At 47.4% G+C, this 57,671-nt stretch carries 56 protein-coding genes and 1 pseudogene (1 of these 57 running past the window's edge); 30 read left to right on the top strand and 27 right to left on the bottom strand.

The window, feature by feature from the left end; translation table 11 throughout:
* Positions 1–2,597 carry the final stretch of a response regulator gene (locus PJF56_RS19555; protein WP_283764391.1) on the top strand. The gene continues 2,611 nt to the left of window position 1, outside the view, so 2,597 of the gene's 5,208 nt are visible here — the last part of the coding sequence; the start codon falls outside the window, past its left edge; it ends in the stop codon at positions 2,595–2,597.
* 148 nt (positions 2,598–2,745) lie between these two features.
* Here PJF56_RS19555 and PJF56_RS19550 read toward each other — a convergent pair whose 3' ends face one another.
* The 5 genes and pseudogenes from PJF56_RS19550 to PJF56_RS19530 form a co-directional block, all read right to left on the bottom strand.
* Entirely contained in the window at positions 2,746–3,921 is a 1,176-nt protein-coding gene (locus PJF56_RS19550; protein ID WP_283764390.1) for an FtsW/RodA/SpoVE family cell cycle protein, read from the bottom strand.
* A 150-nt stretch (positions 3,922–4,071) separates the two neighbouring features.
* Positions 4,072–4,275, bottom strand: a complete 204-nt coding sequence (locus PJF56_RS19545; RefSeq protein WP_283764389.1) for a phycobilisome linker polypeptide — start codon at positions 4,273–4,275, stop codon at positions 4,072–4,074.
* A 262-nt stretch (positions 4,276–4,537) separates the two neighbouring features.
* On the bottom strand, positions 4,538–5,023 hold the full coding sequence (apcB, locus tag PJF56_RS19540) for an allophycocyanin subunit beta (protein WP_283764388.1): 486 nt from the start codon (positions 5,021–5,023) through the stop codon (positions 4,538–4,540).
* Positions 5,024–5,108: 85 nt separating this feature from the next.
* Positions 5,109–5,594, bottom strand: coding sequence for an allophycocyanin subunit alpha (gene apcA / locus PJF56_RS19535; protein ID WP_283764387.1), 486 nt, complete (start codon positions 5,592–5,594; stop codon positions 5,109–5,111).
* 513 nt (positions 5,595–6,107) lie between these two features.
* Positions 6,108–8,780: pseudogene (locus PJF56_RS19530) on the bottom strand (phycobilisome rod-core linker polypeptide); the annotation flags it as partial.
* A 382-nt stretch (positions 8,781–9,162) separates the two neighbouring features.
* On the opposite strand from PJF56_RS19530, the gene PJF56_RS19525 reads away from it, so the two are divergent.
* From PJF56_RS19525 to PJF56_RS19475, 11 genes are all read left to right on the top strand, one after another.
* Entirely contained in the window at positions 9,163–10,362 is a 1,200-nt protein-coding gene (locus PJF56_RS19525) for a class I SAM-dependent methyltransferase (RefSeq protein WP_283764385.1), read from the top strand.
* Positions 10,363–10,631: 269 nt separating this feature from the next.
* Positions 10,632–11,066, top strand: coding sequence for an ATP synthase subunit I (locus PJF56_RS19520; RefSeq protein ID WP_283764384.1), 435 nt, complete (start codon positions 10,632–10,634; stop codon positions 11,064–11,066).
* A gap of 184 nt (positions 11,067–11,250) precedes the next feature.
* Positions 11,251–12,006 carry a F0F1 ATP synthase subunit A gene (gene atpB / locus PJF56_RS19515; RefSeq protein WP_283764383.1) on the top strand — a complete coding sequence of 252 codons (756 nt, stop codon included), beginning with the start codon at positions 11,251–11,253 and terminating at the stop codon, positions 12,004–12,006.
* A 129-nt stretch (positions 12,007–12,135) separates the two neighbouring features.
* Positions 12,136–12,381 carry an ATP synthase F0 subunit C gene (gene atpE / locus PJF56_RS19510; protein ID WP_283755739.1) on the top strand — a complete coding sequence of 82 codons (246 nt, stop codon included), beginning with the start codon at positions 12,136–12,138 and terminating at the stop codon, positions 12,379–12,381.
* Between the two features lie 196 nt (positions 12,382–12,577).
* Entirely contained in the window at positions 12,578–13,057 is a 480-nt protein-coding gene (locus PJF56_RS19505) for a F0F1 ATP synthase subunit B' (RefSeq protein WP_283764382.1), read from the top strand.
* Positions 13,058–13,191: 134 nt separating this feature from the next.
* On the top strand, positions 13,192–13,722 hold the full coding sequence (locus PJF56_RS19500) for a F0F1 ATP synthase subunit B (protein ID WP_283764381.1): 531 nt from the start codon (positions 13,192–13,194) through the stop codon (positions 13,720–13,722).
* Positions 13,719–14,267 (top strand): ATP synthase F1 subunit delta, encoded by a 549-nt coding sequence (gene atpH, locus PJF56_RS19495; protein ID WP_283764380.1) that lies wholly within the window; start codon positions 13,719–13,721, stop codon positions 14,265–14,267. Before PJF56_RS19500 ends, atpH begins: the two co-directional genes overlap by 4 nt.
* A 95-nt stretch (positions 14,268–14,362) precedes the next feature.
* A complete protein-coding gene (gene atpA / locus PJF56_RS19490) occupies positions 14,363–15,880 on the top strand; it encodes a F0F1 ATP synthase subunit alpha (RefSeq protein WP_283764379.1) in 1,518 nt (505 codons plus the stop codon).
* 107 nt (positions 15,881–15,987) lie between these two features.
* Positions 15,988–16,938 (top strand): F0F1 ATP synthase subunit gamma, encoded by a 951-nt coding sequence (locus tag PJF56_RS19485; RefSeq protein ID WP_283764378.1) that lies wholly within the window; start codon positions 15,988–15,990, stop codon positions 16,936–16,938.
* Positions 16,939–17,085: 147 nt separating this feature from the next.
* Complete coding sequence (locus tag PJF56_RS19480; protein ID WP_283764377.1) at positions 17,086–17,772, top strand: Uma2 family endonuclease; 687 nt, start codon at positions 17,086–17,088, stop codon at positions 17,770–17,772.
* Positions 17,773–17,991: 219 nt separating this feature from the next.
* Entirely contained in the window at positions 17,992–19,320 is a 1,329-nt protein-coding gene (locus PJF56_RS19475; RefSeq protein ID WP_283764376.1) for a M16 family metallopeptidase, read from the top strand.
* Positions 19,321–19,639: 319 nt separating this feature from the next.
* On the opposite strand, the gene PJF56_RS19470 is transcribed toward PJF56_RS19475, so the two are convergent.
* Together PJF56_RS19470 and PJF56_RS19465 are read right to left on the bottom strand one after the other, a co-directional pair.
* Positions 19,640–19,933, bottom strand: coding sequence for a DUF433 domain-containing protein (locus PJF56_RS19470; RefSeq protein ID WP_283764375.1), 294 nt, complete (start codon positions 19,931–19,933; stop codon positions 19,640–19,642).
* A 344-nt stretch (positions 19,934–20,277) separates the two neighbouring features.
* Positions 20,278–21,147 (bottom strand): hypothetical protein, encoded by an 870-nt coding sequence (locus PJF56_RS19465; RefSeq protein WP_283764374.1) that lies wholly within the window; start codon positions 21,145–21,147, stop codon positions 20,278–20,280.
* 283 nt (positions 21,148–21,430) lie between these two features.
* Between PJF56_RS19465 and PJF56_RS19460 the strand changes: the two genes are divergently transcribed.
* Together PJF56_RS19460 and PJF56_RS19455 are read left to right on the top strand one after the other, a co-directional pair.
* Positions 21,431–21,586, top strand: coding sequence for a hypothetical protein (locus PJF56_RS19460; protein ID WP_283764373.1), 156 nt, complete (start codon positions 21,431–21,433; stop codon positions 21,584–21,586).
* A 50-nt stretch (positions 21,587–21,636) separates the two neighbouring features.
* Positions 21,637–22,938 carry a M16 family metallopeptidase gene (locus tag PJF56_RS19455; protein ID WP_283764372.1) on the top strand — a complete coding sequence of 434 codons (1,302 nt, stop codon included), beginning with the start codon at positions 21,637–21,639 and terminating at the stop codon, positions 22,936–22,938.
* A 257-nt stretch (positions 22,939–23,195) separates the two neighbouring features.
* On the opposite strand, the gene PJF56_RS19450 is transcribed toward PJF56_RS19455, so the two are convergent.
* Positions 23,196–24,953 carry a sensor histidine kinase gene (locus tag PJF56_RS19450; protein WP_283764371.1) on the bottom strand — a complete coding sequence of 586 codons (1,758 nt, stop codon included), beginning with the start codon at positions 24,951–24,953 and terminating at the stop codon, positions 23,196–23,198.
* Positions 24,954–25,278: 325 nt separating this feature from the next.
* Between PJF56_RS19450 and mutY the strand changes: the two genes are divergently transcribed.
* Entirely contained in the window at positions 25,279–26,403 is a 1,125-nt protein-coding gene (gene mutY, locus PJF56_RS19445; RefSeq protein ID WP_347179591.1) for an A/G-specific adenine glycosylase, read from the top strand.
* 95 nt (positions 26,404–26,498) lie between these two features.
* On the opposite strand, the gene PJF56_RS19440 is transcribed toward mutY, so the two are convergent.
* The 3 genes from PJF56_RS19440 to PJF56_RS19430 form a co-directional block, all read right to left on the bottom strand.
* Positions 26,499–27,821: an anthranilate synthase component I family protein gene (locus PJF56_RS19440; protein ID WP_283764369.1), complete on the bottom strand. Its 1,323-nt coding sequence runs from the start codon at positions 27,819–27,821 to the stop codon at positions 26,499–26,501.
* 109 nt (positions 27,822–27,930) lie between these two features.
* Positions 27,931–28,923, bottom strand: a complete 993-nt coding sequence (locus PJF56_RS19435) for a pentapeptide repeat-containing protein (RefSeq protein ID WP_283764368.1) — start codon at positions 28,921–28,923, stop codon at positions 27,931–27,933.
* 73 nt (positions 28,924–28,996) lie between these two features.
* The gene (locus tag PJF56_RS19430; protein WP_283764367.1) at positions 28,997–29,851 is read right to left on the bottom strand and encodes a hypothetical protein; all 855 of its coding nucleotides are present in this window, start codon (positions 29,849–29,851) and stop codon (positions 28,997–28,999) included.
* Positions 29,852–30,037: 186 nt separating this feature from the next.
* On the opposite strand from PJF56_RS19430, the gene PJF56_RS19425 reads away from it, so the two are divergent.
* The 3 genes from PJF56_RS19425 to PJF56_RS19415 are packed head-to-tail and all read left to right on the top strand — an operon-like array spanning position 30,038 to position 31,493.
* Positions 30,038–30,958 (top strand): histone deacetylase family protein, encoded by a 921-nt coding sequence (locus tag PJF56_RS19425; protein WP_283764366.1) that lies wholly within the window; start codon positions 30,038–30,040, stop codon positions 30,956–30,958.
* Between the two features lie 11 nt (positions 30,959–30,969).
* A complete protein-coding gene (locus tag PJF56_RS19420) occupies positions 30,970–31,299 on the top strand; it encodes a Uma2 family endonuclease (RefSeq protein WP_283764365.1) in 330 nt (109 codons plus the stop codon).
* 14 nt (positions 31,300–31,313) lie between these two features.
* On the top strand, positions 31,314–31,493 hold the full coding sequence (locus PJF56_RS19415) for a hypothetical protein (RefSeq protein ID WP_283764364.1): 180 nt from the start codon (positions 31,314–31,316) through the stop codon (positions 31,491–31,493).
* 45 nt (positions 31,494–31,538) lie between these two features.
* On the opposite strand, the gene PJF56_RS19410 is transcribed toward PJF56_RS19415, so the two are convergent.
* The 6 genes from PJF56_RS19410 to PJF56_RS19385 all read right to left on the bottom strand — a co-directional run bounded on the left by PJF56_RS19410 (position 31,539) and on the right by PJF56_RS19385 (position 36,589).
* Positions 31,539–32,219 carry an HAS-barrel domain-containing protein gene (locus PJF56_RS19410; protein WP_283764363.1) on the bottom strand — a complete coding sequence of 227 codons (681 nt, stop codon included), beginning with the start codon at positions 32,217–32,219 and terminating at the stop codon, positions 31,539–31,541.
* Positions 32,220–32,227: 8 nt separating this feature from the next.
* Positions 32,228–33,025, bottom strand: coding sequence for a Uma2 family endonuclease (locus tag PJF56_RS19405; RefSeq protein WP_283764362.1), 798 nt, complete (start codon positions 33,023–33,025; stop codon positions 32,228–32,230).
* A 284-nt stretch (positions 33,026–33,309) separates the two neighbouring features.
* The gene (locus tag PJF56_RS19400; RefSeq protein WP_283764361.1) at positions 33,310–33,495 is read right to left on the bottom strand and encodes an NAD(P)H dehydrogenase subunit NdhS; all 186 of its coding nucleotides are present in this window, start codon (positions 33,493–33,495) and stop codon (positions 33,310–33,312) included.
* A gap of 30 nt (positions 33,496–33,525) precedes the next feature.
* Positions 33,526–34,797 carry a rod shape-determining protein RodA gene (gene rodA, locus PJF56_RS19395; protein WP_283764360.1) on the bottom strand — a complete coding sequence of 424 codons (1,272 nt, stop codon included), beginning with the start codon at positions 34,795–34,797 and terminating at the stop codon, positions 33,526–33,528.
* A gap of 95 nt (positions 34,798–34,892) precedes the next feature.
* Positions 34,893–35,972, bottom strand: coding sequence for an Mrp/NBP35 family ATP-binding protein (locus PJF56_RS19390; RefSeq protein ID WP_283764359.1), 1,080 nt, complete (start codon positions 35,970–35,972; stop codon positions 34,893–34,895).
* Positions 35,973–36,064: 92 nt separating this feature from the next.
* On the bottom strand, positions 36,065–36,589 hold the full coding sequence (locus PJF56_RS19385; protein WP_283764358.1) for an SRPBCC family protein: 525 nt from the start codon (positions 36,587–36,589) through the stop codon (positions 36,065–36,067).
* A 359-nt stretch (positions 36,590–36,948) separates the two neighbouring features.
* Between PJF56_RS19385 and PJF56_RS19380 the strand changes: the two genes are divergently transcribed.
* Both PJF56_RS19380 and psb29 read left to right on the top strand, forming a co-directional pair.
* Positions 36,949–37,305 carry an STAS domain-containing protein gene (locus PJF56_RS19380; RefSeq protein ID WP_283764357.1) on the top strand — a complete coding sequence of 119 codons (357 nt, stop codon included), beginning with the start codon at positions 36,949–36,951 and terminating at the stop codon, positions 37,303–37,305.
* A gap of 178 nt (positions 37,306–37,483) precedes the next feature.
* Entirely contained in the window at positions 37,484–38,230 is a 747-nt protein-coding gene (gene psb29, locus PJF56_RS19375) for a photosystem II biogenesis protein Psp29 (RefSeq protein WP_283764356.1), read from the top strand.
* Between the two features lie 444 nt (positions 38,231–38,674).
* On the opposite strand, the gene PJF56_RS19370 is transcribed toward psb29, so the two are convergent.
* The gene (locus PJF56_RS19370; RefSeq protein WP_283764355.1) at positions 38,675–39,079 is read right to left on the bottom strand and encodes a pre-16S rRNA-processing nuclease YqgF; all 405 of its coding nucleotides are present in this window, start codon (positions 39,077–39,079) and stop codon (positions 38,675–38,677) included.
* Between the two features lie 12 nt (positions 39,080–39,091).
* A complete protein-coding gene (locus PJF56_RS19365) occupies positions 39,092–39,940 on the bottom strand; it encodes an alpha/beta fold hydrolase (protein ID WP_283764354.1) in 849 nt (282 codons plus the stop codon).
* A 202-nt stretch (positions 39,941–40,142) separates the two neighbouring features.
* Between PJF56_RS19365 and gifA the strand changes: the two genes are divergently transcribed.
* A complete protein-coding gene (gifA, locus tag PJF56_RS19360) occupies positions 40,143–40,343 on the top strand; it encodes a glutamine synthetase inactivation factor IF7A (protein WP_283764353.1) in 201 nt (66 codons plus the stop codon).
* A gap of 133 nt (positions 40,344–40,476) precedes the next feature.
* On the opposite strand, the gene PJF56_RS19355 is transcribed toward gifA, so the two are convergent.
* Complete coding sequence (locus PJF56_RS19355) at positions 40,477–40,623, bottom strand: hypothetical protein (RefSeq protein ID WP_283764352.1); 147 nt, start codon at positions 40,621–40,623, stop codon at positions 40,477–40,479.
* A gap of 310 nt (positions 40,624–40,933) precedes the next feature.
* On the opposite strand from PJF56_RS19355, the gene PJF56_RS19350 reads away from it, so the two are divergent.
* Complete coding sequence (locus PJF56_RS19350) at positions 40,934–42,268, top strand: KamA family radical SAM protein (protein ID WP_283764351.1); 1,335 nt, start codon at positions 40,934–40,936, stop codon at positions 42,266–42,268.
* A gap of 116 nt (positions 42,269–42,384) precedes the next feature.
* Here PJF56_RS19350 and PJF56_RS19345 read toward each other — a convergent pair whose 3' ends face one another.
* The 3 genes from PJF56_RS19345 to PJF56_RS19335 all read right to left on the bottom strand — a co-directional run bounded on the left by PJF56_RS19345 (position 42,385) and on the right by PJF56_RS19335 (position 46,503).
* Positions 42,385–43,923: a radical SAM protein gene (locus PJF56_RS19345; RefSeq protein ID WP_283764350.1), complete on the bottom strand. Its 1,539-nt coding sequence runs from the start codon at positions 43,921–43,923 to the stop codon at positions 42,385–42,387.
* Positions 43,924–44,007: 84 nt separating this feature from the next.
* Positions 44,008–45,564 carry a radical SAM protein gene (locus tag PJF56_RS19340; protein ID WP_283764349.1) on the bottom strand — a complete coding sequence of 519 codons (1,557 nt, stop codon included), beginning with the start codon at positions 45,562–45,564 and terminating at the stop codon, positions 44,008–44,010.
* 300 nt (positions 45,565–45,864) lie between these two features.
* A complete protein-coding gene (locus PJF56_RS19335; protein ID WP_283764348.1) occupies positions 45,865–46,503 on the bottom strand; it encodes a hypothetical protein in 639 nt (212 codons plus the stop codon).
* Between the two features lie 65 nt (positions 46,504–46,568).
* On the opposite strand from PJF56_RS19335, the gene PJF56_RS19330 reads away from it, so the two are divergent.
* Positions 46,569–47,369, top strand: coding sequence for a class I SAM-dependent methyltransferase (locus PJF56_RS19330; RefSeq protein ID WP_283764347.1), 801 nt, complete (start codon positions 46,569–46,571; stop codon positions 47,367–47,369).
* A gap of 47 nt (positions 47,370–47,416) precedes the next feature.
* Entirely contained in the window at positions 47,417–48,157 is a 741-nt protein-coding gene (locus PJF56_RS19325) for a methyltransferase (protein ID WP_283764346.1), read from the top strand.
* Positions 48,158–48,358: 201 nt separating this feature from the next.
* Here the strand turns inward: PJF56_RS19325 and ftsH are convergent, their stop codons facing one another.
* Positions 48,359–50,236 (bottom strand): ATP-dependent zinc metalloprotease FtsH, encoded by a 1,878-nt coding sequence (gene ftsH / locus PJF56_RS19320; RefSeq protein WP_283764345.1) that lies wholly within the window; start codon positions 50,234–50,236, stop codon positions 48,359–48,361.
* 469 nt (positions 50,237–50,705) lie between these two features.
* Here ftsH and psbX point away from each other — a divergent pair, with 469 nt between their 5' ends.
* From psbX to PJF56_RS19300, 4 genes are all read left to right on the top strand, one after another.
* Positions 50,706–50,825: a photosystem II reaction center X protein gene (gene psbX / locus PJF56_RS19315; protein ID WP_283764344.1), complete on the top strand. Its 120-nt coding sequence runs from the start codon at positions 50,706–50,708 to the stop codon at positions 50,823–50,825.
* 171 nt (positions 50,826–50,996) lie between these two features.
* Positions 50,997–51,860, top strand: coding sequence for a Ycf66 family protein (locus PJF56_RS19310; RefSeq protein ID WP_283764343.1), 864 nt, complete (start codon positions 50,997–50,999; stop codon positions 51,858–51,860).
* Positions 51,861–51,874: 14 nt separating this feature from the next.
* Positions 51,875–52,408 carry a TolB family protein gene (locus PJF56_RS19305; protein ID WP_283764342.1) on the top strand — a complete coding sequence of 178 codons (534 nt, stop codon included), beginning with the start codon at positions 51,875–51,877 and terminating at the stop codon, positions 52,406–52,408.
* Between the two features lie 45 nt (positions 52,409–52,453).
* Positions 52,454–52,972 carry a TolB family protein gene (locus PJF56_RS19300; protein WP_283764341.1) on the top strand — a complete coding sequence of 173 codons (519 nt, stop codon included), beginning with the start codon at positions 52,454–52,456 and terminating at the stop codon, positions 52,970–52,972.
* A gap of 85 nt (positions 52,973–53,057) precedes the next feature.
* On the opposite strand, the gene PJF56_RS19295 is transcribed toward PJF56_RS19300, so the two are convergent.
* Positions 53,058–53,297, bottom strand: a complete 240-nt coding sequence (locus tag PJF56_RS19295) for a hypothetical protein (protein ID WP_283764340.1) — start codon at positions 53,295–53,297, stop codon at positions 53,058–53,060.
* Between the two features lie 149 nt (positions 53,298–53,446).
* On the bottom strand, positions 53,447–54,448 hold the full coding sequence (locus tag PJF56_RS19290; RefSeq protein ID WP_283764339.1) for a succinate dehydrogenase/fumarate reductase iron-sulfur subunit: 1,002 nt from the start codon (positions 54,446–54,448) through the stop codon (positions 53,447–53,449).
* A gap of 453 nt (positions 54,449–54,901) precedes the next feature.
* Here PJF56_RS19290 and PJF56_RS19285 point away from each other — a divergent pair, with 453 nt between their 5' ends.
* Both PJF56_RS19285 and PJF56_RS19280 read left to right on the top strand, forming a co-directional pair.
* Positions 54,902–55,309, top strand: a complete 408-nt coding sequence (locus PJF56_RS19285) for an AbrB family transcriptional regulator (RefSeq protein WP_283764338.1) — start codon at positions 54,902–54,904, stop codon at positions 55,307–55,309.
* A gap of 60 nt (positions 55,310–55,369) precedes the next feature.
* Entirely contained in the window at positions 55,370–56,236 is an 867-nt protein-coding gene (locus PJF56_RS19280) for a CPBP family intramembrane glutamic endopeptidase (protein ID WP_283764337.1), read from the top strand.
* Here PJF56_RS19280 and cbiE read toward each other — a convergent pair.
* A complete protein-coding gene (gene cbiE / locus PJF56_RS19275) occupies positions 56,213–57,472 on the bottom strand; it encodes a precorrin-6y C5,15-methyltransferase (decarboxylating) subunit CbiE (RefSeq protein ID WP_283764336.1) in 1,260 nt (419 codons plus the stop codon). The two genes, PJF56_RS19280 and cbiE, sit on opposite strands and share 24 nt — an antisense overlap.
* Positions 57,473–57,671: the final 199 nt, after the last annotated feature.

The raw sequence follows: 57,671 nt of genomic DNA, 5'->3' as shown, positions 1-57,671 counted from the left end.
CATTTGGTGTTGATATTACTGCCCAAAAACAACGAGAATTAGCTTTTAAGTTACTCTCTCAAGGGATCGGAACCTCGACAGGAGATGATTTTTTTGAAAGTTGCACTCAATATTTAGCCAATCTTCTTCAAGTTCCCTATGCTTTGATTGCCAAAGTGCGAGATCGCGAACTCCGACAAGTTGATGTTTTAGCCTTTTGGAATGGTACAGAAATCCAAAAACTTTCTCAACTAGATGTGCTGGACGCACCCTGCTATCCCATTTTATCAGGACAAGAAGTTTATTATTCCGATCGCTGCCAAGAGGAGTTTGGCAAGTATCCATTGATTCAAAGCTTGAATATCCAAAGCTACCTAGGACTCCCCTTGAAAAACAGTTCACACACAGTGATTGGCTATATTGCTATTTTGGATGTTAAGCCACTGGAGGTGAATGAAGAAAAAAGAGCAATATTAGATGTCTTTGTGGCACGATCTGAAGCCGAAATAGAACGAAAAACTTCCGAAGAAAAACTGAAAAAAATAGCTCAACAAGAACGGGCGATTGCCAAGATTCTCGCCCAGATGCAACAAGCCTTAAATGTAGAAACTATTTTGGCAGTCACAACCCATGAAATTCGAGAATTGTTTGAGAGCGATCGCGTGGCGATTTATCGCTTAAACTCAGATTGGAGCGGTGAATTTATCACGGATTCTGTGGCTCCGGGTTGGCGCTCTTTATTCGATATCGATTGTGTGTTTTCTCCAGAACTGATTACGGATGAAAGTTGTGCCCTAAAAAGTTGGATTGATACCCCGAATCAGCGTTCTTCTTCTGTCTTGTCTATGACGGCGGAATCCGTTTCCTTTCATGCCTATCAATATCTCTGCATGACCGATGTTTATCAAGCGGGCTTTGAAGTGGAGTATTTGAAGTTTATCGAAACAATTCAGGCGAGATCTTACTTAATGCTCCCTCTTTTTTGCTCCAATCAACTCTGGGGATTATTGGGTATTTATCAAAATGGAGCGGCTCGTAAATGGCAAGAAGATGAAATTAAAATGGCGATTGATGTCAGTAATAATCTCAGTGTTTCTATTCAGCAGTCTAAATTAATTGAAGCCATCCAAACCCAATCGGAAGAGTTGAAAGTTGCCAAAGAAAATGCCGATGCTTCTAATCGAGCTAAGAGTGAATTTTTAGCGAAAATGAGTCATGAATTTCGGACTCCTTTGAATGCAATTTTAGGCTTTGCCCAAGTGATGGGGCGAGATGGCTCCTTGTCTTCGACGCAGCAAGAACAACTGAAAATCATTAATCAAAGTGGCGAACATTTGCTCAATTTAATCAATGATGTTCTAGAAATGTCGAAAATCGAGTCGGGCAAAGTGAGCTTGAATGCCACAGATTTTGATTTACTCAAAATTTTAGAGAATCTCAAAAGCCTATTACAGCTCAAAGCTCGTTTGAAAGGGTTAGCCCTAAAAATCAAGGTTGACGATCGCGTTCCTCAATATGTCTATGGAGATGAAAAAAAGTTAAGGCAAGTTCTGCTTAACCTGGTGGATAATGGGATTAAATTCACGTCCCAGGGTTGTGTTACCCTCGAAGTCATCCCATCCCCTACCCCTGCAACCGATCGCGATCGCCATTATATTCGGTTTATCGTCTCTGATACCGGCATCGGTATTGCCCCGGAAAATAGAGACTTGTTGTTTCAACCCTTTGTTCAAAGTCAGGCATTAGGAGTCGCCCATGGCTGGCAAAATGACGAAGAAGGAACGGGACTAGGATTAGCCATTAGCCAACATTTCGTTGAGTTAATGGGAGGTCAATTAAGGGTAGACTCTACAGTGGGTTTGGGGAGTCGCTTCTTTTTCGATCTTCCCTTAGAGTTGGGACAAGCTCAATCCATTGCAACCGATCGCCCCCTACAACCGATCGCCGGATTAGCTCCCGATCAGCCCACCTATCGCATCCTAGTCGTTGATGATGAACGGGAGCAGCGCTTACTCCTGTTGCATCTGTTAAATCATGTGGGGTTTGAAGTTCACACTGCCGAAAATGGCCAAGAGGCGATCGCCCTCTGGCAAAGCTGGCAACCCCATCTGATCCTCATGGATATGCGGATGCCCGTGGTTAACGGGTTAGAAGCCACCCAACAGATTAAGGCCAGCATTCAAGGTCAAGCAACCGTCATTATCGCCGTCACCGCCCATGTCTTTGAGGAAGATCGACAACAGGTTTTAGGGGCTGGATGTGATGACTATATCAGCAAACCCTTTCAGCAAACCGTACTGCTCGACAAAATTGCCCAACATTTGGGCGTTCGTTATCTCTATGAAACCTGCTCCCTGGAGCCAACCGTTGACCTCACCTCTAGTCTGGAGACTGCCCAGAACGTTCAGTCTAAGGGCGATTTACCCTGGGAAACCTTATCTTTGGATTGTCTATCGGCCCTCCATCAAAGAGCCATTGAAGCCGATCATGAATCGATTCTCGACCTGAGTCAAGAGATTGACCCTCCAGAAATCGCCCAATGGCTGATAGAGCGGGTTAATCAGTTTGAGTTTGAAACCATTTGTGAGGCGATCGCCCCATTTCTGACCTCAAAGTAATATCAAGTCTGCTTATTCATGTCTGCAAAGCGGAAATACCCTAATTAAAAATCTAGGGAGCAAGATGCTCCCACTCCAGTCAGATCAAAGAATTCGAGGAGTGCGGGCATCTTGCCCACTTCTTGAATCCAATTAATTGATATAACCCCTACCCAGAGTTGGAAACCCGACTCCGGCGCTCCTCCAGAGAAACCACCGCCGCTTGACGACTCTCCCTAGCCACTCGCACCAACAAGCCCGCAGACAACAAACTAGCAATCATTGAATTGCCCCCATAGCTAAACATAGGGAAGGGTAAACCCGTCGTTGGCAGCGCTCCAGTGGCCACCCCAATATTAATCAACGATTGCCCCACCAACAAAAAAGTAGCCCCGATCGCAATTAAACGATGCAGCTTATCCGTCGATTTCAGCGCCACCATTAACCCCAAGGTGGCATATACCCCCAACATCAATAACAACAGCAGACTGCCAACAAAGCCAAACTCTTCCGCATAAACCGCAAAAATAAAATCCGTGTAGTGAATCGGTAAATGGAACCATTTTTGTTGCGAGAGTCCCAAACCTGTGCCCCAAAAGCCCCCTGAGCCGATCGCCAATAAACTTTGGATCAATTGATAGCCATCGTTAACGGGATCGGCCCAAGGGTCTAAAAACGTCATAATCCGCCGCCGTTGATACTCATTGATACTTAAGCTCAACATCCCTAAACCCAATCCCACTCCCCCCGTGGTTAACAACAAGCGATAGGGCAAACCCGAAGCCACGGCGATCGCAAACAGCGTCATCCCGCAAAACGTCGCCGTACTCAGATTCGGTTGCAGCAAAATCCCCACCAACACCGCCCCAAAAATTGCCAACCATCGCCAGCGAATTATCGGTCTTAAAGACGGCCACCATCCAAACACTTGGGCCCCTTGCAACACCAAAAACGGCTTAATTAACTCCGACGGTTGTAACGGCAACCCCCCTAAAGACAACCAACGAGTCGCACCATTAATCGTTGTCCCTAATCCCGGAATCACCGTCACACCAATCAACCCCAGCAATAACAGCAGAACCCATTGGGATACTCTCATCAGGGATTTTAACGGCGTATGCACCATCACATTAAATCCCACACAGCCCAAGAACGCCCAAGCCATTTGTCGCTTCACATAATAAAGCCCATCCCCATGGGAATTAGCCAAAGGATAGGAGGCCGAAAACAAAATCACCAGCCCAACTGATAACCACAGGAAGGTTAACCATCGCAATAGTCGCGCCTCCATGGCCCATTCCTTGACAGAGGGATCGATCCAAGGGATTAACTGTTGAAGCTTCAATGAGTATGATAATTTACTGAATTCTCTATGGACTCTAACAAAAAACAAAGCAAAAGTAAAGCTTAAACCCTTACTCTTGCTCTGTTAGAAAACTCTTTGAATCGCTCTATCAGTGGGGCCAACCCGCATCCAGAGCGCAATCGATATACATTAGAGTAAACCAGCGTTGGTTCCCACCTTACCAGTGGCCAACTCCACCTTAACGATTTTGCCACCCATTTTCATAATTCGCTGTTGCTCACGAAACCAATTATCATAGGGCACTAACTTCGTGAAGTAAGTATTTTGGAGTTCTCGTTGCGTCCGAATTCTGCTTAAACTCGGCACACAAGCTGTTACCTTAAACATCCGCATGGGCTAATTTCTCCTATTGCGATCCAAAAATTCAGAAAAAATGCTATCAAAACTTTTTTACTTTACCCTCCCCAGTCTGGGAGTCAAGAGCCAATTCTAGACCATTGCGATCGGTTATTGCTCTATCATCTGACAGTTCAACCCCCGAAACAAACCCTTTCTCGCGATTAGGCTTGTAACGGTCTAGGACTTACCCTAGACTTCCCAGACTCTACTTCTGAAGGGCGTTTATAAAGCACTACCTTCAGTTGAAGCACTTAGTCTAGCTTAAGCCAGAGGAGATGTAATCGAAGTACACACCCATTTCTTTACCAGCCGCTTCGCCCACCAAGCTAGCAGTTACTGCTTTCATCGCTTGGATTGCTTGAACGGTGGAACCGATGGGAACACCCAGAGAGTTATAGGTTTCTTTTAAGCCGTTGAGAACCCGCTCATCTAAGATGGAAGGATCTCCAGCCAACATCGCATAGGTCGCATAACGCAGGTAGTAATCCAAATCACGGATACAAGCAGCGTAGCGACGGGTGGTGTACATATTTCCACCAGGACGGGTGACATCGGAGTACAGCAGAGCTTTAGCCACTGCTTCTTTCACAATGGTAGAAGCATTGGCGCTAATGGCTGTAGCTGCACGAACCCGCAGAGCGCCGGTTCCGAAGTAGCCTTTGAGCTTGTCCAGAGCAGCAGAATCAAGGTACTTACCTTGAACGTCAGAAGAATTGATAACAGCAGTAATTGCGTCTTGCATGGTTGTGTTCTTGATGAAGTTACTTAAAAATGGTCAGTTGTAGTTAATGCTCAAACCTTGAGCCTTGGCTAAAACTTAGGTCAGTCTAGGAAAGACCACCTTTGACATAATCGAAGTAAGAACCGGCTTCAGCCGCATCTTCACCTGACATCAGGGAAGTGGCTACAGCTTTCATGCAACTAACACTTTCGGCCACTGCATCCAGGGAAGTGCCCAGAGATTTGTACATCTCTTTTGCACCAACCAAACCGATTTCTTCGATGGGGGTTACATCACCGGCCACGATTCCATAAGTAATCAGACGCAGGTAATAGTCCATGTCCCGTAGACAGGTTGCGGTCATTTCATCGCCATAGGCATTTCCACCAGGAGCAACCACATCAGGGCGTTTTTGGAAGAGTTGATCGCCTGCTTCCTTAACAATGCGCTCGCGAGAGTCGGTGAGGATTTGGGCAATCCGTAAACGTTGCTCACCAGATGTTACAAAAGCTTTGATCCGATCCAGTTCACCTGGGCTGAGATAACGAGCTTCAGCATCAGCATTCACGATGGATTTCGTGACGATACTCATGTTGTGGAGTCCTCCAGAATAGAAAATGTCACCAATTTGGTTTTATAGAGATGGCTTGCGCCAAAGGGTCTGAGTCTAGCGCCGTAGCAACTTCGTTGAGTTAATGAATTTGCCGTTTGCCGTTTTAAGGAACCTTGGCATAGCTCAAGGGGATTAGCTTAAAAACATAGGGTTTGACTCAGCGATCGCCGGATACTTAACCTCTGAATATTTTTCATTGGTTTTATATCCGTCCGAACTCATTGTCAGGCATGGAGTTCACATCCTAAATCACTTCTTAACATTTTTTTACATTTTTCCTCATTTTGAGCGCTTCTCTAAGCCTGTCAGCATAAGTATTTAAGACCATTTATTTGCACTTTTCCGGCTCGTTACAACTGTTCACATTTTTTCCAATGATTTTCCAATGCACAACAAAATCCATTAGGGATGGCAGTTTGCACCTCCCCTAATGGACTCTACTCTCGCCGACTAGCGGCGATCGCTCTCAAATTTTAACGGATATAACCTTTAGACTGGCTCAAAGCTAGGAACCACAATTTCCTTGCTCTGCTTCGTCAACTGGTTATACAGCTTCTCTGTATTCGGGAAGTTAGCTGCCGGTAGGGTGTTATAACGGCAATAGGGAACCACATCTTCACCAAAGGCCTGTAGATATTCCATACTATTAACCATCGCTCCAATAAAGGCACGAATGCCCTCAGTAGACAACACCTGGTTATACTTACGAATCTCCGCCTGATCTAACGGCGCACGACCCAAGAAATGTTTCGTTCCTAGCTCAATCACCTTCGTATTCGGGAAAGGCGTATAGAACTCCTTAATATACAGATCCGAACAGCCTAAACCTTCAATAAACTCCTTGACCGTAATCTCACCATTGGTCAAACGACTCTCTAAACCAGAGAATTCATTCCTGACGATAAATGGCGCGATATCCCGCTCAAAGATTTGGCGATAAGCTGCACCAATCAAAGCATTGACAGCCGGTTTATTGACCAAAGTCGTTAACTTAAAGACCTTGCGCTGCTCCCGTTGCTTGCGAACCCCTTGATTGATCCGCACTTGCACCTCAATGTCACCGCGTGATTCCGTAACTGCGCCGAGTTCAACAAAGCGTGGAGCTTTTTCAGGTTTAACCTGTTGACCCATATCTTCCCGCAGACTACCCACGCGCATGGTGCGTAAGGATAATCCACCCGGAGTCAAATACCGTTCATAGGGAACCGTATCTTCTCCGAAAGCCTCCCCATACTCAACGGAATCAATAATCGCATCCACCAGGGCATAAAAACCCTTCTTAGAACACAGATCGAAATACTGATTCATTTCCTGACGGCCATAAGTCGGACGACCCAACAACCGCCGGTGGATATACTCAATCGCCTTGACTACATATAGAGAACTCCAGTACAGATTGCGGAACACATCTGATTTAGCCAGGGCTTTGATAAATTCCCGAACTGTAATATCTCCATTTTCCAGGCGGATTTCCATCACCTTCAGCCGTTGACCGTCATACACATCCCGGCCAAAGACCTGTAAATAGCAGGCGCGAATCACTGCTTGAGTGGACGTTTCCGAGAACTTCACATTAGTTCCCGCTTTTTTACCCACTGTCCCCGGTATTTGATCTAACTTAAAGACCTTCGGCCCTAAAGTCCCCGGAGCTTTACCCCGTGATTTTGGAGCCGAAACCTGGCTATCAATCCCCGCTCCCCGATGAATTAACAAACGGCGCGTATCCTTACCAAAGGGCGCAGGACTCGCACTCGGATTGCGGGTTTCTTTGGGGAAAATCGCCCCAAACTGAATTTCCAGGGGATCGTTACCCGAACCATATACATGGCGATCGGGTAGAGGACGGTTATAGGCCGCAAACGTGGTAATAAATTGGGGCACTTTGCGGAACGGTGCGCTGTAGTTAAACAGCTCTTGTTGGGGCCCCCAGTTGCGGCACTCTTGGGCTTCTTGCCCTAAACCGCGCAAGTAAGGAACTGTTTCTTCTCCGAAGTAATCCGCGTATTCTTGGGAATCGACGAGAGCGCCCACTAATGCTGGTAGTCCGCCATCGGAAACAATGGAGAAATATTTCTGGAATTCTTCCCGACTCGAGAGACCTCGACCGAGAATATGGCGGAAAGCCAGTTCTACTACCCGACTATTGACAAACGGTTCGTAGAACTGTTGGCGATACAGAGGACTCAGACATAAACGGCGTACAAACTCCTTCATGGAGATATCGCCATTTTTCACCTGAGATTCTAGATAAGAAACCGATTGAGAATAGGCCCGAGTAATATCTCGTTCAAAGACTTGCCGATAGGCCGCTTTCACCACGTCCTGTTTTTCTGAAGTGGAGAGTCCGGGCTTCATGACAAATTTTTGCCGACGCTCAGAAGCGTTGAAGTAAATTTGGGGCAGTTCCAGTCCCTGTTGATCCAGGCTTGGCCGTTGACGGATTTTATTTGACGGTGTGGAGGCTTTGAATTCAGCGATCACTACGTCAAAATATTGTCCGACAATTTCGCTCGATTCTGGGTTGTTTTTGACATACCCTAAAGCACTGGCCTTCATTTCCTGTAGGGCTACGATGGTAGCCGCCGTAGAACAAGCGCCTTCAATAATTTCTCTGAGTCCCCGGACGTTGACGGAGAGAATATTGGGGTCTCCCGCCACGATCGCATAAGTAATATAACGCAGGAACCAACTTAAATCCCGTAGGGATTTGGTCATGTTAGACGGCCCATAACGGGAAACGTTAATGGGACGAAATCCAGCCGGTACTGGGCCGGTGCTGGGGGTATTGAATAAAGCCCCAAATCCTGAGAAGAGTCCGCCACTGCGATTATCTTCTACAAAGGTTTCTGTACCTACGTTCCTGCTTTTTCCGGCTCCTACGAGGGCGGGTTCTGGGTCTTTGGGCTTTTCTAGGAAAGCCATGGGAGAACCACCGGTGAAGATCCGATTGGCTGCCCGTGAAACAATCAGTTCAGAATTTTTAGTGAGGATTTCGGCGATCGCCAACCGTTTGAGACCTGACTCGAAATAGCTTGAAAGCTCACCGAGTTCAGTCCGCCCTAAAAAACGGTCTTGCTGTTCAGCAACAGAAATCGTTGAAACAGCAACCGTTTGATACAGTTGCGGACGAGCAACGGAGCTTCCACCACTTGCCTTGATAGTCATGCGCTCTTCTTAGCTCCCTTTGGATGTTTACAGCAATTGCGTTAAACGGCTTGTGGCTATCGACCAGTCCAGAGGACTGATCCCTGATAGCTATTGATGTTTGATCTTAAGGGTAGTCTGGCTTGACTCCCCTTGTTTATTAAAAAGCGTAACGATTCTACATCATAGGCGATCGCAGTCCCCTGACTGAGAAAAAAGATAAGTTTTGTTACGTTATTAGCCAGGGCTAACCCATCCAGGAACCCTTAAACTTCCCGAAACGGCGCTGTAGTACCCAACATTAAATCTCTCTGAGCCAATGGCTTGACCTCAGCCCTAAGTTATTCCTGCGGCCCAAATATTGGATAATCAGATCTGGCAGAAATCACCCTCTCCCCCACTTATGTCCGAAGCTCAAGCTATTAGTCACGCTGTAGCCAAACTTTACGATACCTACCCCTTTCCTCCAGAACCTTTGCTTGATGAACCCCCTCCGGGATACAACTGGCGCTGGAATTGGTTGGCGGCTTACCAGTTCTGCACGGGACGTAAGCCCCCTCGTCAAGATATCCGGATTCTCGATGCCGGATGTGGAACTGGGGTAGGCACTGAATACTTAGTTCATCTGAATCCCCAAGCTTCTGTGGTGGGCATGGATTTGAGTGCTGGAGCGATCTCAGTGGCTCAGGAGCGTTGTCAGCGATCGGGGGCCGACCGAGTAGAATTTCATCACCTCAGTTTGTATGATGTGGGACAAATTCCTGGACAGTTTGAACTGATTAACTGTGTGGGCGTATTACACCACCTTCCCGATCCGATTCGCGGTATTCAATCCCTGGCTTGTAAGTTAGCTCCAGGGGGACTATTGCATATTTTTGTCTATGCCCAATTGGGACGCTTTGAAATTCAGCTCATGCAACAGGCGATCTCCCTGCTCCAAGGAGAACATCGGGGAGATTATCAAGATGGAGTAAAAATCGGCCGTAAACTTTTTTCCGTGTTGCCCGAAGATAATCGCATCGTGCGCGAAGACAAACGGCGCTGGGCCCTGGAAAATCACCGGGATGAATGCTTTGCGGATATGTACGTTCATCCCCAGGAAATTGATTACACCATTGATACCCTGTTTGAGTTGATCGAGGCTTCCGGATTAGCCTTTGTCGGCTTTTCTAATCCCCAGTATTGGACGATTGAACGTCTCCTCGGCCAAGCTCCCGAACTGATGGAACGGGTCGAAAATCTGAGCGATCGCCAGCGCTATCGCTTGATTGAACTGCTCGACCCAGAACTGACTCACTACGAATTCTTCCTCGCTCGTCCTCCCCTGGATTACTGCGACTGGTCTGAGGATCGGCTCCTAGCCGCAGCCATCCCCGAACCCAATCCCTGTCTCCATGGTTGGCCGTCCCAAAGCATTCTGAACCCGGACTATCAACCGGTTAGCCTATCGGAAGAAGAATTTCAATTGCTGCAAGGGTGTGATGGACAACAAACCGTTGGCGAGATCCTGGCGCAAACCCAACAGGGACTAGAGGAAATGCGATCGCTTCTGAGACAAAACTTGCTCCTTCTTACCCCTACCACCAAAGAGGGCGATCGCTAATTCCCCATTCCCTAATTCCCCATTCCCTAATTGCCTCAAAACATTAACACTTTCTTCAGAAACTGACCCCTGTCCGTGATATGATTGCCAGGGAGTCTACGAACAGACCTCTCAGGGTCACCTGAAAGAAAGTTTGGCTCAATCCTCTGTGGCGCTCCTAAAGAGAGCAACCCCCACAGAATCCTTGTTTCCTGCAAAGGAATGTTACCTTTTTACCTAATCCGGTGATGAGAAAACGCACACCAACAATTTAGGGTTAACCAGTCGAAGTGAACACCTCCGACGAATCTCCAAAAACGCCAACGCCAACAGCAGAAAACCTGCCCCAAGCTCCTCTCCAGCCCGCTTCGGCTGGCGCAATGGATGAGTATTACCAACTCCAAAAAGAGTTGTACCTCTGGGCTTTGGGTATGACAGGAATTGCCTTCCTATCAGTCTGGTTTTTCTATAGCCTCACAACCGCCCTCAGCTATTTGATCGGCTCGTGTGCCGGGGTAGTTTACCTCAGACTGTTGGCCAAAAACGTAGAAGGAATCGGACGAGAAAAACAAAGACTCGGTAACACCGGTTTAGCCGTATTCATTGGCGTGATGATTGTCGCCTTCCAATGGAAACAGCTAGAAATCGTGCCTATCTTTTTGGGGTTTTTAACCTATAAAGCTGCGATCATCGCTTATGTTCTTAGAACAACCTTAACTCCATAATTGGCGAGCGATCGCCCCATGGAATTCAGGTGGAATCTCGTAAAAAGGCAAGCCCCCCTCATCATAACCTTTGGTCTTAGCGGCCAGACCTTGATGAGCGACCCATACTTAACCTCACCGTTCGAGTATAGGTCGAAGCCACTTCGATCGGACTCCTAACTCTGAACCCTCTTTAATAATGGATATGCTTAACTTCCTGGACGCTTATCATAGCCTCCCGTTCGCCGAGCTTGAAGTCGGTAAGCATCTCTATTGGGAAATCGGTAATCTCAAAGTTCATGGGCAAGTCATAATCACCTCCTGGTTTGTGATTGGACTGCTTGTGATTGCCTCGGTCGCCGCCACTCGAAACGTCCAAAGAGTCCCCAGCGGAATGCAAAACTTCATGGAGTACGCTTTGGAATTTATTCGAGACCTGGCCAAAAATGCCATGGGTGAAAAAGAATATCGACCCTGGGTTCCCTTCGTCGGTACTTTATTTTTGTTCATCTTTGTGTCAAATTGGTCAGGGGCCTTAGTTCCCTGGAAAATTATCCATTTGCCAGCAGGTGAACTAGCCGCACCAACCAGCGATATCAATACCACGGTCGCCCTAGCCCTTTTGACCTCCCTAGCGTATTTTTACGCCGGAATCAAAAAACTGGGCTTAGGATACTTCGCTCACTACGTTGAGCCAGTACCCTTCATGCTCCCCTTCAAGGTAATTGAAGACTTTACTAAGCCTCTTTCCCTGAGCTTCCGTCTATTTGGTAACATTCTGGCTGATGAATTGGTGGTTGGGGTATTAGTTTTACTGGTTCCTTTGTTTATTCCCTTGCCCGTAATGGCATTGGGAGTATTCTTAAGTGCCATTCAAGCCCTGATCTTTGCGACCTTGGCCGCCACCTACATTGGGGAAGCTCTAGAAGATCCCCATCATGGCGAAGAAGAACATAGTTAGCCGTCAAGGGATAAGGCTGATACCCATCCCAACCTAGAGAAAAGCTCTCTTTCTGAAGATCTTCGGTCTCAAGCCGAAACAAAAAATCCTATCAAGTGTACTCAATTTAAAAAGGAGATTGAACCCATCATGGATTCATTAGTTGCTGCTGCTTCCGTTATTGCTGCTGCCCTGGCTGTTGGTTTAGCGGCGATCGGCCCTGGAATTGGACAAGGAAACGCTGCCGGTCAAGCCGTAGAAGGGATTGCCCGTCAACCCGAAGCTGAAGGAAAAATCCGAGGCACTCTCCTGCTGAGTTTGGCATTCATGGAAGCGCTAACCATCTACGGTCTGGTCGTTTCCCTCGTACTCTTATTTGCTAACCCCTTCTCGTAAGCCATTGGGCTAACGAACAGTAGAGATAGGAAAGTTTTCTATCTCTACCCTAATCTAACTGAACTCAATCGTCTAGATTGTCAGTTCCGTTACAGATGAGGGCCAACTCCCTAGAACCTCTAGGGAAACCCTGTTCTCTTGACCAGGAAAACTATAAAACCAGAACAAATCGTTAAAAAACTGGGGACGATCGCCAATGATCGATTGGACAATACTTCTAGCAGTAGAAGCTGCGGCGGAGGAAGGGGGAGGTCTCTTTGACCTAGATGGTACGTTACTGGTAATGGCCATCCAATTCCTGATCTTAGCCGCCCTACTGAATCAGATTTTTTATAAGCCTCTGGGTAATGCCATAGACGAACGGAGCAACTATATCCGTTCCAATTTAACCGAAGCACGCGAACGTTTAGCCAAAGCCGAACGACTCGCCCAACAGTACGAAGAAGAACTCGCAGGCGCTCGCAAACAATCGCAAGCGGTAATTGCCGAAGCTCAAGCTGAAGCCGATAAAATTGCAGCTCAGAACATGGCTCAGGCCCAGCGAGAAGCGCAAGCCAAACGGGAGCAAGCCCAACAAGAAATCGATCAACAAAAACAGGAAACCCTAGGAGTCCTAGAAGGACAGGTAGACCAACTGAGTCGCCAAATCCTAGATAAACTCCTGCAAGCCAGTTGATCCCCTCCTTGTCTGGAGCTTCTCTGGCCCCTTCGATACCCAACTGAACGTTTCGGACTTCGTGTGTGGCCCAACCCTGGGTCAGAAGCGAGGAAAACCTGTAGAAAAACTGCGCTCAAATGGACTTTCATAGCATGGGTAATTTTTGGTTGCTGGCAACAGAAGCAACAGAACATGGGTTCGGACTCAATTTTGATGTACTTGAGACGAACCTCGTTAACCTCGTTATTATCATCGGAGTGCTGGTGTACTTTGGTCGCTCTGCGGTGGGAAAAACCCTAGCCGCTCGGCGCGAAGAAATCGAAAACGCCATTAAAGATGCCGAAGAGCGACAACAAAAAGCGGCATCGGCACTCAAAGAACAAGAACAAAATCTCGCTCAGGCTCAAGCTCAAGCTGAAAAAATCCGTCAACAGGCGGTGGAGCGAGCGGCAGAGGCTAAAGCAGCCATCTTGGCCAAATCGGATGAAGACATCCAAAGACTAAAAGACACAGCCGCTCAAGATCTAGAAGCTGAACAGAGTCGAGTGATTGCTGAACTGAAGAAACGGGTTGTTGCCTTAGCGATGCAACGGGTTGAATCCCAAATCAGAGATGAATTAAACGAGGATCTTCAGCATCAACTGATCGGGCGGTGCATTGCTAGGGTAGGAGGAAACGGATGAAAAACAGTTCAATTGTCGGTTCGATTGTAGAACCCTACGCCGAAGCTCTAATGTCCATCGCCCAAAGCAATGACCTGACGGAGAAGTTTGGCGATGATGCCCGCATAATCCTAGAAATGTGGGAGAGTAGCGAGCAACTGCGCTCACTGCTGAGTCATCCCCTGATTAACCCAGAGGCGAAAAAAGGGGTTCTCAGACAAATTACTCAAGATCAAATGGACTCTTATGTTCAACGGTTCCTATTCCTACTGGTGGATCGGGGACGCATCCAATTTTTAGATGGGGTTTGCCAATCCTATCTGACCCGATTACGGGAATTGAATCAAACGGTTTTGGCCCAGGTCACCTCAGCCGTAGAACTAACGGAAGAGGAAGGCCGGGCGATCGCCGAACGGACAAAAGCAATGACCAACGCTAGAGATGTGGAACTGCAAGCTCGCATCGATCCAGACCTGATTGGTGGCGTGATCATCCAAGTGGGATCTCAAGTCATTGATGCCAGTCTGCGCGGCCAACTGCGGCGTATTGGTCTAGCCCTAGCCTAGGGCTGGTAAACCTTGGGTCTCCCCCCTGGGGACTGGCCAAAATCTGACAACTGTTGACCCCTAAGCACACCTGTTACATCCAAAAATAAACGCATATGGTAGCTATCAGACCAGACGAAATTAGCAGTATTATCCAACAACAAATTGAACAGTACGACCAAGATGTAAAAGTCTCTGAAGTCGGTACGGTTCTGCAAGTCGGTGATGGTATTGCGCGGATTTATGGCTTAGACAACGCCATGGCCGCAGAACTTGTAGAATTTGAAGACGGAACGGTGGGCATTGTCCTGAACTTAGAAGAGGACAATGTGGGAGCCGTATTGATGGGAGATGGAACCAATATCCAAGAAGGTAGCTCGGTTCGGGCTACTGGTCGGATTGCCCAAGTCCCCGTCGGTGACGCGATGATTGGCCGGGTGGTTAATCCCTTGGGTGAGGCCATCGATGGTAAAGGTGAGATCAAGACCAGCGAAAGCCGCTTGATTGAATCTCCGGCTCCGGGAATTATTGCCCGTCAGTCGGTTTGCGAACCCCTGCAAACGGGGATTACGGCGATTGATGCCATGATTCCTGTCGGTCGGGGGCAACGGGAGCTGATTATTGGCGATCGCCAAACGGGAAAAACCACCGTTGCTATTGATACGATTATTAACCAGAAGTCAGAGGACGTAGTTTGCGTCTATGTGGCGATCGGTCAAAAAGCTTCTACGGTAGCTCAAGTCGTAGCCACCCTAGAAGAAAAGGGAGCCATGGACTACACCATCGTGGTTGCCGCTAACGCCAGTGACCCCGCCACCCTCCAATATATTGCTCCCTACACCGGGGCAAGTATGGCGGAATACTTCATGTACAAAGGCAAACATACTCTAGTTATCTACGATGACTTGAGTAAGCAAGCCCAAGCCTACCGGCAAATGTCCCTACTGCTCCGTCGTCCTCCCGGTCGTGAAGCCTATCCTGGAGATGTATTCTATCTCCACTCCCGTCTGCTAGAGCGTGCCGCTAAACTCAATGATGAGCTAGGAGGCGGTAGTATGACGGCTCTACCGATTATCGAAACCCAAGCTGGGGACGTTTCTGCTTACATTCCTACCAACGTAATTTCGATTACGGATGGTCAGATCTTCCTCTCTGCTGACCTATTTAACTCTGGCTTGCGTCCAGCCATTAACGCGGGTATCTCTGTATCCCGTGTGGGATCGGCGGCTCAAACCAAAGCCATGAAAAAAGTAGCCGGGAAACTGAAACTGGAATTGGCTCAGTATGATGACCTGCGAGCCTTTGCCCAGTTTGCGTCTGACTTGGATAAGGCGACCCAAGACCAATTGGCACGGGGACAACGCTTGCAAGAGTTACTCAAACAACCCCAAAACTCTCCTTTGAGTGTTCCCGAACAGGTGGCCAGTGTGTATGCGGGATTGAATGGATATCTTGATGATATTCCGGTGGAAAAAATTGCCACTTTTGCCCAAGGACTGCGGGATTATCTGAAATCCAGCAAACCCAAGTTTGGCGAAGTGATTCAGAGTGAGAAGAAACTCACCGATGAAGCAGAAGGCTTGTTAAAAGAAGCGATCGCTGAATATAAGCAAACCTTCTTAGTCTCTGCCTAGACTTCGACTGCGCTCAGTCCAGGGTCTTCAACTCAGCATTGATAGTGGATAGTTCATCCCTATCCACTATTTGACTCTTCCCTGTCCCCTATCTCCTCGTTTTTCCTATGGCAAATCTTAAAGCGATCCGCGATCGCATCAAATCCGTTAAAAATACTCGCAAAATTACGGAAGCCATGCGTTTGGTGGCCGCAGCAAAAGTGCGTCGCGCCCAAGAACAAGTCTTAGCCACCCGTCCCTTTGCAGACCGTTTAGCTCAAGTGCTGTATCGTCTGCAAAGTCGCCTTCAGTTTGAAGATGTTGACCTCGAACTGCTCAAAAATCGGGAAGTCAAAACCGTTGGGTTAATTGTCTTTTCCGGCGATCGCGGCCTCTGTGGCGCATACAATAGTAACGTCATCCGTCGCGCCGAAATTCGAGCCAAAGAACTCGAACAAGACGGCCTCAACTACGAATATGCCCTCTTAGGCCGTAAATCCGTTCAATACTTCCAGCGTCGGGAAGTCCCCATTGCCACCACCCGTACAGAACTAGCCCAAATACCGAGCGCCGAAGAAGCAGACGAAATTGTAGATAACATTCTCGGATGGTTCCTCTCCGGTAAAGTAGACCGGATAGAGCTGATTTATACCAAATTCGTCTCCTTGATTAGCTCCAGACCTGTTATTCAAACCCTACTCCCCTTAACGCCCCAAGGGTTAGAAGTGGTTGACGATGAAGTATTCCGTTTAACTACAGCCAATGGTAGCTTTAATGTTTCCAGGGAAAAAGTAGCCTCTCCAGAAGAAGGTGGTTTCCCCAGAGATATGATCTTTGAACAAGATCCCGCCCAAATCCTGGAGGCTCTGTTACCCCTCTTCATTAAAAACCAATTCCTACGGGCCCTGCAAGAATCTGCCGCCAGTGAATTGGCTGCTCGGATGACAGCAATGAGTAGTGCTTCGGATAACGCCAGTGAAATGATTAACACACTTACCCTGTCTTACAACAAGGCTCGGCAAGCTGCCATTACTCAAGAACTGCTAGAAGTGGTTGGTGGAGCAGAAGCGTTGAATTAGCCCTATGCCCTGGCAATGAATGGGTTAATCGGTGCAGCCTGAAAGGATATAGGCTGTGCCGATATTTTTTTTATTTATTCCTCTTTGGCTTTTCGTTAAAATTCAAATTAATGAATCCTCAGCATCAAAAACTAAGGAGAGATAACTATGGTTACGAATACAATGATCACTCGATCGCCCAATATTCCGCGATTAGAAAATGGAGACCATCTTTCGCGCCCAGAATTTGAGCGCCGCTATTCTAACATGCCGGAGTTGAAGAAAGCGGAATTAATCGAAGGAGTGGTTTATATGGCATCACCGTTACGCATTAACCAACATGGTAAACCTCACTTTAACGCGATCGCTTGGTTGGGAGCTTATGCGTCTATGACTCCAGGGTGTCAAGGAGGCGATAATGCAACAGTGGTTCTCGATAGCAACAACGAACCCCAACCCGATATCCTCCTCCGGGTTGAGCGGGAAGGACAGTCTATCGTCAATGAGGAGGGATATGTGGTGGGAGCGCCGGAGTTAGTGGTAGAAATTTCTGCTTCGACTGTTTCTCTGGATATGCAAGATAAGTTGCAGGTGTATTGTCGCCATCAGGTGCAAGAATATTTGGTATGGCGGGTTGAGGATCGGGCGATCGATTGGTTTCGCCTGAGAGCGGGTCAATTTGAGAAATTGGAAGCTGATGAGGAGGGGATCATTCGCAGTGAAGTCTATCCGGGGTTGTGGTTAGATGTTGAGGCGCTGTTGAGTGGTAATTTAGGGCGGGTTTTGCAGGTATTGCAAACAGGAATAGCAACAGAAGAGCATCAAGAATTCGTGCAGGTTTTGTCGCAAAAGTAGGTTGGGTAGAGGGAAGTGAAACCCAACCTTAACGTCATATAGCGCTGCGCTCTATAGTGTTTACAAATACTGGAAAATGGCATCTTGCTCGCTGTTGTGCCTACGAAGGGTGATCGGCTGAAAAATCCCCAGAATCTCAAATTTTGTATTCTGAGCTACAAAAAAACAGAATAAAAATCGATACAATTCCGCCAGCAAATAATATAAACTGTCAAACCCTTGGCAAAATTATTATCTTTCCCCCATTTTCCAGCTCGTACCCTAAAACTCGACAGTGGCTTAACTCTAATCCATCAACAAATGTCAGCCACTCCGGCAGTGGCTGCGGATGTGTGGGTGAGAGCCGGGGCAATGCATGAACCGGAAGAACTGCCAGGATTGGCCCATTTTCTAGAACATATGGTGTTCAAAGGAACCGATCAGATCGGGCCGGGAATATTCGATCGCGTGATTGAAAATCGGGGTGGAGTCAGTAACGCGGCTACCAGCTATGATTATGCCCATTTCTACATCAATACGGCGGTTCCTCACCTGGCGGATACCCTGCCCTATTTAGCCCAAATTTTACTCTATCCGGCGATTCCGAAAGAGGAATTTCTGCAAGAGCGAGAAGTAGTGATGTCAGAAATAAGACAAACTCAAGACGATCCAGACTGGTTAGGGTTTTCCTCCTTGTTGGAACATTTATATCCCGATCATCCCTATGGTCGCTCCGTACTAGGGACACAAAGGCAAGTCCTAACCCATACACCAGAACAAATGCAGGCATTTCATCACCACTGTTATCAACCGGAGAATATGACCGTGGTGTTAGTAGGAGATATTAGTGAAACTCAGGCCATTGATTTAGTCAGTCAAAGTTTTGTCCATTTTGAAGATCCACCGAGGGAAAGGAACGGGAGAGAAAATGGTCAACATCAGCAGCGATGGGGAGCATCATTACCCCACCAACTCCCCTCCAAAACACCCCCTATTTTTCCTCTAGAAACCATTCGCAGAAAGGAATTAAAGTATCCTCGTTTAGAAGAAGCTCGGTTAATGATGGCCTGGTTAGGGCCCGGAGTCGATCGCCTCAGCGATGCTTATGCTTTAGACTTAATTTCTGTACTCTTGGCCAGTGGACGCACCTCCCGTCTCGTGAGAGAATTACAAGAAGAACAGGGTTTAGTTTATGGGATTAGCAGTAGTTTTTCTCTGCAACAGGATTCTAGCCTGTTTACGATTACCGCTTGGCTAGAGCCGAAATATCTCGACGATGTAGAATCAGTCATTCAAAATCGCCTGGAGACCCTACGCACGACCCCCATTTTGGAGAGTGAACTGCGATCGTGCCAGCGTCAACTGTGTAATGATTATGCCTTCTCTACGGAAACTCCCAGTCAATTGGCCGGATTGTATGGGTATTACAATACCGTAGCCGAAGCTAGGCAAGCCGTGAGTTATCCCTATCGCATTCAAGCTTTGACTCCTGAAGAAATTCAGCGTGTGGCTGGAAAATATTTACACCCCGATCGCTATGTGGTCACCCGGCTAAAACCCCTGTGGTGAGCTAACCTTGTAGGGGTTGCCTTGAACTTCGATCTAGTATACCCCTCTCCTTTTTGTCTTTATATAGCAAACCTAAATGAGTTACAGAGCTTCGCGCTGTTATGGGTAATGGGTAATGGGTAATGGGTAATGGGTAATGGGTAATGGGTAATGGGAAAACCATTTTTTACGCTATGCGTGCCCATTCTTCAGGCTTTTCATGGGACAACACTCTCAAGGAACATTTGGATTACTGTACCTCATAACATCGAAAAACGCTGTAACCCTTCCCTCAAGGCCGAATCCATACTATCCTCATCCAGATAAAGACGAATCACACTCATACTTTTCTCTGTTGATAGTGCTGTTGGGCCAACTGAGTATAGGCATCTTGTTCTGCCTGCAAATCCCCATCCATCGCTTCCCGATTAGCATGATAATAAGTCAGAGCCGCATACACTTGAGTCAACGTCAAATGATCCAATCGTCGCCCAATTTCCTCCGCGCCATATCCTTGATTGTACAGAGCCGCCACGCGACGCACCGAGGTTCCAGTCCCCGCAATAATCGGCCGCCCAGAACGCAGTTTAGGATCGGTTGTAATCAGAGAATCGATATTAATTGAACTAACCAATGGTCTTACCTCCTGGTTGAAAATACTTTATCCAATTTAGTCAAAGGTTGGCAGGGTATGCTTGTAGGATTTGAATCATTTTGCTTATCCTCCTGCCCACCCTACGATAATTTGCTCATTGTTAATTGATCCAATTTAGCCCAACAGTTGGGGGGGGCGGGTTCAGCAAAGTTATCGATAGGTATCCTAGATTTGGGTATAACCCGCCCCTACCCCTGGCATTTGCCCCTCATCCCCCAACCCTCCTTCGGCTACGCTCAGGACGGCGCTTCTCCCGCAGGCGCTGTCCTGAGCGAAGTCGAAGGGAGAAGGGGAGAAAAGTCCCTCTCCCGTGGGAGAGGGATTTAGGGAGAGGGCATATCCACCACCGTATAGCGGCGATAAAATCCTTGCCATTCCACCCTTTGCAATGTCTCCCACACCTCGACCATTTGCGCTCCCGTTAATTCCGGTATTTCGTCCTCTGGAAAATCCGAAAACGGCCAACCGTCGCGCAAAACAATCGCCAAAAATTCTGCCTCTCCAGAATCAAAGTAAATACCCGGCCACTTAGCATTTTTGGGCATGGTTTCGACTGCCTGCGATACCTCATACTCTTTGCAAACACCCAAGGAGGGACAAAGGGAGTAAGTCCCATCGGTTGACTGATTTAATAATAGTAAATACCTGGGAAAGGGTACTTGTAATTGGAGTTGATATCCCCAATCGGCGATTAATTCTGTTGGGGGTTCTTGGGGTGCGCCACGGGGTCGCCGGATGTCGTCTGCGTTAAGTGGCATACACTCTAACCATCCGTTGTTTAAGACCACTTTTTCGTGTTTCTGCAACTTCCCAAACATCCACCGAGGAAAGGCTTTATCCCATAGCCAATGATAACAAATTTGCCAGGGCGAAACATCCGGCGCACCAGCTTTCTTGGGCTGCAACTCTTCAAGGTTAACCCCATCAAGTTTCATTTGTTCGCCAAGCGTCTTCTTGATTTTCTTGATCACTTCCCCAATAGTAACGTTGATGTTAGCCAGCTCAAAACCACCGTTTAAGTCATCTTTAATCTGACAAGCAATGGTTGGATGTTCCTTGTTCACATTATCGGGATGCCAGCGATGCCAGAAGCAAAGTTTCTGGGCTTCACTATTGCGGTTATGGGTGAAAAGTTGTTGCTTCGTGTACAAGAGAAATTGTTCTTGCAAGGTCTGCGGTTGGGAATTGACCATGGTTTTGCCCTACCATGCTGTACTTATTTTTCTACTATAGCAGGTTAAGTTGGCATTTGAAAAGAGGGTTTTGGCGAGTTTTATTTTGTTTTATTTCTCTATATTTTGGCTTATTCTTGTTGATTTTAAGCGGATTATGAGAGGCGGTGCGTTACGCTTCGCTAACGCACCCTACGGGGGTTGGGGGGGAGTTTGGGCGATTTATTTTTCTGTATTTTCTGAGCATTCTCTTATAAAAAATAGAGGAGTAAAACGGGAGTATGAGCGTAGGAAATTGATGATTATGAGTTCTCAAAAACGACAACAAAAGATTGTACTTTTGATTTCTGAATTGGTGCTTCCCAATTTGGTGGGGTTTATCTTAGATGCTTCGTTGGGCTTTAGCCTGAGCGCGATCGTTGTGTTGTATCATATTTGGAAGGAGTGCGATCGCCCTTGACCACGCTGCTTACACCTTACCGATTACCAGCGCGAAGCGCTATGACCATCATGACGGCTAGTCTTCTCTGCTCACTCCAATCGAATCAGACCCATCGCTTACAACTGACCAATGGTATTGTGCTGTTAGTGGTGGAAAACCCCATCACTGATATTGTTTCAAGTCGTTGGTTTTTGCGCTCTGGGTGTAGTTGCGATCCTCCAGAAAAAGCAGGTATCGCTAACTTGGTCTCTTCCTTGCTCACCAAAGGAACACCGAACTTTTCATGGTCAGACATTGCCGAGCAAATTGAGTCAGTTGGGGCAAGTTGTGGTGCAGATGCAGCAGCCGATTATTTTCTCATGAGTCTGAAAACTGTCTCTGGGGATTTTGTGCCTTTGTTTAAGTTAGTGGCTGAGTTGATGCGATCGCCCACTTTTCCCCTAGAGCAAATACAATTAGAAAAACGCCTGGTTCTACAAAGCATTCGCCAATCCCAAGAACAGCCCTTTTCTTTAGCCTTCAAAGGCTTGCGCGAAGCCATGTATGGGGATCATCCCTACGGAAAATCGCCCCTCGGAACCCTAGAAACAGTAGAAACCATTACCCAAAACGACCTACAAGCCTTTCATCAAGCCTATTTTCGTCCTGATAACTTGGTGATTAGCATCTGCGGACGGATTACGGTATCTGAGGCTGTGTCCTTAGTGGAGGATATCTTAGGGGATTGGCAAGCGCCAGAAAAGCCGATTCCTCAAGCGCCTTTTCCCCAGTTCAATCTCGATCGCCGATTTGGGCTATCTCCTATCATTCAACCCCAGGAAACCCAACAATCCATTGTCATGGTCGGCTATCCTGGAGCGCCGGTCAAGAGTCCAGATTATCCCGTGTTGAAATTGCTCAATACTTACTTAGGTAATGGCTTATCGAGCCGCTTGTTTGTGGAATTGCGGGAAAAACGGGGATTAGCCTATGATGTTTCTGCCTTTTATCCCACTCGTCAAGATTTGTCCCAGTTTGTGGTATATATGGGAACAGCTCCCAGCAATACAGACATTGCAATTCATTCCCTACAAGAAGAAGTCGAGCGTCTGAGTCAAATGTCCCTAACCCTGGAAGAATTGACGACTAATAAAAATAAACTCCTGGGACAGTATGCGTTAGGTAAACAAACTAACTCTCAGATTGCCCACATTCTGGGATGGTATGAAACTATTGGGTTAGGCATTGAATTTGATAGCCACTTCCAAGAAGCCATTGCACAGGTGAGTATTGAGCAAGCCCAGGACATTTCCCAAACCTATCTTACCTCTGGCTGCCTGTCGATTGTCGGCCCCCAAGAAGTCGTCGGTGAAAGGCAACCGGGTTTCTAGGTTGACAACGACGGGATATAGCCATTGGCGCGGCACAACTGTGCCGCGCGTTTCATGTCTGCGAAGCAGAAAGCGCTATATCTTACGGATGAAGAGCGATCGTGGTTTTACGAGGATTCTCTGCTGTTGTGCTGAGGATGGTGATGTCTAGACAATGGGTAATGCGATCGCGAAGATTGTTCCTATGCCTTGCTCTGAACTGCATTCGATCGAGCCACCATGCTTCTCCGTGATGATTTGATGCGCGGTAAGCGAAGCTATGCCGTAAGGCTTTTCGCCATCCCCAAACCGGTTCCTTTGCCAACTTCTTTGGTGGTAAACCCCTGCTCAAACATTCGTTCGATCGTTTCCAGTTTCATTCCACAGGCATTGTCTTGGATCTGAATTTGCACCTGTTTATCAACCACTGAAGTGGTAATCGTAATCATATTAGGATTAGCTTTAATCTCCTCGAAGGTTTTGCCTTGATTCGCCTCCTCAAAGGCATCAATGGCATTGGCCAAGATGTTCATAAACACCTGATTTAACTGACCTGGAAAACATTGCACTTCCGGTAGCTCACCATAGTTCTTGACAACTTCAACTGCTGGCCGCTTTTCATTGCCCTTGGTTCGATGCGTAAGGATTAGTAGTGTGCTATCAATGCCTTCATGGATATTAAATGCTGTCTTATGGTCTCGATCCTGACGAGAGAAGATACGCAAACCATCACTGATATTGCGAATGCGGTCTACTCCTACATTCATTGAGTTGATAATCTTGGGTAAATCTTTCCGCACAAATTCTAAATCAATCTCTTCAATCTCATCTTCAATATCTGTATCAGGGTTAGGCATTTTTTCTTGATACAAATCAATCAGTCCGAGTAGATCCTTTATATAGTTTTGGGCGGGTTGAATATTCCCTTTTAGGAACCCCACTGGGTTATTGATCTCATGGGCAATGCCTGCCACTAATTGACCCAGGCTCGACATTTTTTCGGCTTGCACTAAATGGATTTGAGTTTGCTTGAGTTCTTCAAATGCTGTTGTTTTGGCAAGCACCTCTTTCTCTAACTCATCAGCATCCGTAACCCGTCCAATCAGAGGACGCAACACGAAAACCAAACCAAATGTGGCGATCGTGCTGACCCCAAAGACTGCCAGACCGACAAAAATCAAATCTCGGTTCACCGCACCATACAGTTCCTGGCGCTCCATCTGCACTGCAATGGCCCAGTCCGTATTCGGCAAGGTCCCAAAGGCAATGACCTGACCGTCGTAATGTTCAATTCCCGTTGTATCTTGGGCGATCGCATCTTTGAGTACAGAAACCAAGGGTTCTGGCAGCACCTGCGAACCGTTTCGCAAGGGAAAGAACAACGCTAAGGTGTCCCCCTTCTCTTGGGCCAAGAGCATCTCGCCCGTCTCCCCCAGTCCGCTAGATTCCGCAACGAGCCTCTCCATGTTGAGCATCCTAAACACAGCAATATCCCGGCCAATCCGCTCTTGCTGCTCAGAAAAAATGGGGCTACTCACCAAGAGATGGGGGTGATTATCAATCGTGAGCGGGCCAACTGTGATGGACTCATCCGTTTCCCCTTGGAGAATGTCTGAGAGGCCCAGAGGAGAGTCAACGCCGACATGAACCAGAAGTTGGTTGGTGCGATCGAAGCGACTAACCCCCACCAATGACTTGCTTTGATCGATCGCATCTTCTAGATCGAACAAACTCAGTTCCTGCAACTCAGTCAAGCTTGCCTCGCCCCGAACGTAGTCAGAAAGTATCCGTCGGGCAAAGGTACGGCTCGTGACCTGTTCGGCAACCTGAATCTTGCCTTGCCGCACCTGTTCAGCCGCTAAGGTTCGGTTACTCAGTTTAGCCTGGAGGTCTTTCTCCTGAGCGGTTTTCAGCTTGTTGTAGAGGGGAATGACACTGACCAATGCCACCACTAAACTGACGCAAAAAACCCCTGCCGTAGAATAACGGCTCAGGTTGCGTTGTAAACGGTTTGAAGAGTTTGAGGGACTGTTCACCAAGCTTGTTTGATTCGGGTTATTTCCAATCTATTCAGGGTAAACGCAATAAAATCACCCCAAAAAACTGCTATTGGGGATCGTGCCATAGAAAGGAGTTCCGTGCGATTCGGACTGAAAATCCTCTTGTCAAAAGATTATTCCCTTGTAGACTCCCCAAGTCTGGTCACATCTTGCACGGAGTTTCAGACCCAAAATTCTGATGATACGTCCTATCCTATTGTAAACGATTATGGCCGGCCACACCGGAAGGGCGTTGCTCTAGAGCCAATTTTTCTGGTAAGGTTCACTCAAGTCAAGTTTTCAGCAGCTTCAGGTGTCTTCAATTTCTCCATCCCCACAAACGCCTTGGACGCTTCCTGAGCCTGCTGTTCTGGAGTCCCTGAGAGCGGCTCTACTGCACTGGTATGATGATGCGGGTCGGGTCTTACCTTGGCGAAAAGAGCAAGACCCTTACCGGATTTGGATTTCCGAGATTATGCTCCAGCAAACCCAAGTGAAGACGGTTTTATCCTATTACGATCGCTGGTTGCAAGCTTTTCCGACCCTAGAAACCTTAGCCCAAGCTGACCTCCAACAGGTGCTAAAACTCTGGGAAGGATTGGGTTATTATAGCCGGGCGCGAAATCTCCATCGAGCAGCCCAGCAAGTGATGGCAGAGCATCAGGGCATTTTTCCTCAACAGTTAGAACAAGTCTTAAGCTTACCGGGTATTGGCCGCACCACGGCTGGGGGCATTCTCAGCGCTGCCTTTAATCAACCCATTTCTATATTAGATGGCAATGTGAAACGCATCTTCGCTAGACTCACAACCCTACCGAAGCCCCCAGGGAAAGCTCAGAAACAGCTTTGGCAATTATCGGATGCTATGGTGGATCGGGAGAATCCCAGAGACTTTAATCAAGCGCTGATGGACTTAGGAGCAACAATTTGTACTCCGAGAGCGCCAAAGTGCGATCGCTGTCCCTGGATGTCCCATTGTCTCGCCTATCAAACTCGAACCCCTACCTATTGGCCCATGCGTGAAACTCCCCCTGTTCGGCCCCACAAAACCATCGGTGTTGCCGTCATCTGGAATCATCAAGGACAACTGCTCATCGACCGTCGCTTAGATAAAGGATTACTCGGCGGTTTGTGGGAATTCCCTGGTGGCAAACTCGAACCGGGGGAAACCCTACCAGAGTGTATTAAACGGGAAATTCAAGAAGAACTGGCCATAGATATAGAAGTGGGGGATCATCTGATTACCATTGACCATGCCTATACCCATTTTCGAGTAACTTTAAATGTCTATAATTGTCGTTACTGTTCGGGTACACCTCAAGCCATAGAATGTCAAGAAATTCGTTGGGTGACCTTAGAAGAATTAGATCAATTTCCCTTTCCTAAAGCTAATCTGAAAATCATTCAAGCCCTACGCGATCGGGGAGTTCCCCAATTGGGGGGATAGGGTGTTTACAATACAGCGCTTTTCGATGTTATAGCGCGAAGCGCTGTAAAGGGGCCAAATGCAAGGCGTGATGAGTTGAGTAGAAGATGGAGAGTTCAAGATTCCAAAACTAAATTGGTTAACATTGTATTCATTTTATTCACGGATTCAATATACTCATTTTCGGCAATAGATTCGGCCATAATTCCCGCGCCAGCATTGAGATAAATCCATTCTCCATATTGATAGGCTGACCGAATGGGAATGGCTAAATCCACCTCTTCTTGAGAATTAATCCAGCCGATCGCCCCCGCATAAATACCTCGTGGCTCGGTTTCCAGACGATCGATCCAGGCGATCGCCACCTCCTTCTCTATTCCCGAAACCGTCACCCCCGGAAACAACACCTTCAGCGCATCCCAGAGAGATTGATTAGAGCGCAATTGACCTTGAACTTGGGACGATAAATGCTGCACCCATTGATACTGCTTCACCTGCATAAAATCCACCACTTTCACCGTCCCCGGCGTGCAAACCTTCTGCATTTCATCCTGCACCAACCAAATGGAAAGGGCATGTTCTTTAACTTCCTTCGCATCCGCAAATAACTGGCGTTTGAGTCGTTCATCCGCTTCTGGAGTGTCTCCCCTCGGACGAGTTCCCGCTACGGGATTGGTCATTAAATTCCGTCCTTTTAAGCGATCGTGGGATAATTGCATCAAAATTTCTGGACTAAACCCCACCGTTCTGATCCCAGGAAGGTGCAACCCATAGGAACGAAGCGCCTGATGCTGTTGATTTCCCAGGATGTAGGTTCCTAAAACATCTAAATTGCCCTTGAGTTTCACGGAGCGAGACAGAATCGCCTTATGTAATTCCCCTTGATGAATCGCCCCTTGCAAGGCTTCTACCTGAGTTTGATAACGATCTCGATCGCTAAACTCGAGTTCAGGAGTGGTCGAACGTTGAGGTTTTAACCCTCCTGACTCCTGTAATAACGTACAGACGGGTTCCGGAGAGTCCAAAGTACGCACCAGAATCTGATCGGGTTGAATAATGACTTCCGTCGCGGGCACAAAAAAATACAGTAGGGGGCTGGCGATCGCCTTCCGATACGGATAATAATAGCGAACACAATCAAAACTCACATAACCATAAGCCGTCCACTGCTCCAGAGGCATTGAAGCTAACGCCTGTTCCACCTGCTTAAACGGGTCATCCCCAGGAAAATATCGATCCTCAACCAGCCCTTGAAGCGTCACTTGCTGGAGATCCACCGAAACGGCGATCGCCCGATTACCCGCAAACCGTACCACTTCCCCACTCTGATACACACCGTATTCAGAAAAGAGCCTAGACTCAATTAACGTCTGTAATACACCTAATGGTTCCCTCTGACCGGGGAGTAACACTTCATTGTAAGTCCAGGTTCTGCCCATGTTTTGTAAAAGACAGCGAGGGATAAGAGGGAACAGTGCCGCAATAGGCCCTTTCGATTCTCCCATCTATCGCCAACTCTGGTCAATTTAATTTAACCGGGTCTTTTCATCAACGGTTAATCGAACCATCCGGCAACGTTGCTCCCCGCAACGTTGCCCCCATCAAATTAGCACTACTCAACTCCGCATTAAACAAATTCGCCTCCGATAAATTCGCCCCACTCAAATCCGCTCGTCCCAAATAAGCATCAATCAATTCGACTTGCTTCAACATCGCATTGCGGAACGTTACCCGACTCAAATCCGCCCGATTCAAACGGGCCATCGTTAAATCCGACTCATCCAGATTCACCCGATTCATCTTCGCATCCGCCAACAGAGCGCCCTGCAAATTCACCCGCATTAAATCCGCATCAATCAAATTCACCCGTTCCATCTTCGCATCGGTCAAATTGGCATAACGTAAATTTGCTTGACTGAGCAGAGCTTCCGTAAAAAAGGCTCCGTGCAAATTTGCCCCCTGTAAATTTGCCCCCGTTAAATCTGCATCTCGCAACGTGGCCTCACTTAAATTGGCCTCACTGAGATCCACCTTAGACAAATCCGCCCCCGACAAATTCACCCCCCGTAAATCTGCCCGATGCAAGGTCGTTCCCCGCAAAAAAGACATATAAGACCGGCGCTCTTCCCGTAAATTTGCCCCCCTCAAACAAGCCCCCGTTAAATTCGCCCCACTTAAATCTGCCCCTCGCAAATCCACTTCCATTAAATTGGCATCCACCAAATTCGCCAAGGTTAAATCCGTCATCCGCAGATCGGCTTTTTGCAACGTTGTGCCATGTAAATCCGCATCATGTAACTTTGCCGAAGTCATACTGGCTTGGGTTAAATTCGCGCCTCCCAATTGAGTTCCCATTAAATTCGCCCGATTTAAGTTAGCTCGGTTGAGATAGGCAAACATTAAGTTGGCTCCTTGTAAATCTGCTTGATACAAGTAAATACCAATCAAATCTGCTCCTCTCAAATTGGCGCGATTGAGCTTTGCACCCGCAAATTTTTGTTCTCCGGCTTCATAGCGCTTAATCAGTTCCTGAGCGTTCATATGTCCTCTTCATGCCCTTGATGGATAGTTGGCCAATCATGCCCATAATAGATTTTGCTAATATATTTTGCCCCTAGGAAGGCAATATACGACGAGTTGATTCGGATTCCTTATCGCTAGAATTAGAGGAATTTTGAACCATTGTACCCGTTAATTTCTCAGGATTACGGTCAGCCTTTGCTCGATGTACAGCATCTTCCATTCCCGGTTCCCAATCTTGATAAAACCGCCCCATACATTGGAGGATAGCTCCGGCTGCTTGATTACATTCTGTGGGGTCTTCTTGGACGTTGTTGGCCGTAGTACAAAGACACTCTTCTAATTGGGCAAAGGTTTCACACTGTTCGTAGATGCGATAGAGCAAGCTATCGAGGTTTTCGGTTTTCAGGTTCACCCAATCTTGTTCTTGTAAACGGGATTTTTGGTGTAAGGCAGAAAATAAGAGGATTTTAGCTCGGAGGGGATTGGTATATCGTACCACTTCTAAACGGAGATTGAAGGGGTCATAACCGGTGCGAATTTGAGTGTTTACCGGGGGGTCAACAACGGGAGCAGAACTGGGTACAGGTTCATTAGAGGCGAGGGTAATATGGGTTGGGGGAGCAGTGTAGACTTGGGTGGCTTCTTCTGTATCCTGATAGCCTTTGCCTAAGATCAGAATAATACTGTTGGCGATCGCCTGATATTCTTGTTTTTTGTTCAGGGTACTCGCAATCCGTTGTAGGGCTTCACTGAGATCGTCTAGGGTAGGATATTTATCAATCACTGATTCCAGGAGCGCCTGTAAAGACACGGCTTTTAAGCGTTTGGCATCATTTTCCCAAATATCTTGCCAGGCACAGACTAACATTTTTTTCATCCGCAGGGATTCGGGATGACGTTCGATTGCGTTGGTGATTTGCGGTAGAGCAGAGGATAAAGAAAGCATGATTAGCCAATGTCGTGTTCTGTTGGGTTGCGAGAGTAATGGCGGGTAGAGAAAATCCCGTAATTCCCCAGAAGGGGGTTGGCTTTTATTTTAATACCAGTTGCTTCTACTGCATCGATCCTTTAGAAAAGCTTACAAATTGGGTTATGGAGACTAAATTAAGGAGTTGAGAAATTAGGAGTTTTTATGTTATTTCCAGTTATTTATTCTGAGGAATTTTTGCGCCATGATACGGGACGACATCCGGAGAGAGCGGAGCGTCTTCAGGCGATCGCCGATCGCCTCAAATCCAGTCCATGGTCTGCATCTCTCGATTGGCAAACCCCCACTCCGATAGAGGTGCGTCCAGCTTTACCCTGGATAGAACAGGTACATACCCACGATCATATTCAACGGGTGCGAGAAATTGCCCAAAAAGGAGGGGGGTTACTCGATGGTGATACCCCGGTTTCGGCTCAAAGTTATGACGTGGCACTATTGGCAGTCAATGGTTGGATCGATGGTGTAGAGCAGGTTTTGGCAACAGGCAATCCGGCATTTGTGTTGGCACGTCCTCCAGGACATCATGCAGAAGCTGAACGGGGGATGGGGTTTTGTTTGTTTTCTAATGCGGCGATCGCCGCTCACTATGCTTTAGCACAACCGGGAGTCGAGCGAGTCGCTATTCTAGATTGGGATGTCCATCATGGCAATGGCACTCAGGCGATCGTTCAACATCATCGGCAAATTGCCTATTGTTCTCTCCATCAGTTTCCCTTTTATCCCGGAACCGGTAGAGCCACAGAGCGGGGAGAGTATAAAAATGTTTTAAATATTCCTTTACCTCCAGGCTCTGGAATATCTGAGTATTGGCCCCCTTTTGAGAGTCAAGCCATCCCCTTTTTAGAGCAGTTTAACCCCGATTTGTTGATTGTCAGTGCTGGTTATGATGCCACGAAAGACGATCCTTTAGCGAGTATGCATTTGGTTCCCGATGATTATGGCACATTCACCCAAGCTTGTTTACAACTTACCTCCAAAATTCTGTTTGGCTTGGAAGGAGGTTATAATTTATCAAGTTTATCCGAGTCAGTGATGGCAACGATCGCCGCTTGTTTGCAAAAATAGCATGAAATCTTATGAAAGTTACCGTTGATATTCCAGCGAGCGCCCTCTCTCAGTTAGTGGCTCCCACTCTAACGGAGCCGCGCATTACTTTGAACAATATTTCTTGGCAACAGTATGAAACTCTGTTGACAACGCTCTCTTCCTCCCGCAATTTGCGCCTGAGTTACAATAAAGGATTATTAGAAATCATGGCAACTTCTTCGCAACATGAAAGGATTAAAAGTCTCATTAGAAGACTTCTGGAAACGTATGCTTGGGTGGAAAATCTCGATTTTTATAGCTATGGTTCGACCACATTTCGTAATCAAGCTGCTGCTAGGGGTTTAGAAGCTGATGGTTAGGAGTTGGAGAAGTTTTGTTTTGGCAAGATGACCGTTTTATTCTCTATCAATTGGTGAATTCTACTACAGGCTATCAAGAAATTGAACACAGCCAACTATTACCCAATTTAGACCTCGATCTCCTCTGTCAATTTATCGATCCAGAACAGGAACCGCAAATGGTTCGCGCCTATCATCAAGCCTTACAAAGTTAATTGTTAATTGTTAATTGTTAATTGTTAATTGTTAATTGTTAATTGTTAATTGATATAAACTTGGCTGAGAATATAGCGTAGGCGATCGTAATCATCCTTGAGCAAAAGACTCAAATTTCGCCCCGCTTGCACTAACCAAGATTGTTCCGTATGGCGCAGTTGGTAAATATTTCTTAGGGTAGCGGCAATCAGCGCATCAACCGGTGTTCCGGGAATTTCCAGTAAAATCCGAATAAAGTCAAATTCCTCACTAAAGCGAATCACTTCATCGGGATGACATTGATAAACCGCTTGGTGAATTTGGGGGGGACGGGGGGGTAAATGCTGGTAAATTCTAGAGCGAGAATTCCGGGATTCAACAGTTTCAAATCCGACGATCGCCGCTCGAAACTCGGTTTTCAGCATGGCGAAAATTTGCGGTTGCTCCGATCGCAGTTGTTCTAGGGAGAGTCCCAAGGCTCTAGCGCGATGGATCGAATCAATGGGGGTAGTCGTAGCATGATAAACCACCGCATACACCCAGTAACCGCCATCGGTTACTGGGGAAGTTTCTGGAGTGACACCGAGCGATCGCACAAAGGAACCAAACGCTGGCATCATCGGAAAACTGAGATCTTCGGGTTCCAGACATTGGGCTAAAAACTCCGATGTTGCCGTTTCGATCACCTCAGCGATGTGGTTTTGGGGGCGATCGTTGATGGAAGTTTGAGTTAAGGGTAAGCGCATGAGGATGACTAAGACAGAGAATCGGGATCTACATTGAGTTGTTGAAGCTTTTCGCGTAATTTTTGTAACTCTAACTCCGCTTGGTCTGCACGTTGTTGTTGGCGATCGCATTCCGACTCAGCTTGCTCGGCTCGTTGCCGTTCTTGCTCTGCCCGCTCACTTGGTGTCGGTATCCACGCCCCATCTCGATCGTAGAAGCGCAACCATCGCCCTTCTACTCCCTCGTACACCCCTTGCCATAACCCTAATCCTAGACCTAATGGTTCGAGCCAGACTTTCTCCTCTGATAACTCCAGCCTTTCGTACCTTCCAGAGTTAAGGACAAACACCCGCAACTGATTCTGATAGCGATCGTAAATCACATAATAGGGAACCTGTAAAATTTTCTCGTAGACTTCCCATTTGGTTGGCGGCTTTTTCTCTTTGCGTTCTGTGCGTCCTAAGTCTTCATCTTCCGTTCCTGGAGACGCTAACTCAATCACCAAAAACGGACTGATTTGCTCTTGCCAGATCACATAACTCAGACGTAACTCTTGTTGGTTGTGACTACGCTTGGCTCCCAAAACTACAAACCAATCCGGGCGTTTGTACCAGAGGGTATGCTGGCTGTCATAGTAGAGATTAAGATCGCTGGCAATAAAATAGTCTTCCTCAGAGTAGTGGGGAGATTGACAAGTTTGAGTTAATAAATCCGGTTGGTAATCGTGAAACTCATCAGGCAATCCAGGTTCCTCCGGATCTTCACTGGGTAAATCATACATCGTTGGCAGGGATTTCTGCTTGGGATAGGGATACAGTTGAATCATGGCTTTACAGAGAACTGCTTATGGGGAGTGAAAAACAAGCCAGTAGTGAACTGACAAGCTTAATTTTGTAGTGCCTTGACCGCTCTAAAATCAGTGCATTAGATCCTGGGGAGTGCGATCATCTTGCTCGCTAGGGCACACAACAGCAAGCAAGATGATCGCACTACAAAGATGGCTTTAACACGGTCAAGGCAGTAGTGCCGTAAAACAGCTAAAATGGGGCATTATCGATGGATGAGGGTATGGGTTTATTCTTCCCAAGTACCCATTACCAGCGCAAAGCACTACTTTGTCGTCGTGGGGTCATCAATTTCCAACTCTGAAAGTCGGAAGGTAACCAACTTATCCCAATTTCCTCCCTCAAACAGTACCGCAGCCTTGCCATCGGTTACCCGTTGTACTTGGCCAGTAAAGCCATAATAGGTATCCCCAGTATTTTTTACTCGTACTGCTACACCTGGTAATATCATCCTTTTTTACCTCAATTTATAAAATATCCATTAAAACTTTAGCCGATGTCGGTGGTTTGCGACCGCTTCCACCAAGCCGATCGCCAAAAAATTTGTCAGCAGAGCCGATCGCCCATAACTCATCCAGGGTAGAGGAATTCCAGTTACCGGAGCAAGGCCAATCGTCATACCAATATTCACCATCACCTGGAACACAATCATCGATAATACCCCGATCGCCAGCAAGGAACCGAAATTATCCTTAGCATTTTGGGCAATCATCACCAACCGCAAACAGATTAACCAGAACACCACCAACAGGATAGCCGCGCCAATAAATCCCAGCTCCTCACCGACAGCAGAAAAGATAAAATCCGTATGTTGTTCGGGAATAAAATGCAGTTGGGTTTGGGTTCCCTGATGTAATCCTGTGCCATGGAGTTGTCCGGAACCAATGGCAATCCGGGATTGAATTAAATGATATCCTCCCCCTAGGGGGTCTTTTTCAGGATTGATAAATAGGATTAACCGGTCTTTTTGGTAATCCTTGAGCAGTCCCCAAAAGACTTCTCCTAAAAACCCGAAGGCTGTCGTCAGAGCAAGAGTAACCCCAGCTCCCATGCGCGGCCAAGGGAGAGTAGTCCAGGCTAAGAGAACCAGTAAACCAGCCCAAGCAAACCAGGCCGGAAGGTAGATATTAAATAGAATCGCCGAGACTAGGGGAGAGATCAGTAAAATCAACCAACCCGGATTTGTATTGGCCCAGTAAAGCATTCCCAAGGCGATCGCCCCAAATACTAAAGACGTTCCTAAGTCCGGTTGCAGAAACACCAAAGCCCAGGGGACAGCTACAATACCCAGGGTTTTGAACAAGCTCGATAGGGTGGAAGCTCCCTTACTGTGCAAGAGAGAAGCTAAGGTAATAATCACCCCCAATTTAGCAAATTCAGAGGGTTGAATATTAAAACCCCCAATCGTAATCCATCGTTGCGCCCCTAAAGCCGTTGTCCCTACAAAAATCACCGCTAATAGGGAAAGGTTAGTAATCCCATAAATAATCCATTGCCACTGGATGAGTTGCTGGTAGCGCCAACGGGAAATAAATAGGGCTAGAATGCAACCCATTCCCCCAATAATCCAATGTTGCACCCAATCGGTGTATTCGAGATTAAGCTGGGTTGAGCGAATCACGATCCCACCAAACAGGGTAAGTCCCACCACCAAGATCAGCAGGAACCAATCTAAGTTTTTCCAACTACTGAGTAAGGAAAACCAGTGAATTCTAGAAACAGCATTGGGCGAGTGAAATAGAGATCTACGCATAAAAATGGGTAATGGGTAATGGGTAATGGGTAATAGGGACAAGTTAAGACTATTTTCCTATTCCCTATTCCCTATTACCTGGACAAAAGGATAATTTATCCGGCGAGGACGGCGACGGAGATTTTAGCGGCGATCGCCTTAGCTACCTCAACTAGAGCTTTAGCCGAGGCGGATTCAGGGTTGCTGACCACAATCGGCAAGCCTGAATCTCCACCTTCGCGTAAAGACATTTCTAGGGGAATACAACCGAGCAGGGAAATACCGAGTTCTTCTGAGGTTTTTGCGCCCCCTCCCGAACCAAAGATGTCATACTGGCGATCGGGCAGATCCGGGGGAATAAAATAACTCATATTTTCCACAATTCCCAGCACTGGAACCCCCATCTGTTCAAACATTTTCAGACCCTTGCGCGAGTCAAGAAGGGCAACATTTTGGGGTGTGGTGACAATTATGGCCCCCACCATGGGAACGGCTTGGGTGAGGGTTAATTGGGCATCTCCGGTTCCGGGAGGCATATCCACGATCAGATAATCCAACTCACCCCAGTCCACCTGATAGAGGAATTGGCGAATCACCCCATTGAGCATGGGGCCGCGCCAGACTACCGGTTGGTCTTTTTCAATCAAAAAGCCCATGGAAACCAGCTTCACGCCGTGATTAAAAGCAGGTTCTAGGACTTCTTGACCTCCTCTTTCTTGTACCATCACCTTAGCGGAGTCCAAGCCCAACATAGTCGGAGCATTGGGGCCATAGATATCAGCATCAATTAACCCTACTTTGGCCCCAGTTTGGGCTAAAGCGACAGCCACATTCACCGCGACCGTACTTTTGCCCACGCCCCCTTTCCCACTGGAGATAGCAATAATATTTTTCACCCCTTCAATGCCTTGGCGATCGGGTAAGCTATTCTTAGCTTGGGGCGTTTCTGCTGTCACCTCAATATTCACCGCTTGAACCCCTGGGATCTGTTTCACCGCTTTCGTACAGTCTTCCACAATAAATTCCCGCAGTGGACAAGCTGGAGTCGTCAGTACCAAGGTGAAATTCACATTGCCCTGAGTATCAATCTCAATCTGGCGAATCATATTCAGTTCCACCAAACTTTTCCGCAGTTCTGGGTCTTCCACAGGTCTCAGGACTTCCAAAACGGATTGGCGATCGAGGGTCAGATTCATAATGATTAGCTATTCGCTGTTGATAATTTCGGTGTTACTCATAAAATTTTAACGCTCTTGGGGAGTTCTCATGGGTTTTTATTCCCATGGACTCAAAATCCAAAATCCACCGAGTTTTCCGGGGGCGTTTTCTTTCCTGAACTTCCTTGGGCTGCCTTCTCTGCTGCCTTGGCCAGGGCTTCCGCCACTTTAGCCGTATAGGGACGAATAAACGACCAAATCACAGGGGAGAGCCATCCTCGCAGGGTAACAGAATAGGAGATCCGCGTTCCCCAAACGGTGGACTCGACTTGGTAGATGATCCGCTCTTCAATTCCGGGCATGGCAAGGATTCTAATGCTTAAGAGTTCCCTGGGTCTGACTCGTTCGACAAAAATGCGAATCGGAATCGGGCAAAACCTGGTTACAGCGCGAAAAATTAGTCCAGGTTTAGGGACTAAACCCCTGGGGACATTCGTTCGCGCTAAGAGGGGATGCCAAGAGACATCCGCGAAATCAACAACGGTTTGCCATAGATCATCGACTGACGCTGAACTAATGACACGATAGGTTTTGGCTAGGGTACAGCGAACTTTACGACTTTTGCGACCCAATAGCTTAGACAAAAAATCTGGCATTGTCTATTCAATACTCACGCTAAAAAATAATAGGGATGATTGACACGGTTTAGGTTTGAGCAGGATTAGGGGAGGGTTAATGTCAACTGGGAGTGGGTCATTCACGCTAGGTTAACATTGCCAGTGAGATCTGCGGATGATGGATTAAGAATTATTTCAGTTCAGAACGGTTTTTGTGTGTTAGAGCCATAGAGGTTGTACGGTTGTGCCCTAAAATGGGTGCAGAGGATCTCAATGTTGAGGGTTAAATCCAGAAAGTCTGATTGATTATGGGTCTAAGGCTTGTTCCAAGTCGATTGGAGATACTACAATCAACACCAGAAGTCCACAATTCCTATAGAGAAGGTAGACGAGCCAAAATGGAGCAAAGAACACACGAAACTGAAGATGGAACAACGGTGATAGTTTTAACGCCAACCGGACGTTTGGATATCACTACAGCCTGGCAATTTCGTTTGAAGCTACAGGAATGTATTTCCAAGCTCAGTAGGCATGTGGTGGTGAATCTGGGTCAAGTCAATTTTATTGATAGCTCAGGTCTAACCTCTTTGGTGGCTGGGATGCGAGATGCGGAGAAAGTCAAAGGCAGTTTTCGGATCTGTAATGTTCACCCAGAGGCCAAGTTGGTGTTTGAAGTGACGATGATGGATTCTGTATTTGAAATTTTTGAAACGGAAAATGATGCACTAGAAGGGGTTCCCAGAATACCTGGATAATTTTGGCCGAGAGCATCGTAAACAAGTTTTGCGGTCGGGAGAGGAGGCGGTGGGCTTGATTCAAGCAGCCGTCTTATGCTCCTAGTAACTGGGTTTCGATTCTGGTTTGTCTGAAAAGTCTTGGCAAAGTGACCTTTAGGGGCGAGAATGGGATGACCCACTCTTGATAATTGTAGCTGTGAATACTGTCCGCACTGTCTCAGATACCAAGCGAGCGTTTTATACTCATCACACCCGGCCGATCAATTCTATCTACCGCCGTGTGGTGGAGGAGTTGATGGTAGAGATGCATTTACTGTCGGTCAATGTGGACTTTGAGTATGACCCCATTTATGCTCTTGGGGTTGTTTCGTCCTTTGACCAGTTTATGGAGGGATATGTACCAGAGGCTGACAAAGCGTCTATTTTTACGGCTTTGTGTCAAGCGTTGGAGAGCGACGCGAATGTTTATCGTGCCGATGCTCAACAGGTGAAGGAACAGGTGAAGGATTGGTCTGGAGAGGCTTTGGTGGCTCTGCTGTCCGATCCGCATCAAGGTGATGGTGCGGATGCTCTGCGGGAGCGGTTGAAGGCGATCGCCAATAATCCTAAGTTTAAATATAGCCGTCTGTTTGCCATTGGTTTGTATACCCTAGTGTCTACGGTCGATCCCGAACGAGTGAACACTGAGGAGACTCGTAGCCAAGCTTTAGAAAAGATCGCCCAAGGGTTAGGGATCTCTGTGGAAAAACTGCTCAAGGATATTGAGCTGTATCGGTCGAATTTAGAGAAGCTCAAGCAAGCTCAGGCAGTGATGAAGGATATCTTGGAGGCTGAACGCAAAAAGCGCCAAGAGCAAATCTTAGAGAAGGATGCTTCTGCTGCTGCGTCTTCGTCTACTGAGGAAACTGAGCAAGCTACAGACGAATCTAGAAAAGAAGACTAAGTTGTAGATCCTCCAAACCCCCTTAAAAAGCAGGGGGGTTTCGGCTGTCGCTGACATGAAAGGGCGATCGCCAGAGTCGCGATACCTAATGTAGTTGCTGCGATCGAGGTTTGGGTAGAAATCCTGAGCATTATGGTTCCTCAAAACATGAATTTATCGTCAGAAGCAATTAAGGCCTCTATAAGGTACTCAGGTTTTAGGGGGTGTTTTTATGCCAAATCGAGTTCTTTGTAACAAAAATTCATGTTTTGTCTGAGGAGCAATTTCAGCTATGTTTCCTCAAGCCCTTTTTAGGATAGAGTTTTAGCGGATTTATCGATCGCGTCCAATCTGAAGTTTCGTAAAAATTTTCGGAGGGAGGGAGCGATCGCCCCCAACCGAGAAACCGGGTTTCTGAATCCAGATTTGGGTTGAGAGTCCAAAATTGTCGCACAAACCCGGTTTCTAGTATTTCTCGAACGAACCAAAATAGCGTTCAATCAGGATAATCGCCACAATATCATCGATGGGACGGGGGGGTTGGCGCATTCCTTGGGGAATCAGACGAGTTAAGCCTTTTGGGGGATACATTTGCCAGTAGCGATCGCGAGCTTCTAAGGTAGAATATCTCTCATCGACCTTGATAATCTCCACCGTTTCGGCAAACTCCGGTTTCAGTTTCGCTTCCCATGCTTTCGAGGTGGTTTGATTTCCCATCACCAAAACGGAAATCCCATATTGTTCGCACCATCGCTTTAAGGTGGCGATCGCCTGCTCGGAAGCAACCACCTCATGCTCGAATACCTGGCGATCTTCTCCCATCACCGCAATGCCGCACTTATCTTTACCCGGATCGAATCCCAGAATCATCAACTTTCAACTCTAGTCACTTTGTCTGCGTAGAAATGGAATCAGAGCCTCGCACACTTTTTCCGGCCAGTCTTCTTGAGCATAATGGCCAACTTCTTCTAAGGCAATAAATTCGGCTTGGGATACCCTAGAAATCGCTTCTTTAGCACTCGATTGTAACAACCAGGGATCGTTTTCTCCCCAAATGACTTGCAGGGGTTTTGACCATTGGGGGAGGGTGCTGCTAATTTCGGCTAAACTCGATTTCAGGTTCAGATTTCGCAAGGTTGCCAGCAGAGCGCGTCCAGCAGCCGAAGTTTCCAGAAAGGGACGACGATAAACATTGAGGTCTTTGTCATCGACTTGATAGGGCGATCCCCCTTCTAGGGTGCGATCGACAATCAGGGGATCTTGGGTCATCATTTCTCCGGCTAGGGGTAGGGTAAATTGCTGGATTTTCCAGGGTAATTTGGCACTGGCGCTCAGGGGCATGTTGATGAGGCTAAGGCGATGGATGCGATCGCCATTTTGCAGAGCATAGAGGAGTCCAGGAACACTGGTGTAGCCTTGCAGCACTAGGGAAACTTGCTCCAATTCTAGGCTATCAATGAGGTCTCCTAAAGCTTGAGCAAACGCTTCAGGAGTATAGGCAAAGTCCCGTTTTTCTGGCAGTGATGATTTCCCTGCACCGATCCAGTCGGGGGCGATCGCCCAAAACCCTTTTTCCGCTAAAGACGGCATAACCTCCCGCCAACTATAGCTTTGGGAAAGCAACCCATGGAGCAATAAAACCGGAGGTTTCTCAGTCGCTTGCATCGGTTGCGCTTCTCGATAAAACCACTCTAGGGAACCGACTTCGATTTGCTTCTCCTCTATAGACACGCTTTTCCTTAGCTCCGTTTTGTTTCACTGGGACGGGGTTAGCATACCGTGGTTTTTACCTCCCTGAACAGTCCCTGCTTCCTGAGTACAATCATTAACTTTTGTTAAAATTGCCCATTCTGTAGCAGTGACTACAAAAAAGTTTGCTATAGTTAGAACTGTAAGGAAAAAAACACTTAATTAAACAACTGGAGAAACAATTATGTTATCTACTAACGATCAAGCCCGCGCTTTAATGAACCGCCACCATCACCTCGTGAAAAACCGTCAACAGTCCATGCTCAACCGCTCCGCAGCCGAAGTTGGACTCGATCAAACTGGTGACTACTGGAATAACATCCAAGGGAAACCCGTTAGTGGAGCTAGTGACGCTTACGATCGCAGTGGTTCATCCATGAGCTAGTAGGGCAAGACATCATCTATACGACCCTATAGATAAAAACCATCGACATCACTAAATATTTGCCCTTTGTATTTCAACGACCCGCAGGACGTTTCTGAACCAGAAGCGTCCGTTGTTTTGTATATAGCTAGTCTCAATGAGTTGTGCAACTGGAAATGCCCTCTCCCTCAATCCCTACTTCTGCTCCCCTTCTCCCTTCGACTTCGCTCCCTTCGGCTACGCTCAGGGCAAGCAGGGCAGCGCCTGCGGGAGAAGGGGCTGGGGGATGAGGGGCAGCCATTACATAACTCATTTAGGTTTGCTATAGAGCTAAGTTCAATCCACCGATCGCCAGAGAAGAGAGATAAATTGTCAAGAATATGATAATTTAATAATCAATAATAGTTTGGGATGACTCATGACGATGGTTGAGTGTCTTGGATTTCCTTAAGAATAAGTAATTACACCCCCTGAACACAGGATTAAATTAATTGTGAATTAAACCATAGGCATCATGGGTTCTGTATGGAATTCTGTGTATTGCTATCGTTTATGCCTAAGATATGCCTAAGATCAATTGACCTTTTGAGTTTTAATGAGTTTAATCAAGCATGAAAATTAAAACCAAAACGATTCGCTTTTACCAGGATAAGGATCTCGATTCTCTTTTGCAGTCAACCGATCTGCAAGAGAAGGATATTCTAGGGATGAAAGCTGTGGCGAAGGTTTTGCCTTTCCGCACAAATAACTATGTGGTCGAAGAGCTGATCGACTGGAAGAATATTCCCGATGATCCGATCTTTCGCTTAACGTTCCCTCATCCAGAAATGTTACCGACTCAAGAGCGCGATCGCCTGATGGATCTCTTAAGCAATAATGCTCCCAAAGCAGAGATCAAAGCGGTTGCTAACGAAATTCGGCGAGGACTCAATCCCCATCCAGCCGGACAGAAGCAGTATAATGTCCCCACCTTTAACGATGAACCGGTTCCTGGCATTCAGCATAAATATGACCAAACCGTTTTAATTTTTCCCACAGCCGGCCAAACCTGCTATGCTTACTGTACCTTCTGTTTTCGCTGGCCTCAGTTTGTCGGCCTCGATGATTTAAGGTTTGCCACTCGTGAGTCGGGTATCTTTCAAGACTATCTGCAACATCATCAGGGAATCACCGATGTATTGCTGACGGGTGGCGATCCGATGACGATGAAAACTCGCCAGTTGGCTCTGTATATTGAACCCTTACTGACCCCAGAATTTGACCATATTCAAACCATTCGCATTGGCACAAAATCGATCGCCTACTGGCCCTATCGTTATGTCACCGATGACGATGCAGATGACTTGTTACGTCTATTTGAAAAAGTCGTCCAACAAGGCAAGCATTTGGCCATTATGGCTCACTACGAGCATTGGCAAGAGTTAGATACTCCAGTGGCCGAAGAAGCCATCCGACGCATCCGCTCCACCGGGGCCCAAATTCGCACCCAAGCGCCTGTCCTTCGTCATATCAATGATTCCGCAGAGACTTGGGCGAAAATGTGGAATATGCAAGTCCATGCAGGTTGTATTCCTTACTATATGTTTGTGGAGCGGCAAACTGGAGCGAAGGAGTATTTTCGGATTCCTTTGGTGAAGGCTTGGGAAATTTATCAACAAGCCATACAGCAAGTGTCCGGGTTGGGACGCACAGCGAGGGGCCCGGTGATGTCGGCTTTGCCTGGGAAAGTTGTCATTGATGGTGTGGCCGAAATTGCCGGAGAGAAGGTGTTTGTGCTGTCGTTTTTGCAAGCTCGCGAACCGGACTGGTGCAAGCGACCGTTTTTTGCCCGTTTCGATCCGGATGCCACTTGGCTCAATGACCTGAAACCTGCTTTTGGTGAGGATAAATTCTTCTACGAAAGTCAGCTTGAGGAGATTTTGACCCGAAAGGCGCTGAAGGTCTAATCTAGAAAAATGAACCCGTGCGTACAATTAGCGCACGGGTAAGGAAATTGAGGCAAGTAGCGATCGACTGTTATATTAGCTATGCTACCGCCGCCGTTTCTTGGGTCTTTTTGGCTTTATCGAGCAAGGTTCTGAATCGGCGAGGAATTTGCATGTTCCCTCTCGACATTCTCGCGAGTAAGGTTAAACACATGGTACTGATCTGCAAGGTTCATCAGACGAATTTGCCACTCTGAAACCTCTAGATAGCTCATATACTTGGTATTAGCGCAGGGAGTCCAAAATCCCCCTAAAATAGCTGGATCTTCAAAGGCCAGCAGTCCCAAATCCCGAATTTGTTGGTCTTGGGGAGTGCCAGCGAAAGGACTAATAGAAACCGGCCTGATCTTAAAATCTATTTCGGGATTGATGGCTTTAACGTCTTGATAGAGCCTAAATATCGCCTCCTCCAGGAAGAGCAAACTATCATGGTCATCATCAGGTAGCCCAACAATCACACCATAACCAATCCGAGGAACTCCAGTCCTGGCGATCGCTCGTATGATGTTGCAGTGTTCTTTCCAAGGCATCAGCTTGTGATATGACTCCCGGCCGACTAACGGTCGTTCCGCAGGGATATAGGAGTGGAAGCAGCCAACCTTGCCATCCCAGCCCCAAAGTGCTTGTATCAGTTCTTCATCAGGAGTGAGGTCTCCATCGGGACGGATAGCTCGCCCCAAAGTGGCCTTTTTTAGCTCCAAACCATTTGACCAGGCAATAGGGATTTCTCGCTCCCTGAGTCCATTGACAATATCCAGAATTTCTTGTCGCCCGCCTTCAAACAAGATCCGCCCCAGAAATTGATCTGAGTAGCTTTGAACCCCACGAGCGCCTGCTTCTTTTTGGATCTCGAACCATTTAAGGGACTTTTCGGGCGACATCCGCAGATATCCCAAACGATAACTTGGAGTCTGGCAAAAGTCGCACTTGCGATCGCAACCCATATCGACGAACACCGAACCATGAGGGAGCAGTGGCATATCGCTATAGGTGTGCTTGTCTCCAAAACACGCCTTAACCAGGTCTAAAGATGGCAGAGGCCAGTCTTCTGGATGCAGGCCAGGAAAACCTTTTCGGTATTCCGTGCCATCAGGAAATAGTACGCCTGATAGCTTTTGTCGTTCTGGCCTTCCCAGCAGGCGATCGAATATTGCCCAATTCCCTCCCCCGGATTTATCTTTAACAATGGCTGTAGCACCAGCTTGCAAATAGATATCCGGTCTGCCAATCGCATCGGAACCTCCGACGACTACCGGCTTACCTGTACTTGCCAAATGCTCGATCGTCTTACAAGCTGATTCGCACTGGCGGGTAAAGTTAATCGTCACTCCCCAGGCATCATAAGCATCTGGGTCAACGCTAGATATTTTATTACCGACCAGGATTTTTTTAAGGGTTTGACCTCCCCATTCAACTTGGTCGTATTCTTCTTCCTCATCTCCATCTCGGAGATTCACCAGTTGAGCGTCAAACCCACCCGATCGCAATTGAGAGATGAGAATCTGCTTGCTAATCATCGGAATTCCCTGGGACAAGTTGTGCCAACTGACTCCGTTCGGTGCGCGCAGATCCACTTCTGGGACTTCAACCAATCCAATTGAGGGAGCTTTTGTCATTTTTTCGATCTCCTGATTTGGTTTTGACTTTATGTCTCGGTGTTTTCAGATATTTTTCCTTCCCACCTGAATTTCTTGCCCGGACTAGGCTGCAACTTCAGCCTGTTCACCATTCTTGGCTTCATCCGGCAAGGTTCTGAATCGTTGAGGAATTTGCAGGTTTTTCGAGTCGCCAACGCGAGCCAGACGGAACTGCCAATCGGACACTTCCTCGTAACTCAGATATTTGGTGTTGACGCTCGCTGTCCAGAATCCGGCAAACAGGGCTGGGTCATCAAATTGCAGCAAACCCGATTTACGAATAATCTCGCCCTGCGGAGTTCCCAATATGGGAGAAATGACAAAGGGACTGATTTGGAAGATGATCGATGGATTAATGGCTTTCACTTCCTCATAGACTTCCCAAAGGGCTTCTTCGAGTCTCAATAAGGCTTCGTTATCGTCGTCGGGCAAGCCAATAATTACGCCATAGCTAATCATGGGAACGCCCGTTCCGACAATGGTTCGCACAATACGCTTATGTTGTTGCCAGGGGACTAATTTGGCATAGGATTCTCGGCCAAAAATCGGTCGTTCCGCAGGAAGGTAACCCGCGAGGGTTCCTTTGCGACCATCCCAATCATAGATGGCGTGAATCAGTTCTTCGTCAGGGGTTAAGTCTTCTTTTTTGCCACTGTGTCCCCGTCCGAGGGTCATTTTCCTCAGTTCCAGACCGTTGGGCCAGAGAACGGCTAAATTGCGATCGCGCACTCCCTGCATAATCTCTAGAATTTCTTGTCGCCCTTCAGGGAAAATCGTCCGTCCCAGAAATTGATCGGATAGGCTAACGACTGATTTTGCGCCCGCTTCACAGAGTACGTCGAGCCATTCCATCACCCGTTTAGGAGACATCCGGCGATATCCCGTGCCGTAGGTGGGGGTTTGGCAGAAGTCGCAGTGGCGATCGCAACCCATATCTGGGAATATAGCACCAATGGGTTTTAATTCTTCGGGGAACGGGTCCATCCAATATTGGGTTCCCAGACATTCTCTAGCCACCTCTACCGAGGGCAGGGGCCATTCTTCGGGATGCAGAGGAGTCTTATTTCTGCGATATTCCGTGCCATCGGCTAAAATCACACCGCTTAGTTCTTCTTTTGAACCCTTTCCTAACAGATAATTGAACAGGGGCCAATTGGCAGATCCTGATTTATCTTTAACCACCACTGCCGCACCATTGCCCAGATAAACTTCGGGAGCAGCAAAGGGATCGGAACCCCCCACAACCACGGGCTTGCCTTTACTGGCCAAGTGCTGAAGGAGCATCAGGGCAATTTCCCGGTAGAGGGTGAAGTTAACCGTAATACACCAAACCTCACAACTTTCTGGATCGACACTTTTGATATCCAGACCCACATAATTCTTGGTCAGTTCAATGCCTCTCCACGTCACTTTCCCGTAATTTTCGATATAATCCCCATCTCGGAGATTAATGAATTTTGTTTGAAATCCACCCGCTTGCAGATTAGAGATTAATACTTGTTTGCTGATAATCGGTTCAAACTTCCGCAAGGAATAAAAGTCGTTGCCATCGGGATCGGATAGCTTTAACTGAGGCAATTCTACTAGCCCAATTGCAGGACAATCTGTGGCAATGGTCATTCTTTCTCCCCTATCTGTTATTGATTTGTTTGAACTCTTGTATTCGGTCTGTATCAAGCTGTTGTCCCTCTAGAAACAACACCCAGAGTCTGAAAAGCTCTATCGAGCTTGACCTATTTGTTTACTTGAGAAGTGATAGAACTTTTCTGTTTTCATAGAATAATAGGGAGATTCTAATTGATGACCACCAAGCTTGTCAAGGGCAAATTTAGATTAAAAACCATCCATTCTGTATCCCATATAGAAATATTACAATATTACAAATTCGTGATATTTCTTAACAATTTAACGGGATTATGTCTAGGAAACGCGCATCAGCTTGATTAACAAATAACTTTTCAGAATCAAACTCGAACCATTAAGAAAGAGTAAAGACCAAGCGACTTCAAGGGGCATGGTGAAGCCAAATCCTAGGGTGGCACAATCTTTGACCAACAGGCTAAAGAGTAGGGTTTGGGAAAGGGGAATGTTTTGGCCGGTTGTCAGTAAGCGAATTTGATGTATGGTTCCGTAAGCGAGAATAAAGGCCATGATTACGGTCAGAAGATCGGCGCTAATGTTGATGGCAAAGGGTAAGGGTCTTAAGAGAATCAAAACTAAGCCGATTGTTAAGGCGATCGCCGTTAAAATCACACTCATCAGACTGGGAAGGGAGTGGCGGTCTAAGTAGATTTCCCAAAGTATGCCGATCAGCAGTAATAAAGCGCTCAACCTTGTCCACACCAGATAATGATTTAACTCAGGACGGGTTAACCCTAAAAAGAAGATCGAGAAAAAAGCGGCAAAGCTGGTGATAAACTGTTGGGCGGACAAGTGACGGGTATAGCCTTGCAGTCCAATGAGGCGGCGATCGCGCAGAATTTTGAATTGATGAAACAATCCATACCCCGTAAAAAGGAATAGGATTACATTCACAACTCCCCAAACATGAAATTGCATAAATTTCACTCAACTCTGCTAAACTTGTTCAATCTTGATCTACCGAGTTTAACCCATTTTCAAGAATGAGCAAAAAATTTACTGATGCTGAGACCGAACACTACTATAATACTGTGGAAATTCAGTATCAAATTCCTTGGAACCCGGACGGAAGTAAACACTGGGGATACTTTGATGATTTAAACGTTCCTGACGAGGAAGAAGCTCTATTTCGAGCCAGCAACCGTTGGAACGAATATATGTTGAGCAAAAGTGGCATTAATGCCGATTCTCGCGTGCTGGATATTGGTTGCGGTAATGGTCACACCGCAGTCTATTTAGCCAACCAAACCCAGTGCGAAGTAGTAGGCATCGATATCAGTCAAATTCATGTGGATAATGCCCAAAAGCAAGCGGAAAAGTTTACTCAATTAAAACTCTCTTTTGTCAAAGCTTCAGCCACGAGTTTACCGTTTTCTAATGGAGAATTTACCCATATCTGGAGTCAAGGAACCTTGCTCCACATTCACGAGCGAGAGTTAGTCTTAGAAGAAGCGCATCGACTCTTAGCTCCAGAAGGTATATTCCTCTTTGATGACTTGGTAAGCCTCCACGATCGTCCGACTGAAGACACCCAAAACTATGTCTATAATCGGTTGCATGTGAGTCGCTTTATTTCACCAGAATCCTATGCGGATGCTTTAAGACGTGCGGGTTTTGAAGTTTTAGATTCGCTGGATTTACGCCAACACATGAAAAAGTTTTATGATATTCAATCGAAGCGCTTTCAAGGGGATGCCGAACGCAGCCTAGGTTACCAAAAAACGAGCCAGGCAGTGGTGAATGGAGAAATTGCTTGGTGGTTTTATTTATGTAAAAAACTTTAAGCTTGATACCTGTAAAACTAATTAATCTAGATTCAGAGGCAAGGAAGATGATTAAACAAGAAGATGTAAAAATTGTTCTCAAACAAGACGAAACCCTGAAATACGATCGCCAAAACTATCTGGAATTCCACCAAGAGCTATCGTCCAAAGATCGGGAGATCGCGATATTACTGCGAGATGAACCCATTTTTGATGTTCTCGTTCCCCAAGGTGTGTTCAACCCCTATGGTGGCATTGCAGCCCAGGCGTTCATGAGTGGTATCCTCAATGAAGATGTTTTAGTCAAGGGTAAAAAAGTTCTCGATCTCGGATGTGGATGTGGGGTGATTGGGTTGTGCTGTATTGTTAAGGACAGCTCTCAAGTGGTTTTTTCTGACCTTCACCCTAATGTTCTACCCTTGCAAAATAATGCTCTGATGCGGGAACAGGATCGGGTAAAAGTCCAAGATTTGTGTGCAGGGGAAGCTGAGAATTCCTACGATCTGGTCTTTATGCCTTTTCCCAGTCGATCTATCGATCGCCCCATCGATCCGAGTTCTTACGAGATGGGGATTCTCAGGAATGACGATCTCGTATTTCGGGCGATCGCACAAGTGGGTAAGGTCTTAGTGCCTTCGGGAGAGTTTGTCTTCTTTTACCGGGTATTTAACGATCGCTTTCCCCTGTATTTGGAGGTGATGTCCACGCTGGCTGAAGATTTCGATCTAAGCAGCCTCAAACTCTTGTGGTATGTTCGCGAAAAGACCGGCCATAGCCTGCTATTATCGGTGAAAAAACAGGAAAAATAGTCCACCTGCCGGATGCAGAAACCTGGTTTCCTCTTCTTGTGTAGGGGCAGGTTTCCTCTTCTTGTGTAGGGGCAGGTTTCCTCTTCTTGTGTAGGGGCAGGTTTCCTCTTCTTGTGTAGGGGCAGGTTTCCTCTTCTTGTGTAGGGGCAGGTTTCCTCTTCTTGTGTAGGGGCAGGTTTCAAACCTGCCCCTACTATAGAATTAAGCGCTCCCAGCTTTGACCAAATCAACGGGTGAGCTGGGTTGACTGTTCTGGTAGTCGGTGACAATTTTTCGGAATTGGTCGCCCTCGATAGTTTCCTGGTCTAATAAAACATCCACCAGTTTATCCATTAAGGGGCGATTTTCCCGCAGCAGTTTACGAGCTTGTTCGTGGCAACGGACAGCAATTTCCCGCACGTGGCGATCGATTTGGGTGGCAACTTCCTCCGAATATTCGGAACGAGTCATTAAATCTCGGCCTAAAAAGACTTCACTATTGCCACTTTCGAGGGCTAGGGGGCCCAGATCGGACATGCCATAGCGGGTGACCATTTCCCTAGCAAGTTTAGCCACACTTTCAATATCGCCACTGGCTCCTTTGGTGACTTCGGCGTAGCCAAAAACTTCTTCTTCGGCGGCTCTTCCACCGAGCAAAATGGTAATTTGATTGAGCAACCAGGCGCGACTATATAATCCACTGTCAATCATGTCTTCATTGAAGACTTGCTGGGCAAAGCCGCCAATGCCTCCGGAACGGGGAATAATGGTGACTTTATTCAGGGGGTCAGACTTTTTGAGTAGGGTCATTAAGAGAGCATGGCCGGTTTCATGGTAGGCAATGAGGCGCTTTTTTTTGCTGTCGAGCAGGGGGTTGAGGGTGAGGCCGATGGTGATGCGATCGATCGCATCATTGACTTCTAGGGGAGTAATGGCTTCCTTGCGCCGTCTAGCGGTGAGAATGGCGGCTTCATTGAGCAGGTTGGCTAAATCTGCGCCAGAGAAGCCAGGGGTGCGTTGGGCGATCGCCTCTAAAGATACATCCGCCCCCACTTTCTTATCGCGAGCATGAACCTCTAAAATCCCCAACCGGCCCTTATAGGTGGGCAAATCCACCATCACCTGACGGTCAAAGCGACCGGGACGCAACAGGGCCTGATCCAGCACATCGGGGCGGTTGGTGGCGGCAATCACAATAATGCCACTGTTGCCTTCAAACCCATCCATTTCCGTCAACAATTGGTTCAGGGTTTGTTCCCGTTCGTCATTACCGCCACCAATACCTGTACCCCGTTGACGACCGACGGCATCAATTTCATCGATAAACACTAAACAGGGGGCGTTTTCTTTGGCTTTCTTAAACAAGTCCCGAACCCGCGAAGCCCCCACACCGACAAACATCTCCACAAACTCGGAACCGGAGATGCTGAAAAAGGGAACGCCTGCTTCACCGGCGATCGCCTTGGCCATCAGGGTTTTCCCGGTTCCCGGCGGCCCTACTAATAACACACCTCTAGGGATTTTCGCCCCAATAGCCGTAAACCGATCCGGTTGTTTCAAGAAGGTCACCACCTCTTGCAACTCTTCCTTCGCTTCCTCCACTCCAGCCACATCGTTAAACACCACTCCAGTTTTGGCCTCCATCTGGAATTTAGCCTTAGACTTGCCAAAATTTAACGCATTACCAGCCGACTGGGAAGAGCGCTTAATAATCATCATTAACCCAATCACCACCAACAGGATTAACAACAAGTTGGCCACACTACTGAACACCATGCGATTATCGGCGCTTGCCTGCTCCCCAAAGCCCACTTTATTCGCTTTCAGGGCTTCAATCAATTCGGGATTGCGCTCAAAAATGACCACTTCTTGCTCGGTCTCCGATCCCTCTAACTTCACTTGAGCGCGGTTTTTGGTGGGGTCAATTTCGACGTGCTTGACTTCTCCCGCTTCAATTTTTTCCAACAATTGGGTATAACTCAAGCTGTTTGACTGAGCCTGGACTGGACGATTTAAGAGACTCCAAGTGAACAGCAGGGAACTACTCAGGGCTAAGGTAGCGCCCAGGGACATTCCTTTGCGTTTGAAGGTTTGAGCCATAGTCTTGAATTGAGAACTGTTCATAGCGTGAGATCCGGTGGTGCGATCGCCCAATAGATTAACGGTTGATTTGAGAATCGACTTCTATAGGATAGTACGGGTTCTCTTGGGTCACTCTTCTTAGTGTACCGTTGATAGCTGAGAGTGGACAGTAGAGAGTCCATCGGATGGGACTTTCCCTGATGTGTTTGTTATAAAATTGTGTTTTCTGCTGTGGACGAGAGGGGAAAAACCTGAGATGTTTCGGTGTGGGAGCATCTGGCTCTCTAGCTCCAGCCGCCGCTCTCTAAAACAACCTCAAACTGTAGCCGAGGATCTTTGCTCTTCCTACTTCCGATGAAAGCCCCTCCTAGTGAAGCTTATATGCTCCTTCCCTCTGTCTTCATGCCCTGTTTTCTATCTCATGTAAACTCATTGCTGTTAGAATTAGACGAAAAGTAAATCTTTTAGTAATCTTGCGTGAGGATCTATGACTCCTTCTTTAGCCAATTTTTTGTGGAGCCTGGTCTGGGGTGGCGTAATTGTGGTCATTCCGGCAACCGTTGCTTTAATCTTTATTAGTCAACGGGACAAAATCCAGCGCTCTTAAGGAATCAGAGCCGATTTTAAGCCGCAGATCCTTGGGTTTGGTTACATAACTGAGTCTCAAGGGTTTGCGGTAAAATTTTTGCAGGGAGTACATCTGAGATCCTGATGAGATCTTGATCGATCTATTACCAGCGCACAGCGCTATCGTTCAGTTTCGTGGAGTAGGCAAGTCATGGTCAATATTGGACTCAACCCAGGGGCAATGTTGGGCGTTGTCCTGTTTGGGGCGGGCGCTGGGTTGTATTTTCTTCGGTCTGTTCGCCCAGAACTGGCACGGGATCATGATATTTTTTTCATGGCGGTGGCGGTTCTCAGTGGTGGGATTCTGTTTTTTCAAGGATGGCGACTCGATCCCATTTTAACGTTTGGTCAGTTTTTATTGACGGGATCGGCGATTTTTTTTGCGGTGGAAAGTATTCGCTTGAGGGGTTTGGCGACCTCGCGGGCGAAGCAAAATACGCCGATTGTGGATGAGGATCGGCCGGTGAGCCGGGCCTATACTTATGATGGGTATGATGGTTACGATCCTCGGTTGGATCAGTTGGAACCGGAGGAAGAGCCACGTCCCCGACGGATGATTGGCACGAAGGAAGACCGCTATACTCAAGGCGATCGCTATGAGGATCGCTATGAGGAGGATTATCCCCGACGCTCTTCATCAAGCCGCAGACGGAGCAGTTCCCGCCCTTCGGCCGCTTCTTCTAGCTCAGGACGTAGACCCCCGCGCCGTCCTTCGGGAACGACGAGTAGAGGGTCTGAGGATTGGGAAACGTCGAGCTATCGCTCGGTGGGCTATGAAGATCCCTATGGCTCCATGGATAGGGATGACGATCTCTCCTATGGTCGTCCTCCAGAGTCACGAGAGTCGAGTCCTCCTTCTGAACCCCGTCGCCCTCGACCTCCAGAGAGCGATCGTGTTGGGTATGGCGATCGCGGCGAACCGGAACCGCCAAGGGAAGATTATGTGGATTTTGAGCCACTCGATGATTTAAGTGGCGATCGCCCCAACGATCGACCGGGGAATTTTGATTATTAGGGAGTGAAGCAACTATGGCCGGTGGCTCTCGGTTAAGCCAGGTCATCCTGCTAAGTTTAGGAGTCTGGGCTGTTCTTCTGGGGGGATGCAACCAGGTAGAGGTTCCCCTCGGCCCCCAGGCCATTAATAGTCGCTATCGGGATGAACAACCGGCGGTGAGTGGCAGTGGTCAGTATGTGGCGTTTGTGTCTAACCGCGATCGCCGTCAGCAAATTTATCTCTATCATCTGAGCCAACGTCAATTTGTCAAACTCCCTCGGCTGAATCAACCCAACGCTATCATCGAATCTCCCAGTATTAGCTACAATGCCCGCTACATTGTCTACCTGAGTAGTATTCGCGGCAAACCGGAAATTATTCTTTACGATCGGGTCACGAAACGACAGGAAGCGTTAACCTTGGCCTATCCCGGTTGGGTACGCAATCCCAGCATTAGCCCGGATGGTCGCTATGTGGTATTTGAAACTGACCGTCGGGGGCAATGGGATGTTGAAGTGATCGATCGCGGCCCGAATATTGAACTCGATATTCCTGATGGGCCGGTATAACGCTTCGCGTTGGTAATGGGTAATAGGCAGAAGGGTAGAAGGGTAATGGATAAGAAGAAACGGGCAACTGTTTTTTGGTTCTCTATGCTGGTGGTTCTCGGTAGTTTGATGGGGTGTAGCTATCCTCAAGTGCTGGCTGAACCCTACGATCCCAATGGTAAAAGTCTCAATAGTGCTTATAGCGAATCTGACCCCCATGTAGGAGGTCGCTATCTAGTTTTTGCTTCCGATCGCGGTTTCAGTCAAGATATTTATTTGTATGATTTAGTCGATCGCCGCCTAATCGATCTACCGGGTCTCAATTCCTTAGATATGATTGCTTCCCATCCCGATATCTCGGTAGATGGTCGTTATATCGTATTTTCTGGTAACCGTCAGGGGGAAACGGATATTTATTTGTATGACCGCTCCTTGCGTCAGTTACGGAATTTGACGGGTAATTTGAATACACAAGTCCAGAATCCGATGTTAAATGCGGATGGGTCTCGAATCGTCTTTGAAGCCAATGCCAAGGGGCAATGGGATATTTTTGTCTACAACCGTCAGGGAGAGAGGATTGAGTAGGGAATGGGGAATAGGGAATGGGGAATTCCCCGCGTCCCCGTGTCCCCCCATCTCCCCATCCCCCCATTTCCCCATTCCCTCCACGTTACTGCCAGCCAATCCACTCAAAGAAGGTTTGTTGACTGACGAATTCTAGAATTAGGAGGATAATGATACCGATCATGGCAAAGCGGCCATTGAGTTGTTCGGCATAGGTTGTCCAGCCAAAGGAAGGTTCGGAGGGGTTAGACTCTGGTGTGGCAGATTCAGGAGTAGGTTCAGGGTTAGATTCTGGGGTTTCAGGGGTTAATTCAGGAGTAGATTCAGGCATTTCGTCAGGACTCATAAGTTATAAGCGCTTCGCGCTAGTAATAGACTATAGTCACAAGTTAAGGTTGTAAGCTAGGGGAGGCAATAGGCAATAGAAAAGGTCATTTCTCTATCCTCCCATCTCCGCGTCTCCGTGTCTCCGTGTCTCCGTGTCCTCCCTACTGACTACTCCCCACTCCCCACTCCCTTGGAGGATTCTAGGGTTTTAACGGCTTCAATAAGCGATCGCACTTCGGATGTACCTTCTGAAGGCTCAAACGTAAAGGGGAACTTGCCCCGTGCTAACAATCGTAACCCCACGGGGGCGAGACTCAACAGGCCTTTAATATCTCGAAAGGCATTACCCACGACCTTGAGTGCAAACTGACGTTCATCCACCCAACCGCCCTCTTGAACCATATCGAGAAGAATCTTACGATGGCGGATGGGGCGGCTAGATTCAGCCGTATGGCGATCGAGAATTTCTCCTTTAATATGACTAATTTGCTCTAAAGGAGCAACCTCCATCGGACAGACGGTATCACAATAGAGGCATCGAGTGCAGGCCCAAACGCCACCTGTGGCATCATTATATTGATCTAAGCGCTCTGAAGTCTGACTATCGCGGGTATCGGCCACCATACGATAGGCCTTAGCGAGGGCATGGGGGCCGACAAAATCGGGGTTCACTTCTACGGCATTACATTCAGAGTAGCAAGCGCCGCAGAGAATACAGTTACCCGTTTTCTCCAATTGCGATCGCGCATCAGGCGATTGCAGGAACTCCCGCTCCGGAAGGGATCTTGAGGCAGTACTCACATAGGGATCGACCTTTTCTAAGTTGTCCCAGAACGATTGCATATCCACCACCAAATCCTTAATCACGGGAAAATTTCCCAAGGGAGCAATGGTAATGGTAGCAGGGGACTCCCCTGGTGCAGTGGCTTCGAGTTCACCGGCCACATTTTCTTTACAAGCCAGAGCAGAGCGTCCATTAATCCGCATTCCACAACTGCCACAGATGGTATTGCGGCAATTTTTGCGGAAGGCGAGAGTGCCATCAACTTCCCACTTAATCCGGTTGAGGCAACTTAAGATGGTCTCGCTCGGATCAACATCCAAGGTGTAATGTTGAACCCTTGGGGCGCTCTTTTGCTCTTGGCGAATGATCTGAAAAACAACTTCCATGACTTTAGAGGTTTGACTGAGGATGTCAAGGCATGACTTTATCATTCTACCTTTGCTTCCGGATTCTGATGCACTTACAAGGGGGAGAGTTGGGCGATCGATAGATCTCGATGGGGCTTGAGACCATTTAATCCTACTTGGGTTTTATCCCATCTTCTTATCGTTGAACCCTCTTTTTTCCTGTTTAACCAACAGGGACAGGGAGTATAATCCTAAAAGGTTCAAGAAGGCCTAAACGAATTCTTTACCCAAACCCTGAAAAAAAATAAAAAAACTACAAAAATTTAGTATGATTGTGTAATATAATTGTTAAGTCTGTCAGGAAAAAGCTGATTTAGACCACGCCAAGAGTGAACTCCAGCAACTCTGAAGCAAGTTTCTTCAGGGTGGTGTAGTTATAGCTCTAAAATTTTGTCTGTGTTGTTCAAGTCCACCGAAAATTAGGGTATTCAAATGAGCCAAAAGGATTTACAACTTCCTGAAGCACCCTTAACGGGGAAAGCCCTGCTTCAAAAAGTCAACGAACTCTCCCAACTCTCCCGTAGAGAAAGGGCGAAAAAGTGTGGCTACTATACGAAAAAAGATGAAGACGAGATCCGGGTCAACTTGGCTGAATTCTATGATGCGGTATTAGCAGCCAAAGGGATCGAGCTTGAGCCGGGTAAATCTAAGGATGGCCGGGGACGGGAGCCAACGTACCGCGTCAGTGTCCATAAAAATGGTCAAATTGTGATTGGTTCTACCTATACTGAAGCCATGGGGCTGAAGAAAGGGGATGAATTTGAGATTAAATTGGGCTACAAACACATTCACTTGATTCAAGTGGATGAGGATGATAAAAATGGCTCTGAAGCGGATTAACCCTAGCCAAAGTCCAGACGAAAGACTACACTGAGAGCATCTGCGTCTGGATTGGGGGCTATGTTTTCTGTATTCATCTCTAGGTGGCTATTTCACAACAGTCTACCCGGTTCAGGAGTTCTCAACAGTCTTGCCTTTTTTGTCCTGTGGGTAGTTCTGTGGTTACCGATCGCCATCCCTGTAGCTCTCCGTCTGCAATGGCATCCTCCCCATCCCTTAACTCCCCAACAAAAACTGTCCTTGCTGATGCCCCTATATCTTTTGGTTCCCCTGCTGTTAGGGGCAGTGGTTTGGATAGAAAAGCGACCGATTTCTGACTATGGTCTGAGCCTAGATCTGCCCATTTTTCTCTCGTTAATGGGGGGTCTAGCTCTGGGCCTACTGACCCTATTTATTGCCTATGGTGTACAAGTCGCCTGGGGAAACTTAACATGGCAACCGGAAGGAGTCAACTCTTCTTTCCCCCAGATTTTCCAGATTTTAGGGTCAATTTTAGCCTTGAGTCTGTGGATCGGTGTCATAGAAGAAAGTGTATTTCGGGGATTTTTACTGACCGAACTGCAAGGGGACATGGGTCAGATCTGGGCGGCTATTCTTTCGAGTTTAATCTTTGCCCTTTCCCATCTGATTTGGGATGTGAAGGGCAGTTTAATCCAACTGCCAGGCCTGGCCCTAATGGGCCTAATTTTAGTAATGGCCCGTTGGGTCGATGGGGGAAGTTTAGGATTAGCTTGGGGACTTCATGGGGGTTGGATCTGGGGGCTAATCAGTTTAGATACAACCCAAATTTTAAGGCCCAACTCCCATCGCCCCTGGCCCGAATGGGTAACCGGTATCGACGGACAACCCTTAAGTGGTCTGGTGGGGATTTTGATTTTGGGGATAACGGGTTTAATTCTGGGATTAATGGGTAATTTTGGCCGTTGAGTTAAACGGTTCAATGGTCAACAGAGTGACTGGATTAAGAGGCGAAAAGCGGGTAAATCGACCCACAGGAACAGAGCGGGAAACCTGGACTTGTAGCACCCGATAGGTGAGTTGATGGCGATGAATCCAGGCGATCGCCTCTTGCCAATGCTCCAATGTAGCCAGGGCCATCACTATTTTACCTCCGGGTAACAAGGTGGCTAAACAACAGGCTAAAATTCCCTGCAAATCCTCCCCTGTGCCGCCAATAAATACCCGGTGAGGGGCAGGAATTTGGCGGAGAATATCGGGGGCTTTGCCTTGAATGGAGATGACATTGGAGACCCGAAAGCGCCGGGCATTCTTTTGAATCAGTTGAATTCCGGCCGCCGTTTTTTCGATGGCATAAATTTGGGCAGTGGGGACTAACCGGCCGATTTCCATGGAAACGGAACCGGTTCCTGCACCAATATCCCAGATGGTTTGCTTGGGTTGTAGCCCCAGTTCTCCCAGGATGAGGAGGCGGATCTCCCGCTTGGTGATTAAACCGGGTCGATCGCCAAAACTGTAAAATTGGCGATCGGGTATACCGAGAGCAGGCAGGGAGTTTAAATCAATGCAGCTATCTTGGGGTTTGTGTACCAAGATGACAATATTCAGGGGGGCAAATGTCCGCATCAGCGCGTCTTGAGGAGATAAGCTTTGGATTAGCTCATCGGTTCCCCCTAGGTTTTCGCACACCCAGAACTGATAATGGGTAGGTAAATCTAGATTCAAGAGTAAATGGGCGATCGCCCCTGGACTATGGAGCGGATCGGTTAACACGGCAATGGGAGACGCGCCTTTTTGCAGCGCCGTCACCAATTCATCGAAGTCTCGACCATGGATGCTAATAATTTTGGCATCTTGCCAAGACACTTTCACCCGACTAAAGGCCAGTTGCACCGAACTCACATGGGGATGAAAACAGAGCTGCTCTGGCGGAAAATAAGTGAGCAGCAGTCGCCCTAAACCAAAAAACAGGGGGTCACCGGACACCAGAATAACGATGGTTTCTGAGCTGAGTCGCTCTTTCACCTGGTTTAGGGTTTGGGAGATATCATTTAACGTCAGGCGCTGGGCAGGGTGTTGGGGAAAATAGGCCAAGTGGCGATCGCTCCCTACCAATAGTGTGGCGCGATCGACGATCTCTTGTACTGTACCCGACAGTCCAGCCGCACCCTCTAAGCCAATACCTACTACATTAATTGGATGCATCACTGCTCCTAAGCTATAGCTAGTCTAAATGAGTTGTGCAATCGGAAATGCCCTCTCCCTATACAGCGCTTTTCGATGTTATGAGGTACAGTTATCGAAATTTTAAGGGTTGAGTGCCTTCCCATGAAAAGCCTGAAAAATGGGGATTATAGCGTGAAAAATGGTTTTCCCATTACCAATTACCCATTACCCTTCTGCC

This window comes from Roseofilum halophilum BLCC-M91, from assembly GCF_030068445.1.
Lineage (GTDB): Bacteria > Cyanobacteriota > Cyanobacteriia > Cyanobacteriales > Desertifilaceae > Roseofilum > Roseofilum halophilum.
Note: the sequence above shows the minus strand (reverse complement) of the source record. Positions and strands in the feature narration are given on the sequence as shown.

Coding starts and splice junctions, on each gene's coding strand:
- apcB (WP_283764388.1), bottom strand. CDS start 5,023: ATGCAAGACGCAATTACTGCTGTTATCAATTCTTCTGACGTTCAAGGT.
- PJF56_RS19400 (WP_283764361.1), bottom strand. CDS start 33,495: ATGATATTACCAGGTGTAGCAGTACGAGTAAAAAATACTGGGGATACC.
- PJF56_RS19440 (WP_283764369.1), bottom strand. CDS start 27,821: ATGGGCAGAACCTGGACTTACAATGAAGTGTTACTCCCCGGTCAGAGG.
- PJF56_RS19545 (WP_283764389.1), bottom strand. CDS start 4,275: ATGCGGATGTTTAAGGTAACAGCTTGTGTGCCGAGTTTAAGCAGAATT.
- psbX (WP_283764344.1), top strand. CDS start 50,706: ATGACTCCTTCTTTAGCCAATTTTTTGTGGAGCCTGGTCTGGGGTGGC.
- PJF56_RS19295 (WP_283764340.1), bottom strand. CDS start 53,297: ATGAGTCCTGACGAAATGCCTGAATCTACTCCTGAATTAACCCCTGAA.
- PJF56_RS19500 (WP_283764381.1), top strand. CDS start 13,192: ATGGGTAATTTTTGGTTGCTGGCAACAGAAGCAACAGAACATGGGTTC.
- PJF56_RS19370 (WP_283764355.1), bottom strand. CDS start 39,079: ATGATTCTGGGATTCGATCCGGGTAAAGATAAGTGCGGCATTGCGGTG.
- PJF56_RS19355 (WP_283764352.1), bottom strand. CDS start 40,623: ATGGCTGCCCCTCATCCCCCAGCCCCTTCTCCCGCAGGCGCTGCCCTG.
- PJF56_RS19285 (WP_283764338.1), top strand. CDS start 54,902: ATGAGCCAAAAGGATTTACAACTTCCTGAAGCACCCTTAACGGGGAAA.
- PJF56_RS19330 (WP_283764347.1), top strand. CDS start 46,569: ATGAGCAAAAAATTTACTGATGCTGAGACCGAACACTACTATAATACT.
- apcA (WP_283764387.1), bottom strand. CDS start 5,594: ATGAGTATCGTCACGAAATCCATCGTGAATGCTGATGCTGAAGCTCGT.
- PJF56_RS19300 (WP_283764341.1), top strand. CDS start 52,454: ATGGATAAGAAGAAACGGGCAACTGTTTTTTGGTTCTCTATGCTGGTG.
- PJF56_RS19465 (WP_283764374.1), bottom strand. CDS start 21,147: ATGGTCAATTCCCAACCGCAGACCTTGCAAGAACAATTTCTCTTGTAC.
- PJF56_RS19425 (WP_283764366.1), top strand. CDS start 30,038: ATGTTATTTCCAGTTATTTATTCTGAGGAATTTTTGCGCCATGATACG.
- PJF56_RS19310 (WP_283764343.1), top strand. CDS start 50,997: ATGGTCAATATTGGACTCAACCCAGGGGCAATGTTGGGCGTTGTCCTG.
- PJF56_RS19460 (WP_283764373.1), top strand. CDS start 21,431: ATGAGTTCTCAAAAACGACAACAAAAGATTGTACTTTTGATTTCTGAA.
- PJF56_RS19290 (WP_283764339.1), bottom strand. CDS start 54,448: ATGGAAGTTGTTTTTCAGATCATTCGCCAAGAGCAAAAGAGCGCCCCA.
- atpH (WP_283764380.1), top strand. CDS start 13,719: ATGAAAAACAGTTCAATTGTCGGTTCGATTGTAGAACCCTACGCCGAA.
- PJF56_RS19345 (WP_283764350.1), bottom strand. CDS start 43,923: ATGACAAAAGCTCCCTCAATTGGATTGGTTGAAGTCCCAGAAGTGGAT.
- PJF56_RS19485 (WP_283764378.1), top strand. CDS start 15,988: ATGGCAAATCTTAAAGCGATCCGCGATCGCATCAAATCCGTTAAAAAT.
- gifA (WP_283764353.1), top strand. CDS start 40,143: ATGTTATCTACTAACGATCAAGCCCGCGCTTTAATGAACCGCCACCAT.
- atpE (WP_283755739.1), top strand. CDS start 12,136: ATGGATTCATTAGTTGCTGCTGCTTCCGTTATTGCTGCTGCCCTGGCT.
- PJF56_RS19335 (WP_283764348.1), bottom strand. CDS start 46,503: ATGCAATTTCATGTTTGGGGAGTTGTGAATGTAATCCTATTCCTTTTT.
- PJF56_RS19480 (WP_283764377.1), top strand. CDS start 17,086: ATGGTTACGAATACAATGATCACTCGATCGCCCAATATTCCGCGATTA.
- ftsH (WP_283764345.1), bottom strand. CDS start 50,236: ATGGCTCAAACCTTCAAACGCAAAGGAATGTCCCTGGGCGCTACCTTA.
- PJF56_RS19525 (WP_283764385.1), top strand. CDS start 9,163: ATGTCCGAAGCTCAAGCTATTAGTCACGCTGTAGCCAAACTTTACGAT.
- PJF56_RS19455 (WP_283764372.1), top strand. CDS start 21,637: ATGACGGCTAGTCTTCTCTGCTCACTCCAATCGAATCAGACCCATCGC.
- atpB (WP_283764383.1), top strand. CDS start 11,251: ATGCTTAACTTCCTGGACGCTTATCATAGCCTCCCGTTCGCCGAGCTT.
- PJF56_RS19380 (WP_283764357.1), top strand. CDS start 36,949: ATGGAGCAAAGAACACACGAAACTGAAGATGGAACAACGGTGATAGTT.
- rodA (WP_283764360.1), bottom strand. CDS start 34,797: ATGCGTAGATCTCTATTTCACTCGCCCAATGCTGTTTCTAGAATTCAC.
- PJF56_RS19350 (WP_283764351.1), top strand. CDS start 40,934: ATGAAAATTAAAACCAAAACGATTCGCTTTTACCAGGATAAGGATCTC.
- PJF56_RS19305 (WP_283764342.1), top strand. CDS start 51,875: ATGGCCGGTGGCTCTCGGTTAAGCCAGGTCATCCTGCTAAGTTTAGGA.
- PJF56_RS19405 (WP_283764362.1), bottom strand. CDS start 33,025: ATGATTCAACTGTATCCCTATCCCAAGCAGAAATCCCTGCCAACGATG.
- PJF56_RS19505 (WP_283764382.1), top strand. CDS start 12,578: ATGATCGATTGGACAATACTTCTAGCAGTAGAAGCTGCGGCGGAGGAA.
- PJF56_RS19325 (WP_283764346.1), top strand. CDS start 47,417: ATGATTAAACAAGAAGATGTAAAAATTGTTCTCAAACAAGACGAAACC.
- cbiE (WP_283764336.1), bottom strand. CDS start 57,472: ATGCATCCAATTAATGTAGTAGGTATTGGCTTAGAGGGTGCGGCTGGA.
- PJF56_RS19435 (WP_283764368.1), bottom strand. CDS start 28,923: ATGAACGCTCAGGAACTGATTAAGCGCTATGAAGCCGGAGAACAAAAA.
- atpA (WP_283764379.1), top strand. CDS start 14,363: ATGGTAGCTATCAGACCAGACGAAATTAGCAGTATTATCCAACAACAA.
- PJF56_RS19420 (WP_283764365.1), top strand. CDS start 30,970: ATGAAAGTTACCGTTGATATTCCAGCGAGCGCCCTCTCTCAGTTAGTG.
- PJF56_RS19280 (WP_283764337.1), top strand. CDS start 55,370: ATGTTTTCTGTATTCATCTCTAGGTGGCTATTTCACAACAGTCTACCC.
- PJF56_RS19385 (WP_283764358.1), bottom strand. CDS start 36,589: ATGCCAGATTTTTTGTCTAAGCTATTGGGTCGCAAAAGTCGTAAAGTT.
- PJF56_RS19390 (WP_283764359.1), bottom strand. CDS start 35,972: ATGAATCTGACCCTCGATCGCCAATCCGTTTTGGAAGTCCTGAGACCT.
- PJF56_RS19340 (WP_283764349.1), bottom strand. CDS start 45,564: ATGACCATTGCCACAGATTGTCCTGCAATTGGGCTAGTAGAATTGCCT.
- PJF56_RS19410 (WP_283764363.1), bottom strand. CDS start 32,219: ATGCGCTTACCCTTAACTCAAACTTCCATCAACGATCGCCCCCAAAAC.
- PJF56_RS19430 (WP_283764367.1), bottom strand. CDS start 29,851: ATGCTTTCTTTATCCTCTGCTCTACCGCAAATCACCAACGCAATCGAA.